This window comes from Rahnella sp. PD12R, from assembly GCF_019200965.1.
GTDB lineage: Bacteria > Pseudomonadota > Gammaproteobacteria > Enterobacterales > Enterobacteriaceae > Rahnella > Rahnella laticis.
On record NZ_JAHTMS010000002.1, the window covers coordinates 172,299 to 229,969 of the forward strand.

Annotated in this window: 48 protein-coding genes (1 of these 48 only partly in view); 30 read left to right on the forward strand and 18 right to left on the reverse strand. The window is 55.2% G+C overall.

All coding sequences use genetic code 11. From position 1 onward, the window contains the following. The first annotated feature begins 206 nt into the window (after positions 1-206). From phoA to KWG64_RS04770, 5 genes are all read left to right on the forward strand, one after another. Complete coding sequence (gene phoA, locus KWG64_RS04750) at positions 207-1,631, forward strand: alkaline phosphatase (protein WP_195815785.1); 1,425 nt, start codon at positions 207-209, stop codon at positions 1,629-1,631. A 186-nt stretch (positions 1,632-1,817) separates the two neighbouring features. Continuing rightward, entirely contained in the window at positions 1,818-2,114 is a 297-nt protein-coding gene (locus tag KWG64_RS04755; RefSeq protein WP_218521097.1) for a hypothetical protein, read from the forward strand. Positions 2,115-2,472: 358 nt separating this feature from the next. After that, positions 2,473-3,891 (forward strand): cytochrome ubiquinol oxidase subunit I, encoded by a 1,419-nt coding sequence (locus tag KWG64_RS04760; RefSeq protein WP_218521098.1) that lies wholly within the window; start codon positions 2,473-2,475, stop codon positions 3,889-3,891. Position 3,892: 1 nt separating this feature from the next. Continuing rightward, positions 3,893-4,900 (forward strand): cytochrome d ubiquinol oxidase subunit II, encoded by a 1,008-nt coding sequence (cydB, locus tag KWG64_RS04765; protein ID WP_218521099.1) that lies wholly within the window; start codon positions 3,893-3,895, stop codon positions 4,898-4,900. A 36-nt stretch (positions 4,901-4,936) separates the two neighbouring features. Then, on the forward strand, positions 4,937-5,083 hold the full coding sequence (locus KWG64_RS04770; protein WP_152326361.1) for a DUF2474 domain-containing protein: 147 nt from the start codon (positions 4,937-4,939) through the stop codon (positions 5,081-5,083). A gap of 65 nt (positions 5,084-5,148) precedes the next feature. On the opposite strand, the gene KWG64_RS04775 is transcribed toward KWG64_RS04770, so the two are convergent. Continuing rightward, a complete protein-coding gene (locus KWG64_RS04775) occupies positions 5,149-6,060 on the reverse strand; it encodes a cation diffusion facilitator family transporter (RefSeq protein ID WP_218521100.1) in 912 nt (303 codons plus the stop codon). A gap of 264 nt (positions 6,061-6,324) precedes the next feature. Here KWG64_RS04775 and KWG64_RS04780 point away from each other — a divergent pair, with 264 nt between their 5' ends. Genes KWG64_RS04780 through KWG64_RS04790 form a run of 3 tightly spaced genes read left to right on the forward strand, consistent with a single transcriptional unit; the run spans position 6,325 to position 10,671 of the window. Next, positions 6,325-7,515 carry an HlyD family secretion protein gene (locus KWG64_RS04780; protein WP_152326057.1) on the forward strand — a complete coding sequence of 397 codons (1,191 nt, stop codon included), beginning with the start codon at positions 6,325-6,327 and terminating at the stop codon, positions 7,513-7,515. After that, entirely contained in the window at positions 7,512-9,080 is a 1,569-nt protein-coding gene (locus KWG64_RS04785; RefSeq protein ID WP_218521101.1) for a DHA2 family efflux MFS transporter permease subunit, read from the forward strand. The genes KWG64_RS04780 and KWG64_RS04785 overlap by 4 nt, the downstream gene beginning before the upstream one ends. Next, positions 9,064-10,671 carry an efflux transporter outer membrane subunit gene (locus KWG64_RS04790; protein WP_218521102.1) on the forward strand — a complete coding sequence of 536 codons (1,608 nt, stop codon included), beginning with the start codon at positions 9,064-9,066 and terminating at the stop codon, positions 10,669-10,671. Before KWG64_RS04785 ends, KWG64_RS04790 begins: the two co-directional genes overlap by 17 nt. Positions 10,672-10,678: 7 nt before the next feature. On the opposite strand, the gene KWG64_RS04795 is transcribed toward KWG64_RS04790, so the two are convergent. After that, positions 10,679-11,620, reverse strand: coding sequence for an AraC family transcriptional regulator (locus KWG64_RS04795; RefSeq protein WP_101078535.1), 942 nt, complete (start codon positions 11,618-11,620; stop codon positions 10,679-10,681). 159 nt (positions 11,621-11,779) lie between these two features. Here KWG64_RS04795 and KWG64_RS04800 point away from each other — a divergent pair, with 159 nt between their 5' ends. From KWG64_RS04800 to KWG64_RS04830, 7 genes are all read left to right on the forward strand, one after another. Next, positions 11,780-12,613, forward strand: a complete 834-nt coding sequence (locus tag KWG64_RS04800) for an oxidoreductase (protein ID WP_218521103.1) — start codon at positions 11,780-11,782, stop codon at positions 12,611-12,613. Between the two features lie 119 nt (positions 12,614-12,732). Beyond that, positions 12,733-13,740 (forward strand): magnesium/cobalt transporter CorA, encoded by a 1,008-nt coding sequence (gene corA, locus KWG64_RS04805; RefSeq protein WP_195824624.1) that lies wholly within the window; start codon positions 12,733-12,735, stop codon positions 13,738-13,740. Positions 13,741-13,914: 174 nt separating this feature from the next. Further along, a complete protein-coding gene (locus KWG64_RS04810) occupies positions 13,915-14,334 on the forward strand; it encodes a hypothetical protein (protein WP_218521104.1) in 420 nt (139 codons plus the stop codon). A 100-nt stretch (positions 14,335-14,434) separates the two neighbouring features. Beyond that, on the forward strand, positions 14,435-14,767 hold the full coding sequence (locus tag KWG64_RS04815) for a copper-binding protein (RefSeq protein ID WP_218521105.1): 333 nt from the start codon (positions 14,435-14,437) through the stop codon (positions 14,765-14,767). Between the two features lie 13 nt (positions 14,768-14,780). Continuing rightward, positions 14,781-16,034 carry a TolC family protein gene (locus KWG64_RS04820; RefSeq protein WP_218521106.1) on the forward strand — a complete coding sequence of 418 codons (1,254 nt, stop codon included), beginning with the start codon at positions 14,781-14,783 and terminating at the stop codon, positions 16,032-16,034. Then, positions 16,034-17,284, forward strand: coding sequence for an efflux RND transporter periplasmic adaptor subunit (locus KWG64_RS04825; RefSeq protein WP_218521107.1), 1,251 nt, complete (start codon positions 16,034-16,036; stop codon positions 17,282-17,284). The genes KWG64_RS04820 and KWG64_RS04825 overlap by 1 nt, the downstream gene beginning before the upstream one ends. Then, a complete protein-coding gene (locus KWG64_RS04830) occupies positions 17,281-20,430 on the forward strand; it encodes an efflux RND transporter permease subunit (RefSeq protein WP_218521108.1) in 3,150 nt (1,049 codons plus the stop codon). Before KWG64_RS04825 ends, KWG64_RS04830 begins: the two co-directional genes overlap by 4 nt. Positions 20,431-21,068: 638 nt before the next feature. Here KWG64_RS04830 and KWG64_RS04835 read toward each other — a convergent pair. The 4 genes from KWG64_RS04835 to KWG64_RS04850 form a co-directional block, all read right to left on the reverse strand. Then, the gene (locus tag KWG64_RS04835; RefSeq protein ID WP_218521109.1) at positions 21,069-23,501 is read right to left on the reverse strand and encodes a DUF3772 domain-containing protein; all 2,433 of its coding nucleotides are present in this window, start codon (positions 23,499-23,501) and stop codon (positions 21,069-21,071) included. A gap of 166 nt (positions 23,502-23,667) precedes the next feature. Further along, positions 23,668-24,486, reverse strand: coding sequence for a hypothetical protein (locus KWG64_RS04840; protein WP_218521110.1), 819 nt, complete (start codon positions 24,484-24,486; stop codon positions 23,668-23,670). Positions 24,487-24,508: 22 nt separating this feature from the next. Next, entirely contained in the window at positions 24,509-26,167 is a 1,659-nt protein-coding gene (locus KWG64_RS04845; RefSeq protein WP_218521111.1) for a multidrug ABC transporter permease/ATP-binding protein, read from the reverse strand. 79 nt (positions 26,168-26,246) lie between these two features. Beyond that, positions 26,247-27,635 (reverse strand): MFS transporter, encoded by a 1,389-nt coding sequence (locus tag KWG64_RS04850; RefSeq protein WP_255562087.1) that lies wholly within the window; start codon positions 27,633-27,635, stop codon positions 26,247-26,249. A 171-nt stretch (positions 27,636-27,806) separates the two neighbouring features. Here KWG64_RS04850 and KWG64_RS04855 point away from each other — a divergent pair, with 171 nt between their 5' ends. Continuing rightward, positions 27,807-28,727: a LysR family transcriptional regulator gene (locus KWG64_RS04855; protein WP_195824616.1), complete on the forward strand. Its 921-nt coding sequence runs from the start codon at positions 27,807-27,809 to the stop codon at positions 28,725-28,727. 31 nt (positions 28,728-28,758) lie between these two features. Next, positions 28,759-30,045 carry a DUF445 domain-containing protein gene (locus KWG64_RS04860; RefSeq protein ID WP_218521112.1) on the forward strand — a complete coding sequence of 429 codons (1,287 nt, stop codon included), beginning with the start codon at positions 28,759-28,761 and terminating at the stop codon, positions 30,043-30,045. 57 nt (positions 30,046-30,102) lie between these two features. Here the strand turns inward: KWG64_RS04860 and KWG64_RS04865 are convergent, their stop codons facing one another. Continuing rightward, a complete protein-coding gene (locus tag KWG64_RS04865) occupies positions 30,103-31,200 on the reverse strand; it encodes a glycerol dehydrogenase (RefSeq protein ID WP_218521113.1) in 1,098 nt (365 codons plus the stop codon). A 381-nt stretch (positions 31,201-31,581) separates the two neighbouring features. On the opposite strand from KWG64_RS04865, the gene KWG64_RS04870 reads away from it, so the two are divergent. Further along, the gene (locus KWG64_RS04870; protein WP_152326042.1) at positions 31,582-31,764 is read left to right on the forward strand and encodes a hypothetical protein; all 183 of its coding nucleotides are present in this window, start codon (positions 31,582-31,584) and stop codon (positions 31,762-31,764) included. Between the two features lie 227 nt (positions 31,765-31,991). Here KWG64_RS04870 and KWG64_RS04875 read toward each other — a convergent pair whose 3' ends face one another. After that, a complete protein-coding gene (locus tag KWG64_RS04875; protein WP_195812505.1) occupies positions 31,992-33,650 on the reverse strand; it encodes a glucan biosynthesis protein D in 1,659 nt (552 codons plus the stop codon). 443 nt (positions 33,651-34,093) lie between these two features. Here KWG64_RS04875 and KWG64_RS04880 point away from each other — a divergent pair, with 443 nt between their 5' ends. Further along, positions 34,094-35,518, forward strand: coding sequence for a pyridoxal-dependent decarboxylase (locus KWG64_RS04880; RefSeq protein ID WP_218521114.1), 1,425 nt, complete (start codon positions 34,094-34,096; stop codon positions 35,516-35,518). 28 nt (positions 35,519-35,546) lie between these two features. Here KWG64_RS04880 and KWG64_RS04885 read toward each other — a convergent pair whose 3' ends face one another. Then, positions 35,547-36,398: an AraC family transcriptional regulator gene (locus tag KWG64_RS04885; protein WP_218521115.1), complete on the reverse strand. Its 852-nt coding sequence runs from the start codon at positions 36,396-36,398 to the stop codon at positions 35,547-35,549. A gap of 261 nt (positions 36,399-36,659) precedes the next feature. Between KWG64_RS04885 and KWG64_RS04890 the strand changes: the two genes are divergently transcribed. From KWG64_RS04890 to KWG64_RS04910, 5 genes are all read left to right on the forward strand, one after another. Further along, positions 36,660-38,498: a DUF2264 domain-containing protein gene (locus tag KWG64_RS04890; RefSeq protein WP_218521116.1), complete on the forward strand. Its 1,839-nt coding sequence runs from the start codon at positions 36,660-36,662 to the stop codon at positions 38,496-38,498. A 42-nt stretch (positions 38,499-38,540) separates the two neighbouring features. Continuing rightward, entirely contained in the window at positions 38,541-39,827 is a 1,287-nt protein-coding gene (locus KWG64_RS04895) for an oligosaccharide MFS transporter (protein WP_218521117.1), read from the forward strand. Positions 39,828-39,849: 22 nt separating this feature from the next. Continuing rightward, entirely contained in the window at positions 39,850-41,040 is a 1,191-nt protein-coding gene (locus KWG64_RS04900) for a glycoside hydrolase family 88 protein (RefSeq protein ID WP_218521118.1), read from the forward strand. Positions 41,041-41,430: 390 nt separating this feature from the next. Next, positions 41,431-42,045: a transcriptional regulator RcsA gene (rcsA, locus tag KWG64_RS04905; RefSeq protein WP_195812511.1), complete on the forward strand. Its 615-nt coding sequence runs from the start codon at positions 41,431-41,433 to the stop codon at positions 42,043-42,045. Between the two features lie 245 nt (positions 42,046-42,290). Beyond that, complete coding sequence (locus KWG64_RS04910; protein ID WP_218521119.1) at positions 42,291-43,991, forward strand: methyl-accepting chemotaxis protein; 1,701 nt, start codon at positions 42,291-42,293, stop codon at positions 43,989-43,991. A gap of 97 nt (positions 43,992-44,088) precedes the next feature. Here the strand turns inward: KWG64_RS04910 and dsrB are convergent, their stop codons facing one another. The 6 genes from dsrB to KWG64_RS04940 form a co-directional block, all read right to left on the reverse strand. Further along, positions 44,089-44,286 carry a protein DsrB gene (dsrB, locus tag KWG64_RS04915; protein WP_104921723.1) on the reverse strand — a complete coding sequence of 66 codons (198 nt, stop codon included), beginning with the start codon at positions 44,284-44,286 and terminating at the stop codon, positions 44,089-44,091. A gap of 437 nt (positions 44,287-44,723) precedes the next feature. Beyond that, entirely contained in the window at positions 44,724-44,933 is a 210-nt protein-coding gene (gene cspE / locus KWG64_RS04920; protein WP_013575246.1) for a transcription antiterminator/RNA stability regulator CspE, read from the reverse strand. 298 nt (positions 44,934-45,231) lie between these two features. Continuing rightward, a complete protein-coding gene (locus KWG64_RS04925) occupies positions 45,232-46,107 on the reverse strand; it encodes an ion transporter (RefSeq protein ID WP_195812514.1) in 876 nt (291 codons plus the stop codon). A gap of 152 nt (positions 46,108-46,259) precedes the next feature. Next, on the reverse strand, positions 46,260-46,598 hold the full coding sequence (locus tag KWG64_RS04930) for a hypothetical protein (RefSeq protein ID WP_152326032.1): 339 nt from the start codon (positions 46,596-46,598) through the stop codon (positions 46,260-46,262). Between the two features lie 165 nt (positions 46,599-46,763). Further along, positions 46,764-47,825 (reverse strand): NAD(P)-dependent alcohol dehydrogenase, encoded by a 1,062-nt coding sequence (locus KWG64_RS04935; RefSeq protein ID WP_218521120.1) that lies wholly within the window; start codon positions 47,823-47,825, stop codon positions 46,764-46,766. 223 nt (positions 47,826-48,048) lie between these two features. After that, on the reverse strand, positions 48,049-49,059 hold the full coding sequence (locus KWG64_RS04940; protein WP_195812515.1) for an AI-2E family transporter: 1,011 nt from the start codon (positions 49,057-49,059) through the stop codon (positions 48,049-48,051). 183 nt (positions 49,060-49,242) lie between these two features. Here KWG64_RS04940 and KWG64_RS04945 point away from each other — a divergent pair, with 183 nt between their 5' ends. From KWG64_RS04945 to KWG64_RS04960, 4 genes are all read left to right on the forward strand, one after another. Beyond that, positions 49,243-49,902, forward strand: a complete 660-nt coding sequence (locus KWG64_RS04945) for an epoxyqueuosine reductase QueH (protein WP_152326029.1) — start codon at positions 49,243-49,245, stop codon at positions 49,900-49,902. A gap of 362 nt (positions 49,903-50,264) precedes the next feature. Next, positions 50,265-50,954 carry a DUF969 domain-containing protein gene (locus KWG64_RS04950; RefSeq protein WP_218521121.1) on the forward strand — a complete coding sequence of 230 codons (690 nt, stop codon included), beginning with the start codon at positions 50,265-50,267 and terminating at the stop codon, positions 50,952-50,954. Continuing rightward, a complete protein-coding gene (locus KWG64_RS04955; RefSeq protein WP_195812517.1) occupies positions 50,951-51,901 on the forward strand; it encodes a DUF979 domain-containing protein in 951 nt (316 codons plus the stop codon). Before KWG64_RS04950 ends, KWG64_RS04955 begins: the two co-directional genes overlap by 4 nt. Before the next feature lie 12 nt (positions 51,902-51,913). Continuing rightward, on the forward strand, positions 51,914-52,930 hold the full coding sequence (locus KWG64_RS04960; protein WP_218521122.1) for a DUF2891 domain-containing protein: 1,017 nt from the start codon (positions 51,914-51,916) through the stop codon (positions 52,928-52,930). 18 nt (positions 52,931-52,948) lie between these two features. Here the strand turns inward: KWG64_RS04960 and lpxA are convergent, their stop codons facing one another. Beyond that, the gene (gene lpxA / locus KWG64_RS04965; RefSeq protein WP_255562088.1) at positions 52,949-53,737 is read right to left on the reverse strand and encodes an acyl-ACP--UDP-N-acetylglucosamine O-acyltransferase; all 789 of its coding nucleotides are present in this window, start codon (positions 53,735-53,737) and stop codon (positions 52,949-52,951) included. Between the two features lie 374 nt (positions 53,738-54,111). Between lpxA and KWG64_RS04970 the strand changes: the two genes are divergently transcribed. Continuing rightward, complete coding sequence (locus KWG64_RS04970) at positions 54,112-55,746, forward strand: phosphoethanolamine transferase (protein WP_218521124.1); 1,635 nt, start codon at positions 54,112-54,114, stop codon at positions 55,744-55,746. A 33-nt stretch (positions 55,747-55,779) separates the two neighbouring features. On the opposite strand, the gene KWG64_RS04975 is transcribed toward KWG64_RS04970, so the two are convergent. After that, a complete protein-coding gene (locus tag KWG64_RS04975; RefSeq protein WP_218521125.1) occupies positions 55,780-56,676 on the reverse strand; it encodes a LysR family transcriptional regulator in 897 nt (298 codons plus the stop codon). A gap of 165 nt (positions 56,677-56,841) precedes the next feature. On the opposite strand from KWG64_RS04975, the gene KWG64_RS04980 reads away from it, so the two are divergent. Further along, the gene (locus tag KWG64_RS04980; RefSeq protein ID WP_152326023.1) at positions 56,842-57,348 is read left to right on the forward strand and encodes a phenolic acid decarboxylase; all 507 of its coding nucleotides are present in this window, start codon (positions 56,842-56,844) and stop codon (positions 57,346-57,348) included. Positions 57,349-57,424: 76 nt separating this feature from the next. Here the strand turns inward: KWG64_RS04980 and KWG64_RS04985 are convergent, their stop codons facing one another. Then, positions 57,425-57,671, reverse strand: the 3' portion of a protein-coding gene (locus KWG64_RS04985; protein ID WP_195812522.1) for an alpha/beta fold hydrolase. Its footprint extends 767 nt past the window's final position; 247 of the gene's 1,014 nt are visible here — the last part of the coding sequence; its start codon lies off the right edge, out of view — the gene reads right to left on this strand; its stop codon occupies positions 57,425-57,427.

Here is a 57,671-nt window from a genome sequence, read left to right on the forward strand (position 1 = left end):
CACGGCGAGTGAAAAACCGAAATATTCTCGGTCATAGTCCCAGCCCTCACTGCAAGTGAAAACCGAAACTTTCCCGTCACCCGATCCTCTAATCACCATCTTAAACTGTCATTAAAACGTCATAACTCTGACTTAACCTGCCGGTAACAAAATACAACAATCTGTGTTTTTTTATTTCTGACGGTTTATCAAAAGGAGTTTTGACCATGCAACAACCTCTCTCTCTGCTTGCCCGCGCACTCTCTGCTGCCCTGCTGGTTTCCGCATCCGCCAGCGCTTTCGCCGCTGAGCCGGACGCCCTGACAGACCGCGCAGCAAAAGGCGTGCTGACTGAACCGGGTGGCGCACGTCGTCTGAGCGGTGATCAGACAGCAGCGCTGAAAGCTTCGCTTTCGGATAAAACGGTGAAGAACGTAATCCTGCTGATTGGCGACGGAATGGGCGATTCTGAAATCACTTCCGCACGAAATTATGCAGAAGGCGCAGGCGGTTATTTCAAAGGTATCGATGCCCTGCCGCTGACCGGTCAGTACACGCATTATTCTCTGGATAAAAAGACACAGAAACCAAGCTATGTGACGGATTCCGCCGCTTCAGCCACAGCCTGGACGACCGGCGTAAAAAGCTATAACGGCGCGATCGGGGTGGACGTAAACGGTAAAGATCACCAGACCATTCTCGAGATCGCCAAAGCCGCAGGCAAAGCGACCGGCAACGTCTCGACGGCAGAATTACAGGACGCCACGCCAGCTGCCCAAATCGCGCATGTTACGTCGCGTAAATGCTACGGTCCGGAAGAAACAGCGGAGAAGTGCGCCAGCAACGCGCTGGAAAATGGCGGGCGCGGTTCCATCACTGAACAGCTGTTGCAGGCCCGCGCCGACGTCACACTGGGCGGTGGCAAAAAATCCTTCAGTCAGCTGGCGAAAGCCGGCGAATTCAGCGGTAAATCCCTGAAAGACCAGGCGCTGGCGCAGGGTTATGTATGGGTAGAAAACGCCGACCAGTTGAACGCTATCACGCTGGCCGACCAGAAAAAACCGCTGCTGGGCTTATTCGCCGACGGCAACATGCCGGTACGCTGGCAGGGTCCGAAAGCCACGTATCACGGCAATATCGATAAACCGGCCGTTACCTGCGAAGCCAATCCGCAGCGCACCGCAGAAATCCCGACGCTGGCCGCGATGACCGAAAAAGCGATCGACCTTCTGAAAACCAATCAGAACGGTTTCTTCCTGCAAGTCGAAGGCGCGTCGATTGATAAGCAAGATCACGCTGCCAATCCGTGCGGTCAGTTTGGTGAGACGGTAGATCTTGATGAAGCGGTGCAGAAAGCCCTCGAATTTGCCCGTCAGGATGGCAATACGCTGGTGATTGTGACCGCCGACCATGCGCATTCCAGCCAGATTATCGAAGCCGACGCCAAAGCCCCCGGCCTCACGCAAACGCTGACCACCAAAGATGGCGCGCCGATGACCATCAGCTACGGGAATTCCGAGGATGACTCGCAGGGTCACACCGGGACTCAGTTGCGGATCGCCGCGTTCGGGCCACACGCCGCGAACGTCGTCGGGCTGACCGACCAGACGGATTTGTTCTATACCATGCGGGAAGCAATGAATATTAAATAAGCAGTGAGGGCTGGCCGCTGACTGAGTAAATTTCGGTTTCTCACTCGCCGTGAGGGCTGGATCGAGAATATTTCGGTTTATCACTCGCCGTGAGGGCTGGATCGAGAAAGTTTCGGTTTTTCAATTGCAGTGATCGCTCAGCGGCTGGCGCCGAAACCGACCAAAGAGGGCTATGACGAGCCCTCTTTGGAATCTCCGCGTCTTTTTCAACACGCGCTGCCGCTCGCTGGCCATGTTTCAGCAACTCCGGCTAGTGCCGCAAACGCCGCCGCTGCGCGGTATTTTCGCTTCGGGTTCGAACCTGCTCGAAAAAAGACTCTCGCTGTTTCTCACTCCTCACTCAACGTCGTTTTGAAAGCGGCCAATGGCTATGTAATTCGAAAGATACATGCAGGCTGGATTTTGAATTTAAAAATCCTCCAGCCGCTTTCAGAAAGCTTGCCGAGCGAAGTGTTTCGAGACCTATGGCTCGAAACCGAGTAAGGGAACCGCGCAGCGGCAAGTTTTCGCGGCAGTAGCTTAAGCACCTGAAACATGGCCAGCGAGCGGCAGCGCGTGTTGAGAAAAAGCGTGGGAGATCAAAGAGGGAGGCGCTTTCCTCCCTCTTTGTCGGTTTCGGCGCAGCGTGTTAAGTGAACACAGTTATTGAGAAACCGAAATATTCCCGGTCAGCCGTCAGCCTTCACTGCAAGTGAAAAACCGAAATCGTCTCGATCTCTTATTACAACCACCTTCAGGTTGCAACTGTTATACACAAATATCACCATACTGTTCCTGTTATACCAACTCCCCTTCATGGTTAAATCCCCTTTCATCATCTGCTATAAAAATAGGTCTTCTCATGTTGGGTTTAGATGCCTTCGAACTGGCTCGTATACAGTTCGCTTTCACCGTTTCTTTCCATATTATTTTTCCTGCCATCACCATCGGGCTGGCCAGTTTTCTGGCGGTGCTTGAAGGGATGTGGCTCAAAACCAAAAAAGAGGAATATCGCGACCTCTATCATTTCTGGTCAAAAATCTTTGCTGTGAATTTCGGCATGGGCGTGGTTTCCGGGCTGGTGATGGCGTATCAGTTCGGGACTAACTGGAGCTTTTTCTCGTCATTTGCGGGCAGTATCACCGGCCCGCTGCTGACTTACGAAGTGCTGACCGCCTTTTTCCTCGAAGCGGGTTTTCTGGGCGTGATGTTGTTCGGCTGGAACCGCGTCGGCCCCGGTCTGCACTTTTTCGCCACCTGTATGGTCGCGCTCGGCACGCTGATGTCCACGTTCTGGATCCTCGCCTCTAACAGCTGGATGCAGACGCCGCAGGGCTTTGAAATCGTCAACAATCAGGTGGTGCCGGTGGACTGGCTGAAAGTCATTTTCAACCCGTCGTTCCCCTACCGTTTGCTGCACATGACCACCGCCGCGTTCCTGTCGTCGGCATTTTTCGTTGGCGCGTCTGCCGCCTGGCATCTGCTTAAAGGGCGCAATACCCCGGCAATGCGCACCATGTTGTCGATGGCAATGTGGATGGCGCTGATCGTTTCTCCGGTTCAGGCGCTGATTGGCGACGCCCACGGGCTGAACACGCTGAAATATCAGCCCGCGAAAATCGCGGCAATTGAAGGCCACTGGGAGAATAAAAACAGCGAACCAACGCCGCTGATTCTGTTTGGGTATCCGGATATGGAACGTGAGGAAACGCGTTATTCGCTGGAAATCCCCTATCTCGGCAGCCTGATCCTCACGCACAGCCTGACCCAGCAAATCCCGGCGCTGAAATCGTTCCCGAAAGAAGATCGCCCTAACTCCAGCATTATTTTCTACAGTTTCCGCATTATGGCCGGGCTCGGTATGCTGATGATCGTGCTGGGATTGTGGAGCCTGTGGCTCCGCTGGCGCGGTAATCTTTATGAAAACAAAGCGTTTCTGCGGTTTGCATTACTGATGGGGCCGTCCGGTCTGATTGCCCTGCTGGCGGGCTGGTTTACCACTGAAATTGGCCGCCAGCCGTGGGTGGTTTATGGCCTGCTGCGCACGAAAGACGCCGTTTCCAGCCACGGCGAGATGCAGATGAGCATCAGCCTGCTGCTGTTCGTGGTGATCTATTCCTCGGTGTTTGGCGTCGGTTATCTCTACATGATGAAACTTATCCGCAAAGGGCCGCAGCCGCATGAGGGTCAGAATCAGGATCACGGCGGACCGGGGCAACATCGCACACCGGCGCGTCCGCTGTCGGCTATTAAAGAACCGCTGAACGACGAAGGAGTCTGAAATGGGTATCGATCTTCCGCTGATTTGGTTTTTGATCATCGTCTTTGGCGTGATGATGTACGTGGTGATGGACGGCTTTGATCTTGGCATCAGCCTGCTGTTCCCGCTGGTGAAAGCAGAGCATGAGCGCGATGTGATGATGAACACCGTCGCGCCTGTCTGGGACGGCAACGAAACCTGGCTGGTGCTCGGCGGTGCGGCGCTGTTTGGCGCGTTTCCGCTGGCGTATTCCGTGGTGCTCGACGCGCTGACTATTCCGCTCACATTAATGCTGTTCGGCCTGATTTTTCGCGGCGTGGCCTTTGAGTTTCGCTTCAAGGCCAGTGCGGCAAAGCGTCACGTCTGGGACAAATCGTTTATCGCCGGTTCAGTGCTGGCAACGTTTTGTCAGGGCGTGGTGCTCGGCGCGGTCGTCGGCGGCATTCCGGTGGTTAACCGCGCCTATGCCGGTGGCGCGCTGGACTGGCTGACGCCGTTCAATCTGTTCTGCGGCTTCGGGCTGGTCGTGACCTACGCCCTGCTCGGCTGCACCTGGCTCATTATGAAAACCGAAGGCCGCCTGCAGGAAAGCATGCACCGCTGCGCAAAACCGCTGCTTTTCACCTTTCTGACCGTGCTGGTGATCATCAGCATCTGGACGCCGCTGACGCACGCCGCCATCGCCGCCCGCTGGTTCAGTGTGCCAAATCTGTTCTGGTTCCTGCCGGTTCCGGTGCTGGTGTTGCTGGTAGCGTTCCGGATGTTGCGCGCGGTAAACCGTCAGGCGCACCACTCGCCGTTCCTGCTGACGCTGGCACTGATTTTCCTCGGGTATACCGGCCTTGGGATCAGCATCTGGCCGAACATTATTCCGCCGTCCGTTTCCATCTGGGAGGCGTCCGCGCCGCCGCAAAGTCAGGGATTCATGCTGGTCGGCGCGCTGTTTATTATCCCGATTATTCTGGTTTATACCTTCTGGAGCTATTACGTGTTCAGAGGGAAAGTGACGCCGGAACAGGGCTATCACTGAGATGCGGAGGAGTAAATGAAGAAGCTCATCAGGGAAATGGATGATGAAACCGTTATCCGTCAGCCTTTCTGGAAACGTGTCGGCTGGATGGCAACCATCTGGCTGGGCAGCGTACTGGCGCTGTTTGTTGTCGCCTCGGTGTTTAAATTGCTGATGGCCGCAGCGGGAATGCGTACACACTGATCCCACAAACAAAAAACCTCCGCCATCACTGGCGGAGGTTTTTCATTGCGGCCGCGGAAAACCGGTCAGCGCAGCAGGTTATCGAGACGATCGTCGTCGATGCCGTCCGGCTCAAGGTGCGCCGTCACATCGGCAAACTTGAACAATTTGCCCACCGCCATTTCGGCCGCGTCGCCGATATCGTGTCCGATATCCACGCTCAGGTTGCCGTCAACTTCCACATGGAATTCCACAAAAACGCGGTCGCCGCCGTTACGGGTGCGGATATCATGCACACCTTTCACTCCGGTCACGCTCAGCACGGCTTCTTTGACGCGTTTACGGTCATCGGCGCTCAGCTCCCGGTCCAGCAACTGCGTCAGCGCATCCGCCGCCATGCCGCGTGAATTCCAGATCATATAGAAAGAAATCAGCAGCGCGCCGATGGAGTCAGAACGCGTCCAGCCAAAATAGCGTTCGAAAATCAGCGCCAGCAGCACGGCGATATTCACCGCGACGTCGGTGATGTAATGCGCACGGTCGGCGGCAATCGCCGTGGAACCGGTGCGTTTCACCACGTACGTTTGCATCAGCACCAGGCCGGTCGCCGCCACACAGCTGATGATAATGACCCAGATCCCTAGCCCGAGTTGCGCCAGCGGCGCCGGGTTAATAATGCGTCCGATGGATTCCCCGCCGAGCACCAGCCCGGCCGCACCCAGCAACAACGCCTGGACAAAAGCGGCGACGGCTTCGGCTTTGCCGTGCCCGTAACGGTGGCCTTTGTCGGCAGGACGCAGAGCGTAACGCACGCCAATTAACGTCACCATGGACGCCAGCACATCGACCAGCCCGTCAGCTGCCGACGTCAGCAAAGCAATAGAGCCCGTCGCCACCCACGCCCAGACTTTGATGCACACCAGCACCAGCGCCACGCAGACAGAAACCAGAGAAGCGATACGCGTCAGCCCTTTATAGGAAGGGGCCGGGCGACTCATGAATGGCTCCGGACAAGCCGGTTTTTTTGAGAATTATTCACAGGAATTCCTGAAGCAGAGGATCAACTAAATTTGATAAATACAAATACCAGTCCGGCATTATAACCCATTTTCCACTTTTTAAGACCTTCCCTATGGTTTGGATCTTCGTGCCCTGACTAAGGTTTATTGACCTATATTTACTTGCATTTACATCAATACAATCTAGCTTAAAACAAGATTTCTTTGTTCCGGCGCGCGGTCGCCGATAACCAGAAGAGCACTATGACAAACGATAACAATGCAAAACCTTCCGCGTCAGATGACGCACGTTCCGAACAGTCAGAACTCGACTCCAGCCAGGTGAAATCAGGAGAAGGCCACACTCAGGACAACAAATCTTCCCATAACGACGCCGGTGAACCGGACGAGAAACGCAAAGGCCCCGGCAAAAAGCCGCTGATTATTCTCGGTATTGTTGTGGTTGTCATGCTGGTCGTGGCGCTGGTCTGGTGGCTGATGACCAAAGACCAGATCAGTACCGACGATGCCTTTACCGAAGGCGACGCCGTGACCATCGCGCCGAAAATCGCCGGTTATGTCACTAATCTGGCGGTGAAAGATAACCAGTTCGTACATAAAGGCGATCTGCTGGTCGAAATCGATCCGCGTGATGCCACCGCGCAGCGCGATGCCGCGCAAGCTCAGCTTGGGCTGGCGGTGGCACAGCTGCATCAGGCGCAGGTTCAGTATGATCTGGCGAAAGTGCAGTATCCGGCGCAGCTGGCGCAGGCCAAGGCCCAGCAGACGCGTGCGGAAGCCAACTTACTTAACGCCACGGCAGATTTCCGTCGTCAGCGCGGTGTCGATCCGCGGGCGACCACGCAACAAAATATCGATACGTCCAACGCACAGGTACGTTCAGCCGCCGCAGACCTGGAAAATGCCAAAGCGCAGGTGCAGGTTGCCGCGCAGGTTCAGCTTAATATTCGTCAGGCCGAAACCAACGTTGAAGCCCGTCAGCAACAGGTTGAACAGGCCAAAGCGCAACTCGAAAATGCCACACTGAATCTTTCGTATGCGCAGGTTCGCGCACCGTTCGACGGCTACGTCACCAAGCGTAATGTGCAGCTCGGTACGCTGGTGCAGGCCGGTTCATCCCTGTTCTCGGTGGTGTCGAAAGAGATCTGGATCGCCGCCAACTACAAAGAATCGCAGCTTGAGCGGATGCGCCCGGGCAATAAAGTCGAAATCACCGTGGATGCGTTCCCGGACATCAAACTTCACGGCCACGTCGACAGTATTCAGCAAGGCACCGGCTCGCGCTTCTCAGCCTTCCCGGCGGAAAATGCCACCGGTAACTATGTGAAAATTGTGCAGCGCGTTCCGGTCAAAATCGTCATCGACAGCGGTCTGGATGAAAATCATCACCTGCCGCTCGGCCTGTCTGTTGAACCGACGGTGACCGTCGAATGAATGAAGATCGCAGCTACTGGAAACCCAAGGCCAATCCGTGGGCAGTTGCCGCCGTCGTAACCATTGCGGTGTTCATGGAAATCCTGGACACCACCATTGTTAACGTAGCGCTGCCGCACGTCGCCGGTTCGCTGTCCTCCAGTTATGACGAATCGACCTGGGTTTTAACGTCATATCTGGTGGCCAACGGCATTGTGCTGCCGATTTCCGCGTTTCTCAGCCGCGTGATGGGCCGCAAAACTTACTTTCTGATCTGTATCGCGATGTTCACCGTCTGCTCTTTCCTGTGCGGTATCGCCACTGAGCTGTGGCAGATGATTTTGTTCCGCGTGTTGCAGGGGTTCTTCGGCGGCGGTTTACAGCCGATCCAGCAATCGGTGCTGCTGGATTATTTCAAGCCGGAAGATCGCGGCAAGGCGTTTGGCCTTTCATCGATTGCCATCATCGTGGCCCCCGTCGTCGGGCCGACGCTCGGCGGTTACATCACCGATAATTTCAGCTGGCGCTGGGTGTTTCTCATCAACATTCCGGTGGGGATTATCGCCCTGCTGGCGATCTATCAGTTGCTGGAAGATCCGCCGTGGGAGCGTAAAGCCAAAGGCAAACTCAGTATTGATTACATCGGTATCGGGCTGATTGCGCTCGGGCTGGGCTGTTTGCAGGTCATGATGGATCGCGGCGAGGACGACGACTGGTTTAAATCCGGCTTCATCGTCACCTTTGCGGTGCTGGCGGCAACCGGGATTGTCGGCGCGATTTACTGGCTGCTTTATGCCAAAAAACCGGTGGTCGATCTGCGCTGTATGAAGGATAAAAACTTCGCCGTCGCCGGTTTACTGATGGCCGGTATGGCGATGATTTTGTACGGCAGCTCAGTGGTCATTCCGCAGCTGGCGCAGCAGCAGTTAGGCTATACCGCCACGCTCTCCGGGCTGGTGATGTCGCCCGGCGCGGTGCTGATTGTGTTGTCGATCCCGCTGGTGCTGAAACTGATGCCCATTGTGCAGACGCGTTACATCATTGCCTTCGGCTTCTTCCTGCTCGCCGCGTCGTTTATCTATTCGGCCACGCTGACGCCGGACGTCGATTTCACAACGCTGGTGATGTACCGCAGCGCGCAGTCGATCGGGCTGGGCTTCCTGTTTGTGCCGCTGACGACCATCGCGTTCATCACTATTCCGCAGCGGATGAACGCAGACGCCGCCGCGCTGTTCACCATGTTCCGTAACGTCGCAGGCTCGATCGGGATTTCGCTGGCCACGGCCGGTGTGACCGAACGAACGCAGGCACACAGCGCACACATGGCGCACAACATGTCGCCGCTCAATGAACAGTTTAATCAGGCCGTAAGCAAAAGTGCCGCCGCTATACGCGATTTCGCCCACATCGTCGGCGACCCGATTCAGCTCGCCACCGTGAAGATGTATCAGGAAATGATCTCGCAATCGCGCATCCTGGCTTACATCGATGTGTTCGGCTATTGCGCCATCGTCGCTGTTATTTTGATCCCATTTTGTTTCCTGCTTTCGCCGGTTAAGAGCGAAGGTAATGCCGGAGCACATTAAGTTGAATACGACCCGGAAGTTGAATAAGACCACGCTAATTACCGTTTCGGCTCTCACGCTTGCGCTGGCGGGCTGCTCCGTGGGCCCTGATTACCAGAAACCGAACCCGGTCACGCCGGGCGCTTATAACGACATGACCAAGCCGAAAGACGCCGACGGCGCGTCCATCGCCCTGCCGTCAGAGCCGAATCCGTTATGGTGGAAAGCGTTTAATGATCCGCAGCTCGACAGCCTGATCACCCGCGCGATTGCCGGGAATATCTCCCTGCAACAGGCGGTGCTGCGCATTGCCGGCGCCCGCGAGCAGGTCAAACAGGCCGAAGGCGCCTGGCTGCCGTCGGTTCAGGGCAGCGCAAAAGCCACGCGTCAGCAGCTTGGCCTGAAAGGCATTCTGGATTCCAGCGGCGCTTCACAGCAGCTGAACGATCTCAGCCCGCAAGCGTCCGGCGCCATTGATACGGCGACACGTCCGGTCAATCTGTATCAGGGAAGTTTCGATGCCAGCTGGGAGCTGGATTTATTTGGCGGCACGCGACGTCAGGTTGAAGCCGCCAATGCGCAGACGCAATCTTCCGTCGAACAACGCAACGATGCGCTGGTGTCGCTGGAAGCCGAAGTCGCCCGCGCGTATCTGCAACTGCGTGGCGCGCAAAGCGTGACGGCAGCGATTCAGACGCAAATCGACGTGGCTCAGCAGACGCTGGATCTCACGCAAAACCGCCAGAAGAACGGCCTTTCGCCGCAGCTCGATGTCGAAAACGCCCGCGCACAACTGGGTTCATTGCGCGCCCAGTTGCCGCAGTATCAGGCGCAGGAACGTCAGGCGATGAACGGGCTGGCGGTTCTGCTCGGCCAGACGCCGGGCTCGCTGGATGCCGAACTGACCGCACCAAAACCGATGCCTGCCCTGCCCGCCGCCGTCCCGGTGGGCGTGCCGTCGCAGCTGGCGCGTCGCCGCCCGGACGTGCGCAAAGCCGAAGCCGACCTTCACGCGGCGACGGCCAATATCGGCGTCTCAGTCGCGCAGATGTTCCCGAGTATTTCCCTCACCGGCCAGTTCGGGATGCGTAACACTGACGTGAGTTATCTCGACAACTGGAGCAGCCATTTCTACTCCTTCGGCCCGCAGGTCACGCTGCCGATCTTCCAGGGCGGACGTCTGGTTTCCAGCGTGCATCTTTCCCGCGCGCAGCAGGCCAATGCCGCGCTGAACTACCGCCAGACGGTGCTGACCGCGCTTCAGGACGTCGATAATGCGCTGGTGAATTATCGCACCGATCAGGATCAGGTGAACGGATTAGACCAGACGACCGAAGCATTACAGACGGCGTTTGATCTCGCCAGCGACAGTTACCGTCAGGGGCTTTCAACGTTCATCAACGTGCTCGACGCCCAGCGCCAGCTCGCACAGGCGCATCAGCAATCCGCCGAAGCGAAAGTGAAAACCAGCACCGATCTGGTGTCACTGTACAAAGCCCTCGGCGGCGGCTGGGAGCCGTACCAGAACGTCGATTTGCCGACCTACACCGTGTTTGGTCCGGCGGCAACAACGGATGTGAAAGTCAAAACGACGTCGGGAATAACGCCGTAAAGGCGGTTTAATGTGACGAGATAAAATCCGAAGGCGTGACCGGGGCAGGTAATGAAAAATTCTGCCTCATTCGCTCAACTTCGTTTACCGGCGTGAGCCCGAATAACCGTTTAAATTCGCGGCTGAACTGAGAAACGCTTTCGTAACCCACCTGCACACCCGCTGCTGAAGCCGTCAGATTATTGCGTAACATCAGTAATCTGGCCTGATGCAGACGGGTGGATTTCAGATACTGCATCGGCGACGTATCGGTAATGCTTTTGAAATGACTGTGGAACGTTGGCAGGCTCATTCCCGCCTCTTTCGCCAGCGCATTCACATCCAGATGCGTATCGTATTCTGTATGCAGTTTTCGCAGCGCCTTCATCACTTTGCCGAACTGCCCCTGCATCGTCAGCGCACTGCGCAGCGCGCCGCCCTGCACACCGGTCATCACGCGATAATACAATTCACGCAACATCGCATTTCCCAGAATTTCAGCATCCTGCGGACACGCCATAATCTGTAAAAAACGCAATACGGACGCGCGCATGGCTTCATCCATCGGGCTGGACACCATACTTTTTGGCGATTCCACCGGCTGATACGGATATGCCTCCAGCTGCAACAAAATATCTGCCGCCAGGCTGAAATCGAGCCGCATGTAAATCGCCAGCATCGGCTCATCTTCACTGGCATCGGTTTCCATGGTAAACGGCACCGGCACGGCAACCATCAGATAATGCTGCGCATCATACAAATAGACATCATTCCCGAGAAACCCCCGTTTTCTTCCCTGCACCACAATCACAATTCCCGGCTCATATAAAACCGGCGTGCGCATCAGCGGGCGGTTCGAACGCAGAAAACGGACATCGGGCAGAGACGTGAGATTGTAGCCTTCCCGCGGCGTCAGCCTATCGAGAAGCGCAACCATCTGGCGTGCGGTTGCGGATGAAGGAATTGTCATATTGCCCCCGGAGGTGAACAGAAAAGTCACAACAGTGTGGCAGCGGGTGATATTCCCGTCCAGATGCCTCAGAGGATCAGGCAAACATACGAGAGGATCCGGGCTACGGATTTATCGCCCCGCGCCCTATTCTGGTTTCCCGTTACTGAGGAGCATTTTATGAGCCATTCAAAACTCTTTTTTATTACCGGCGTCAGCAGCGGCTTTGGCCGTGCGCTGGCAGAAGAAGCGCTGAAAGCCGGACACCGTGTCGCAGGGACATTGCGTAACCAGCAGGACAAAGAAGCATTCGACGCGATTGCCCCAGGGCGAAGTTTTGGGCATATCCACGACGTGACTGATTTTGCCGCCATTTCTGCGCTGGCTGACGCCATTGAAAGCGAAACCGGCCCTGTCGATATCCTCGTCAATAATGCCGGATACGGACATGAAGGAATTATGGAAGAATCGCCGCTCAGCGAGGCGTTACATCAGTTTGACGTCAACGTGTTCGGCGCGGTGGCTGTGATCAAAGCGTTTCTGCCTTACTTCCGTGCCCGCCGCCGCGGTCATATTCTCAATATCACGTCCATGGGCGGCTTTATTACGATGCCGGGGATCAGCTATTACTGCGGCAGTAAGTTTGCATTGCAGGGGATTTCCGAGACGCTGACCAAAGAGCTGAAGCCTTTTAATATTGCCGTCACGGCCATCCAGCCGGGATCATTTCGTACCGACTGGGCGGGACGTTCAATGGTGCGTTCACCGCGAAGCATTGCGGATTATGACGACACTTTCGGCCCGATCCGCGACACGCGTGAAAAACGCAGCGGTCATCAGCCCGGCGATCCGCTGAAAGCCGCCGCCGCCATTTTGTCGCTGATTGACAGCCCCGCGCCACCGGCCTCATTGCTGCTGGGCAGCGATGCTGTCACGTATGTGAGGGAAAAACTGCTACAGATGAATGCGGATATTGATGCGTGGGAAACGCTCAGCCGCTCAACCGATGGCTGAAAAACCCTTTTCAGAACCCCGGTAAACGCATTTCCATCAGACTGCGCTATTCTGTTCAGACATTGAAAATAATCCTGCCTGCGGGCGGGATTTTCGTCTGAATAACAATCGGGTAAAAAATGAACGACATTTCTAACGAAGATAAAAAACCCAGCTGCGATTCAGTGATCAACAGCGTTGCCTACCGTGACGGCAAGCGGTTGCAGGATGTCACCGTCGAAGATATCAGTGAAGTGCTGAAAGAGCCGGACACCTTTGTGTGGCTCGGTTTGTGGCAGCCGGAAGATGCGTACATGCGCAGTATTCAGGAAGAGTTCGGGTTGCATGACCTGGCAATTGAAGATGCGCTCACCGCCCATCAGCGGCCGAAGATCGAGCAGTACGGCGAGTCGCTGTTTATCGTCACGCACACCGCGCAAAAGGTGAATGAGACGATCGAGTACGGCGAAACGCATCTGTTTCTCGGCAAAAATTTTCTGATCACCATCCGTCACGGCGCATCCTCGAGCTACAAACAAATCCGCAAACACGCCGAAGAACGCCCGGACATGATGAGCAAAGGGCCGGCTTACGCGCTGTATTGCGTGCTGGATTCCATCGTCGATAACTACCTGGAAATTCTGCACCGCTACACCGAAGAATTCGACGCCATCGAAAAGCTGATGTTCCAGAACACGTTTAACCAGCAGGCCGTGCAGCAGGTGTATAAACTGCGCCGCGATCTGCTTTCGCTGCGCAACGCCGCCGTGCCGATGGAAGATATCTGTAACCAGCTCAGCCACCATTATGAAGAGCTGATGCCGAAAAGCCTGCGTGCCTATATTCGTGACGTGCAGGATCACGCGAATCAGGTGATCCGCACCACCGACGATATGCGCGAAATGCTTTCGAACGCCATGCACGTGAATCTGGCGCTGGTGTCGGTGCATCAGAATGAAGTGGTGCAGCGCCTCGCGGGCTGGGGGGCGATTCTGGCGATCCCGACGGTGATATTCAGCCTGTACGGCATGAACTTTAAAAACATGCCGGAGCTGGACGACTGGTGGGGATATCCGGTCACGCTGGGTGTCACGGTCGCCGGTTGCGCATGGTTATACTGGAAACTCAAAAAATCGGGCTGGCTCTGATATTATTACCTGAAGCCGCACGTTAATTAACATGCGAATAACAGAAGCCGCTGTTATTCGCGCTCTTTAATTATCCTGACAAATTTACCGCCGGGTTATTCTATTTCTCCTTCCCTCTGCGCGTTATTTCCTTATATACTCGTTCGCATCTTTCCTTCCGGAAATAACCTTCATATGTCAGTGCGTTCCGCGATTTCACAGTTTATGCATTCACTGCGCTTGCCCGGCAAGCGGGTCAGTGCGTTGCTGTTCGCGTTGTGCTGGCTGCTGTTGAATTCTCAGCTGGCCCTCGCCAGCCATCAGTGCGACATGCGCCCACCGGTGGAAAACACCACGATGTCGCACAACGAATACATGCAAATGCCTGATTCTCCTGAGCATAGGCAAAGCCAGTCAGTGCTGTGTGAAAAGCACTGCGTGCCGGAGAGAACCCAGTCTGACAGCGGAAATGTGCCCATTGTGGCGCTTCCGGTTGTCCCGGCACTCGCCGTCATTACCCTTGATGCCAGCGTGGCGGTCACTACCGCCGACTGGGTAGCGCCACAAGTCACATCCCCGCCTGCTGAAGTTCAGTTCTGCCGATACCGGGAATAGCCCCTGCTGTCAGCGGATGCATCTCCTTGCATCTGAATAATCTTATTTATCTGCCGTAATAACGGCGTTTATCTGATATGACAGTATTGGAGTTATTCCCATGCGTACAATTTTAAATAGTTTTGTCTTTAGTCTTTTCTTTATTTCCGCTTATTCCTTTGCAGAAACGATGCAAATGGACGGCCACACCATGGCGATGGAAAACGTTCAGGCCTATGAATCTGAAGGTGTGATCACGCAGTGGCAATCAGACCGCGTGGGGATTTCTCATCACGCCATTCCTGCCCTTAAATGGCCTGCCATGACCATGAATTTCCGGTTACCGCCGGAAATCGCCGCGAACTCCCTGCCCGCCGGTACGCCGGTGGCGTTCAGCTTTGTCAAAACGGACACGGCTTATCAGTTGCAGACACTGACACCGCTGAAACGCTAACCGGGAGAACACCATGTTGAATTTACCGCGTCACCCCCGGGTGACGTGGCACTGGCTGCTGGCTTTTATGCCGGTCAGCGCCTTTGCCACACCTGTAACTCTTCCGCAGGCGCTGGTGGCCGCGCAGGGATATTCGGCGGAGCTTTCTGCCAGCCGTCATCAGATTAACGCACTGGAAAACCGGGCGGATTCCGCCATGCAGTTACCGGATCCGAAGCTGAAATTCGGGATTGAAAACCTGCCCGTCGGCGGCAGTAACGACCAGCGTTTCACCCGCGAAGGCATGACCATGGAGCGGATTGGCATCATGCAGGATTACGTGAGCAGCAGTAAGCGCGAGCGTAAGGCAGACACATTGCGCGCCGAATCCCGGCAGGCGGCGGCGAATGGCCAGAGCATCCGTGCCCAGCTACAGCGCGACGCGGCGCAGGCCTGGATGGAACTGGCTATCGGCAATGAAACCGTGAAGCAGCTGAAGGCGCTGGTGGATGAAAGCCAGCGGCAGATTGGCGTTCAGCGCGGCGGCGTCAGCAGTGGCAGCGCCCTGCCTGCGTCGGTGCTCGACGCACGTCTTACGCTCATCAGCATGCAGGACAAACTCACCGAAGCCGAACGCGACGTGCAGCTGGCACGCACCCGGCTGAGCCAGCTGACCGGCATCGATCAGCCCGAAATTCTCGGTGCCATTCCGCCGGTCAGCGAACTGCCCGCCGAAGCGACGCAGGCCGACAGCATCAGCCAGCACCCTGAAGTTCTTCAGGCGCGGCGCGAGGCGGAAGTGGCGCAGGCCAAATCATCCGAATCGGCGATTGCCGCACTGCCGGATATCGGCGTTGAAGTCTATTACGGCCGCCGCGCCGACAATTATGACGACCTCGCGGGCGTGATGGTCACCGTGGATTTGCCGCTGTTTACCGCGTCACGTCAGGACAAAGATCACGCCGCCGATCAGTCGATGGCCATGGAAAGCAATGACCGGCTGGCGCAGCTCATCCGCACACATCAGGCGCAACTGACCACGCTGCTGGCGCAATATCAGGCGGCCAGTACCCTGTGGCAGCGGCAGAAAAATGATGTTGTTCCGCTGCAACAACAGCGCGTCAGCGTGATTCAGGCGCAATACCGCGCCGGAAAAAGCAGCCTGAATGACGTGCTGGAAGCCCGCCGCAGCCTGCTCGACAGCCAGATTGCCCAGCGAAATGCCGAACTTGACGTCGCCCGCTATTGGGTCGCCCTGCGCTATCTGGCACCTCAGGAGAACAACTGATGACTACCGTTAAAACTTACGGCCTGCTGGCGCTTTGCGTCGCGGCCGCGCTGGCCGTGGGTTACCAGGCCGGACGCCTTAATGCGCCTGATGAATCAAAAACGGCATCTGCGCCTGCCGGACGAAAAGTGTTGTACTGGTATGACCCGATGACGCCTGATCAGCGTTTTGATAAGCCGGGCAAATCGCCGTTTATGGATATGGATCTGATGCCACGTTACGCGGACGAAGTGGCCGATGACGGCGGTGTGACGGTCAGCGCCCGTCAGCAGCAAAATCTCGGCATGCGCAGCGCGAAAGCTGAGCGCCGCGTTATTTCCTCCCCGCTGAATGTTTACGGCACGGTCACTGCCGACGAACGCAGCCTGCGCACGGTGGCTGCCCGCGCAGGCGGTCTGGTGGAAAAACTCTACGTTGCCGCCAGCCAGCAGCAAGTAAAAAAAGGCCAGAAACTGGCGACGCTGTGGATCCCCGACTGGACCGCCGCGCAGCAGGAATATCTGGCGGTGCGTCAGCTCGGGGACCGCAGCCTGAGCGCCGCCGCCCGCCAGCGTCTGGCACTGCAATTTATGCCTGAGGATATTCTCAGACGCGTCGATAAAACCGGCCAGCCGCAGACGCGCATTGACGTCGTGGCACCGGAAGACGGTTATTTCAGCCAGCTGAGTGTGCGTGAGGGCGCGCAGGTGGCCGCCGCGCAGCCGTTGTTTGAGCTGACCAGCCTGAAACAGGTGTGGATTGTGATGGATTATCCGCCGTCTGCCGCCGGGCAGGTTCAGGTCGGCAGCAAGGTCAGCGGCAACAGCGACAGCCAGCCGGGCGACGTATTTCGCGGCGTGGTCAGTGAATTGCTGCCCGACGCCGACGCCGTCAACCGCACGCTGAAAGCCCGCGTGGTGATTGATAATCCGCAGCAAAAGCTGCGCCCCGGCATGTATCTCACCCTGACGCTGGACGCACCGGCACAAGCGCCGGTGCTGGCAATTCCGCAGGAAGCGCTGATTCAGACCGGCACCCGCAATACCGTGTTGCTCGACGACGGCAACGGGCATTTCACGCCGCAGACGGTCACCGCAGGGGTAACACGCGACGGCTGGACGCAAATCCTTTCCGGCCTCAGCGACGGCCAGTCTGTCGTGACCTCCGGCCAGTTCCTGATTGATTCAGAAGCCAGCCTGCGCAGCGCGCTGCCCGCCGCTGCCGGTGCTGAAACCACGCCAGATGCCCATCAGCACGGGAGCCACTTATGATTGCCACCGTGATCCGCTGGTCGCTGCGCAACCGGCTTCTGGTGCTGCTCGCCGCCATGATGATGGCGGGATGGGGCATCTGGTCTTTGCAAAAGGCCCCGCTCGACGCCCTGCCGGATCTCTCCGACGTACAGGTGATCGTGCGCGTCAGTTATCCGGGCAAAGCGCCGCAAATCATCGAAGATCAGGTCACATATCCGCTGACCACCACTTTGCTGTCGGTGCCCGGCGCGAAAACCGTGCGCGGCTTTTCGATGTTCGGCGATGCCTACGTTTACGTGCTGTTTGATGACGGCACGGATCCGTACTGGGCGCGTTCCCGCGTGCTGGAATATCTCAGCCAGGTGCAGTCCTCGCTGCCGCCGGGCGCAAAAGCGTCGCTGGGGCCGGATGCCACCGGCGTCGGCTGGATTTATGAATACGCGCTGGTCGACAAAACCGGGCAACACAGCCTCGAACAGCTGCGTGCGTTGCAGGACTGGACGTTGCGCTATGATCTGAAAACGGTGCCCAACGTTTCTGAAGTTGCCAGCATCGGCGGCATGGTGCGCCAGTATCAGGTGGTCGCCGACCCGCAGCGGATGCGCGCACGCGACGTGACACATCAGCAACTGGTCAGCGCCCTGCAAAGCGCTAATCAGGAAAGCAGCGGATCGCTGCTGGAAATGGGTGAAGCCGAATACATGGTGCGCACCTCCGGCTACCTGAAAAGTCTGGATGATTTCAACAACGTGGTCGTGGCCGTCAACGGCGGCATTCCGGTGCTGCTGTCTGACGTCGCGACCGTGCGCACCGGCCCGGAACTGCGGCGCGGCGTGGCGGAACTCAACGGTGAAGGCGAAGTGGCGGGCGGCGTTATCGTCATGCGCTCGGGCAAAAATGCGCTGGAAACCCTCAAAGCGGTAAAAGTACGCCTGAACGCCCTCGCCCGCACGCTGCCCGCCGGGGTGGAAATCGTGCCGGTGTATGACCGCCAGCCGCTGATCGAACACGCCGTCGAAACGCTGTCGCACAAACTGGTGGAGGAATTCATCGTCGTGGCGGTGGTCTGCGCGCTGTTTCTGTTCCACTTCCGCTCGGCGCTGGTGGCGATCATTACGCTGCCGCTCGGTATTCTGGGCGCGTTTATCGTCATGCATTATCAGGGGGTCAGCGCCAATATTATGTCGCTCGGCGGCATTGCGATTGCCATCGGTGCCATGGTGGACGCCGCGATCGTGATGATTGAAAACATGCACAAAGTGCTCGAACAATGGCGACACGATCATCCCGGCCAGAAGCCGACATCCGCGGATTACTGGCAGGTTTCCGAACGGGCTGCCATCGAAGTCGGGCCTGCGCTGTTTTGCAGTTTGCTGATCATCACGCTGTCGTTTATTCCGGTGTTTTCGCTCGAAGCGCAGGAAGGCCGGATGTTCTCGCCGCTGGCGTTTACCAAGACCTACGCCATGGCCGTTTCCGCCGGACTTGGGATCACGCTGGTGCCGGTGCTGATGGGCTATTTTATTCGCGGAAAAATCCCGGATGAAAACGCCAGCCCGATCAACCGCTGGCTGATTTCCGCTTACCAGCCGGTGCTTTCTGCGGTGCTGAAACGCCCGAAAACCACGCTGGTGTGCAGCGGCCTGTTTCTGCTGGTGTCACTTTATCCGCTGTCAAAACTGGGTAGCGAATTTATGCCGCCGCTCGACGAAGGCGATTTGCTGTATATGCCGTCCACGCTGCCGGGGATTTCCGCCCGTGAAGCGTCGAGATTATTACAGCAAACAGACCGGCTGATTAAAACCGTGCCGGAAGTCGCCAGCGTGTTTGGCAAGGCCGGACGCGCCGACAGCGCCACCGACCCCGCGCCGCTGACCATGATTGAAACCACGATCCGCTTCAAGCCACGCGACCAGTGGCGGCCCGGCATGACGCCGGACAAACTGGTGACGGAGCTGGATAACGCGGTGAAATTACCGGGCATCGCCAACGTCTGGGTGCCGCCGATCCGTAACCGGCTGGACATGCTGGCCACCGGCATCAAAAGCCCGGTGGGGATTAAGGTGAACGGTAATAACATCGCGCAGATTGAGCAGGTGGCGCAGCAAATCGAACATATCGTGAAGCAGGTTCCCGGCGTGACGTCGGCGCTGGCCGAGCGTCTCGAGGGCGGCCGCTACGTGGATATCGACATCAACCGGCGTGAAGCGGCGCGTTACGGTGTCACGGTTGCCGAATTGCAGTCGCTGGTTTCAACGCTGGTCGGGGGTGAAAATATTGGTGAAACGCTGGAAGGCCGCGAACGCTATCCGATCAACCTGCGTTATCCGCGTGAACTGCGCGACAACGTGCAGGCGCTGCGTGATCTGCCGGTGCTGACCGCGTCCGGCGCGCAGGTGCCGCTGTCGGCGCTGGCTTCGGTCAATGTCACAGATGGCCCGCCGATGCTGAAAAGTGAAAACGCCCGTCTGTCGGACTGGATTTATGTCGATTTGCGCGGACGCGACCTGAAATCTGCGGTGGAGGATATGCAGCAGGCGGTGAATCAGCAGGTGAAATTGCCGGAAGGCGTCACCGTCAGCTGGTCGGGGCAATTTGAGTATCTGGAACGTGCGACGGCAAAACTGAAAATCGTCCTGCCGGTCACGCTTCTCATCATTTTTGTCCTGCTCTATGTCACCTTCAGCAGCGTGCGCGATGCGGCACTGATCATGGCGACGTTGCCTTTTGCGCTGACCGGCGGCATCTGGCTGCTGTATCTGCTTAATTACAATCTCTCCGTCGCCGCCGCCGTCGGCTTTATCGCGCTGGCCGGCGTCGCCGCCGAGTTCGGCGTGATTATGGTGCTGTATCTGAATCAGGCCGTTCAGCGCCAGCAGAAATCCGGCCAATCGCTGACCGAGGAAGAACTCTGTGACGCCATCCACCACGGCGCAGTACTGCGCGTCCGGCCAAAAGCCATGACGGTCGCGACGATAATGGCGGGATTACTGCCCATCATGTGGGGCGGCGGCACCGGTTCAGAGGTGATGCAACGTATCGCTGCGCCGATGATTGGGGGAATGCTGAGTGCGCCGTTGTTATCGATGCTGGTCATACCGGCGGTGTATTTGCTGTTGCACAGGCGCAGAAGTGGGAAAACTTCGGTTTTACACTTGCAGTGAGGCGCTGTCGGCGGATCGAGAAAGTTTCGGTTTCTCAATTGCGGTGATCACCTGACGCACTGCGCCGAAACCGACCAAAGAGGCCCAGGACGGGGCCTCTTTGGAATCTCCGCGTCTTTTTTACTCCGCGCTGTCGCTGGGACGATGGACATGTTCTGGCACATCTGTCTGTGGCGCGAAATCCTGCCGCTGCGCGGTACCTTCCCTACGGGCTTCGAGCCTTGCGGTCTCGAACCCTCGGTCAGCAAAATTTCTGAGCGCGCCATCTCACCATTCAAAAGAATCGATTCTGATGCTTCTTCGTTTTTCTAAATAATGAATGGCATGGCAAGGTTGCGAACTATTAGCCTCTGGCCGCTTTCAAAAATCGCGCCGGAGGGAGAGGTGGAAAACCGCGTATCTTTTCGCGCGGTTTGTAATCCGACTGAAGGGCACCGCGAAGCGGCGGGATTTTGCGGCACTCGCCGGAGTTGCTGAAACAGTGCCAGCCAGCGGTAGCGCGCAGTGAAAGAGCCCGGGGGGCTTGGGGGGTGGCGGCGATATGCCGGCCCCCAAGTCGGTGTGGGCCGACGCCCACGACCTTGAACTTGAACTTGAACTTGAAAGCCACTTCGGGCGGCGAGCCCAATAAACAGAGTTTACGACTCCTCTGTTTGGGCGTTCCTCCCACTCCCGGGTCTCTCAATGACCATTGTCTGCGTCTGACTCAGGCTGATCCCCGCATCGCGTAACATCTTCAGGATCTCATACAACAAATCACTCCGCGTCCCGCTCACAATACGCGGGCTGTTCACGTAGCCGGTCACGCTCAGGATGATGCCGGTCGGACCCAGCTCTTTAAAGCTGACGGACGCCGCAGGCGTATCGAGGATTTGTTCGTGCGCGTTGTAAGCGTCGAGCAGCAAACTACGTACCTGTTCCGGGTCGATGTCGAGCGGGAATGTCAGCGCGATGGTCGCCACGCCCTGCGCATTACCCATAGTGGCGTTACGCACGTTCTGAGAAATGAGCTGGGAGTTCGGCACAATCACGGTGGATTTATCGCTGAGCTGGATTTCAGTCGCACGGACGTTGATCCGGCGGATATCCCCTTCCACACCGCTGATGCTGATTAAGTCGCCCACTTTCACCGGACGTTCAGTCAGCAGGATCAGGCCTGAGATAAAGTTCTTCACAATCTCCTGCAAGCCAAAACCGATACCGACCGACAAGGCGCTCACGATCCACGCCAGTTTGTTCCACTCGATGCCCAGCGACGACAGCGTCAGCAGGATAATCAGCACGTAACCCACGTTGGTGAACAGCGTCACCAGAGAAGCGCGCATCCCGCGATCCATCATAGTTTTCGGCAGGAAATCATTATCCAGCCAGCGGCGGGCGGAACGCAGAATGTACCAGCCAACCACCAGACACAGCACCGCGTTTACCGCGTGCGCCGGAATAATGTTGACCCCTTCGAGACCTTTACCTCCCCAGATATCGACAATTTTCGCCAGCAATTCCAGCGGTGTCGTGGAGCCGAACGTCCCGTTGAGCAGCGCAACCGCGGCAAACAGCAGCAGCGCAGTTTTACCGATGGCCGAGAACAGCGTGGCCGCCAGCGACAGATGGCGATCATTGACGCTCAGGGTGCTTTTGATAATTTTGCCGCTGTGCGTACCCGGCGCGAACAGGCTTTCGAAGAAATCCACCACGAAGTGGATCAGCAGATACAGGCAGCTCAGCACCAGCCCGATCCACAGCAGTTCGAAGGTGACGAAACGCGCCAGCGGGATATAACCAATCACCAGCGCCAGCATGATAACAACAGCGGTAATGCTGATGACCAGATGAATCAGCCCGGCCAGCGTGGAACGGGCCTCGGTTTGCTCGCCGTCGGCTTTCATTTTACGGCGCATTCTGTTGACGCGAACCGGCGCAATCAGGCAGTTGAGCGCCACCAGTAATGCGGCCAGACCGTTACCGAATAACGTCGCGGCGACGCTGGCACCGACCAGGTTATTCAGTTGCTCAATAATGCCGAACAGGAAAATAAAGGTGGCCAGCAAAACCGGGAACGAGGCCAGCGTTTTGGCCAGCGGATCGGCAATGCCCGGCAAGCGCCAGGACGGATGGTTGTTCGAGAGCAGCGCAATCCCCAGCCCGGCAATCAGCGCGGAGAAGTACGTCAGCTCGACTAGCTGTTCGGCGAACTCATTCACCCACGCGGAGGTATCCGGCAGACGGGTAAAGATGTAGCCGATGAGCTGAACGCTGAAACCCAGCGTGAGTGTGGTGCTCAGCGTGGTGAAACAGGCGAGGAAACTGCGGCGGAAGCGGCCCTGCGGCAACCAGCGCGGCAGGATCCAGTTCATCGGTTTATCCAGCACGCGGCGGCCAAAGATGCCCAGTACCAGTGCCAGCAGGAGATATATGCCCGAGCCGGCGCGCCATTCCGGGCTCCACGCCTGCGTCCAGGCATCGCTCACCTGCGAACCAAAATCGCTGAAGCGTGCAGAATCGTCATCGTTAGGGTGGAACAACGGTGCCCAGAAATTCCCGCCCAGAATGCTGCCGGTGTTCAGGGCAATCTGGGTTTTCAGCGCGTCACGTCGCAGGCCGGAAATCTGTGAAGACAGGTTCCGCGCGCCCACGCCGATGGCTTTGGTCTGTTCAATCTGCGTGGTGAGAAGGGTTTTACTGTTGTTGAGTTTATTACGCTGGCTGATCACCTGAGGCGTTTCGGTCAGCGTTCCCGGCGCAGGCGCAGGGCCAAGAACGTCGAGCTGTGCCTGAACCTGCGTCAGATCGGGCGCGAGCGCTGCCGCCAGTTTATCGGCGTCTTCGGCCAGTGCCTGCGCGGCATCGGTCAGGCCGGTGAATTTTTTATCGGTTTTCGCCGAAGAGACCTGCTGTTTCAGCTGATCCAGACGTTTTTGCAATGCCGGCAGCGCGGTGCTGGCGTTAACTTTGACCGGCTGTTCGGTGGCAGATTGACCGGTGCTGTCATCGGCCTGACTCAGCGCAGGCGTTAACAGCAGACATGACAACAATGCCAGTAACAAAAACGGCACTCTAAACATTTTTTGCATAGAAGGATGGTTCCGGGAGCTCGTTATTTTTTACGAAACAAAAGTGTTTTAGATGAACGGCGTAAGAATACCCTTTCCTGTTAAGAAGAATAGTAGGGATTGTCTGTTTATGTTGCCGTCAGGCCGCGCCGGGCTGCACGTTCAGATACGCAGCCCGGCGGGAAATTCAGGGTTTCGCGCCCAGCATCTGGCGCAAGATTGCCGCCGAGTCTGCCGGTTGCAGCGCAAGAATACCGGAATACAGGCTGATGGAAATCTCGCAAACTTTCTCGCGATCGACGTCCGGTTTGGTCAGGTCGCTGAACATCTGCAACTGCTCGCCGTACATGTTGCCCAGCGCCTCACGCACCGGAGCCATCATGGCGATCACGCGTTCGGTACTGACCGCCGCAGGTTGTTCGGTCTGCCCGCTGCCGGTCGCCAGCAGTAAGTCATTCATGGTGTTGAGATCTTTTTGGAACAGCTCCGGCGGCAGAACCTGCGCGGTATTAATGCCGCCGCTGACCTGAGGATACAGGAACTTAAAGCAGCTGCCGTCCTTGCGTGCCTGCAAGGTTTGCATCTCTTCCAGATTCACCTGCATCGCCTCGTTCACGTTGGCATCCGGCGCATGGCTGATGCGCTGCGTGAGCAATACAGAGACCATCGGTTTCACCGTATTAATGGCGTCCTGCTGCGATTTACCTTCTTTACGAAGCTTGAGAATATTGCTGCGGATCTGCGCGTACAGCGTCGGTTCCTGCGCTTTTATCGTGGTGTAAAGCGGCAGTTCAGCCAGCGCCTGATCGACCTTTTGCTCCTCACGGTTACCGGCAAGATGCGGCTTTATCACCGCGCTCCACAGCAGATTGCCACCGATAAACAGCACCAGAAACACGATCACCGCAGGCACGCGGCTTAGCACGCCTTTTTTATGCAGCAGCCCGATCAGTAAGCCTGTTACGACGGCACTGACGCCCCACACCACCCCTTCAGTCCAGTTCATTCCTGTTCCTTTTTATAAACGGTTAAAGGCCGATTTGTGCGACCGCATCACGGCTGGCGTCGGCGCGCTCCTGCCCGTGCAGTTCTTTCAGTTTGCCCTGACGCATTTCCAGCAAACGATCGGCGTGTTCAAAATAGTGATCATCGTGGCTGATTGCCAGCACGGTTTTACCCATATCGCGCAATTGTGGCAGCAGCTCACGGTAGAACGTCCGGCGGAATTGCGGATCCTGATCGGCCGCCCATTCGTCGAGCAGCAGGAAGTCGCGCCCTTCGGCCGCCGCCAGCAGTAAGGCCACGCGTTTTCGCTGCCCGGCAGAAAGCTGAAGGTTGGTCACTTCGTTGCCGGTGAACTGAAGTTTTTCTTTCATGTTCAGGCGTTGCAGCCAGTCTTCCACCAGCAGCGGATCCGGCTTTTTGCCCTGCGGGCCGATAAGCTGGCCGAACAGATGGAAATCGGTAAAGACCGCCGAGAATAGCTGGCGATACTGTTCGGCGTTTTCCGCCGTGACCGGCACACCGTCGAGCAGGATTTGCCCGGAACGCGGCTGATACAGCCCGGTCAGCAGCATCGCCATCGTGGATTTTCCGCTGCCGTTACCGCCAATCAGAAAGACCAGTTCGCCACGGGAAATCCGGAGGTTCAGCGGCCCGATACCAAAACCAGACCCCTCTTCTTTCCCGGCATAGCTGAACGTCAGGTCGCGCAACTCCAGCGTCTGCCAGTTTTTCGCAGCAACCGCAGGCGTGAATGCGTCATTGTGTTCGGCCAGTTTCAGCGCTTTCAGTTTGCCAAAAGCCACCTGCGCGCTGAGCAACGTCGGCAACGCGCCCACGGCCTGCAACATCGGCGTACGCAGGAACAGCAGCGTCAGTGAATAGGTCGCGGCGACGTCCGTATTTGACCAGCCGAGCGTGTTCGCCATGAAAAACACCAGGCCAATCGCGCCCAGCATCATGATATTCGACCAGTTTACGGCGCTGAGATGGAAGGTATCGGCGCGGATAATATGATGGCGGTATTCTTCGGCGTCCTTGCGATAGACGTCGTCAAACAGATGGCGCGCACGTTCGCGGTTCAGCGCCAGCTCTTTGCGCCCTTCTATCACTTTCTGGTAATCCGTTTGCAGCTTGTCTTCGGCGTCACGCACTTTCGCCAGATGGCGGTAAACGTGTGAGACCAGTTTGAAACCGCCAAAAATGGTGATCAGCAGCCAGATAACGGTGACCAGCAGCATTTCCGGGGAAAGCCAGGCCAGATAGCCCGCACAGCCGATGGTCAGTATGATGCCCTGCACCAGTTCCGGTAAACGCACGAAGGCCAGCGTGATATTGCGGATATCGCTGCCGAGGCTGGCGAGCAGTTGCGCGTTACCGATTTGCTCAATGCGTTCGATGTCCGTATCCAGAATACGTTTGATGAATTGCCCGCGCAGGCGGTAGATAAAGTGGTGGCCGAGCACGGTGAGCGCCAGCTGAGAGCCGAGCGTCACAGCCATCAGCAGCAGTAATAATCCGAGAAACTGCGGCAAAACCATCAGGGAACCCTGCGTGGTTTCAATCAGTTTAAGATTGATGAACGCGATCAGGCCGATGCCCAGTACGGCGCTGAGCAGACTCAGCGCCATTACGCCTAAAAACGGCCAGCGATATTGTTTAAATACAACGCGTAACAACTCCATGAATTGGTCTCATTCTGAATGCAGGGGAATAATGCTGCACGCAGTTTAATGACACACCTTGTCATATCAAGAACAATTCTCATTTTAGGCGCGGTTCCGGGCGGATCACCATGCGTTCGAATTTTCCGGCGACCACCAGATAGCCAAACATGCCGAGTAAACCGTGCGCACCCACGAACCACAGCGCGTAATTAAAGGAACCGGTGACGGCGACGATATAGCCAATCACCACCGGCGTGATAATCCCCGCGACGTTGCCCAGGCAGTTGAATACGCCGCCGCTGAGGCCGATCATTTTTTCCGGCGCGGTATCCGACATCACCGCCCAGCCAATCGCCGAAAGCCCTTTGCCGAAGAAGGCCAGCGTCATTAACGCAATCACTGCCGCGTCCGTGGACACAAAATTCGCCATCGCCAGCATGGCGGCAAAAAACATGCCCAGCACGAACGGTGTTTTACGCGCTTTCGACGGGCTGACCCCGCGGCGGATCATGTAATCCGACATCACGCCGCCCAGTACGCCACCGGTGAAACCGCAAATGGCGGGTAACGCCACCACCCAGCCCGCCTGCATCACCGTCATCCCGCGTCCTTTGATCAGGTAAATCGGGAACCAGGTCATGAAGAAATAACTCATCGAGGTGATGCAATATTGCCCGATATAAATGCCCCACAGCGTGCGGCTCTGGAATAATTGCATCACTTCACGGAAGGTGAATTTCTGCCGTGCGGCGCGGCGGTTGAGTTCCAGGTCGACCAGTGCCCCGTTGGCGCGCAAATGCTCCAGCTCTGCCGGTTTTATGTACGGACTGCTGTGCGGTTCTTTATAAAAGGCAAACCACGCAATGCCCGCAATCAGCCCCACCGCGCCCATCCAAAGAAAAACGTGTTCCCAGCCGAGCGCGTGTGTGAGCCACGCCATAATCGGCGTAAAAACGCCAATCGCCATGTATTGCGCCGAATTAAACAGCGAGGTGGCGGTTCCGCGTTCGTTGGTCGGGAACCAGCAGGCGACGATGCGCGCATTGGCCGGAAACGCCGGGGATTCCACCAGCCCGAGCATAAACCGCAGGAAGAACAGCATGATGGCGGCGGAAATCCCGCTGACGCCAAAACAGCCCACGGTGCCCTGCAACATTGTAAACACCGACCACAGCACCAGGCTGCACCCGTAAACACGCCGTGCACCAAACTTATCCAGCAACCAGCCGCCGGGGATCTGACCAATCATGTAAGCCCACGCGAACGCCGAGAACACCATGCCGAGCATCACCGGATCGAGGCTGAGAACCCGTGACACTTCCGTACCGGCTATCGACAGCGTGGCGCGGTCGGCGTAGTTGATCACGGTTATCGCGAAAATCATTCCGAGGACGACATAACGAAAATGGCCCGGTCTGGCACTTTCGCCTGCGGCTTCACGGGTGGCCGTATTTTGGGTATCTGACACATCTGTAGGGGACGTCATGTTTTCTCTCCAGACTTATGAGTGCACTCCCTGCTTTTTGTGACCTGATGCACAAATTTTTGCGTTTGGGCCACGCCATCCAGATCTAAAAAATCCAAATTAATTAACAGAGTAGAAACATCTGACGATACGGTCTAAGTTAAAAAGACAATGGAACAAGTCAAAAATTGAATGATTGAATTAAATCAACTGCGGTGTTTTGTGGCGGTGGCGGAGGAATTGCATTTTGGCCGGGCGGCAAAACGTCTGTTTATGACGCAGCCGCCGCTGAGCCGTCAGATTCAGTTGCTCGAGCACGCGCTCGGCGCACGTCTGCTTGAACGCAGCAACCGGCATGTCAGTCTGACGGCGTCCGGCAGCGCATTTTTGCGCGACGCGCGGATGATCCTTGAATTCACCGGACAGGCGCAGGAGACGGTGAAGCGTGTCGAAAAAGGTGAGATGGGACGCCTGATGATGGGCTTCACGGCGGTCAGCGGTTACTGGCAAATCCCGCAGATTATTGCGCTGGCGACGCAAAAACTTCCCGCCATCACCCTGATCCTGAAAGAAATGGTCTCTTCCGCGCAGCTTCAGGCGCTGGCTGCCCGTACGCTGGATATCGGATTTGTCCGCCAGCCGGTACCGCTGTTCCCGCTGGCCTATCAATGCGTGTTGCGTGAACCATTGTGCGTGGCGCTGCCGCCCGCGTCGCCGCTTGCAGCCAAAGCCCGGCTGCGCGTGCGCGATTTCGCCGGGCTCCCTTTCATCATGTATTCCGCGACTGAGGGAAAATACTTTTACGATTGCGTGGCCGGGCTTTTTGCCGGGGCGAACGTCGTGCCACATTACGTTCAGCATTGCAGCCAGACGCACACTATTCTCGGGCTGGTGCGCGCCGGTGTCGGGCTGGCGATTGTGCCGGACAGCGCACGGCATCTGGGTTTTCCCGGTCTGGAATTCCGCCCGCTCAGCCACCCTGACGCCATCGCTGAAATCTATATGGCCTGGCGACAGGACAGCGATACGCCCGCACTGAGCGCCTTCCGGCAACTGGTCACCGCGCATTCCGCCGCATTCCTAAAACAAAGCCGCAGACAAGAAAAAAGCTGACAGCCTGCCTGACGCTTCCTAAACTGAGCTAATGGATAAAGAACAAGAACTTCGCCGAAGTAAACGTAACGCGCTCGGGCTGCTGCTGATTGCCGCCGCCCTGTTTGTCATCACCCTTTTCCTGCCGCCCAACTTCTGGGTTTCCGGCCTGAAAGCCATTTCCGAAGCCGCGATGGTCGGCGCAATGGCGGACTGGTTCGCCGTGGTGGCGCTGTTTCGCCGCGTCCCGGTGCCGTTTGTGGCGTCCCACACGGCCATTATTCCCAGGAATAAAGACAAAATTGCCGACAATCTGGCGGTGTTTGTGCAGGAAAAATTCCTCGCGCCCGCGACGCTTATCAATCTTATCCGCCAGCACGATCCGGCGCAGATGCTCACGGACTGGCTGAACGCACCGGACAACGCGCAGCGTTTCGCAAAATACGCGGTGAAGATGATCCGCGGTTTTCTCGATGTCACGGACGATCAGCGCATCGCGCAACTTATCCGCCGCGCGCTTTACCGCGTCATCGATAAAATCGATCTTTCAACGTCTATTGCGACCCTGCTGGAAAGCCTGACCAAAGGCGGCCGCCATCAGCAACTGCTGGATCAGGCGATGGATCAGCTGGAAATCCTGCTGGCCAAGGACAGCACGCGGCAGTTTATTTCCGCGCAAATTGTCGGCTGGATGAAACGCGAACATCCGCTGACCGCCAAACTTCTTCCCACCGGCTGGCTGGGGCGAAACGGTGCCGATCTGGTGTCAAACGCGGTGAATTCGGTGCTCGATGATATGGGCAATGACAAAACCCATGCTTTCCGCAAAGGCTTCGACCGTTCGGTACAGAACTTTATCTGGAAGCTGCAAAACGACCCGGAAACCGCGCAGAAAGCCGAAGAGATTAAGCAGTATCTGAAAGATGACGAGAAGCTGAATGTTTACGTGTTGCAGCTGTGGGGCGACATGCGCAACTGGCTGAAAGAAGATCTGGAAAGTGAAGATTCGCGGGTGTTTGCGAAAGTCACCGAATCCGGCCAGTGGCTGGGAAATGCGCTGGCGCAGGACGAGAAACTCCGCAGTTCGCTGAATCAGCAAATGGAAACCATCGCAGAGAAAATGGCACCGGACTTCGCGCAATTCCTGACGCGTCACATCAGCGACACGGTAAAAGGCTGGGATCCGCGGGATATGTCGCGGCAAATCGAGCTGAATATCGGGAAGGATTTACAGTTTATCCGCATCAACGGCACGCTGGTCGGTGCGTTTATCGGGCTGGCGTTGTATCTGCTGTCGCAACTGCCGGCAGCGATCCCGTGGGTGATGGCGCGGGTCTAGCGGCAGAATCAGCGCGTAAAAAAGGCCGGATAACCGGCCTTTTTGCTTTGCGTAACCTTACTTCACAGTTTTACTGAACGCGTCCACGGCCAGAATCGCATTCGCGACATCTTCGGCAGACAGGTTGTGGTTCAGGTTGCCGAGCGTATCGCCCTCGCCGCCTGCCAGTGCACCGATTTTCACCAGACTGGCGAACGATTCGTTTTCCAGATGCATCTCTTTAAGCGTGGTTGGCATTTTGATGGAACGGTAGAAACGCACATAGCGCGCGATTTCTTCGTCCGGACGCTGCTCAAGCACCATCTGCGTCAGCGTGCCGTACGCCACCTTTTCACCGTGCGTCAGGTGGTGAATGTCACCGGAAATCGCCGTGAAGCCGTTATGGATGGCATGCGCCCCCGCCAGACCGGCGTTTTCAAAACCGAGACCGGAGAGCAGCGTGTTGGCCTCCACGACGGCTTCCACCGCCGGTGTCACCAGTTTCTGCTCAACCGCCGTGTACGCGCTGTAACCGTACGTCAGCAACGTTTTCTCACAGGCTTCGGCAATCGCCATACCGGCAATTGTCGGGTCACCGCCGACCATGGATTGCGAATGGGAACGCAACACCGCCTGCGCTTCCACAAAGGTCGCCAGACCGTCGGCAATGCCGGATGCGAACAGACGAACCGGTGCCTGTGCGCAAACGTGGGTATCGACCAGCACCAGATCCGGGTTTTTGTGGTAGAAACGGTAAGATTCAAAAACGCCGTTGTCAGAATAGATCACCGACAGCGCGCTGCACGGCGCATCCGTGGACGCCACGGTCGGCACAATCACCACATTCTGTTTCAGTTCATCGGCAATGGCTTTGACGGTATCAAGTGTTTTACCGCCGCCCAGTCCGACCACGACGTGGGTCCCGGCCTCGCGGGCAATTGCCGCCAGACGGGTAATTTCGCTGGCAGAGGCTTCACCGTTAAAACGTTCGAAATGGAATTCAACCTGGGCTTTTTTCAGCGACGCTTTCACGCGATCGCCGATAATTCCCCAAACGACATCATCAGCTATCAGAAATGATTTCCCGCCTAACGCAGGCAGATAATCACCCAACTCATCCAGAACACCGCTGCCCTGAACGTATTTTCCTGGCGAAGAGAAGATAAATTTACTCATGATAAAAACCTCTTTTCGTTGATAATGATCCGTGGATAACTTCACTGAGGGTACCCCAGCAGGTTGTAAAGCCCAACCCTTTTAATTCACATTAACAGCATGACTCGCAAAGAAATTTTATCTTTCATGAAGTTGAATTTTTCGCCACGCCAGATAGCCACCTGATGAATTAATCACCAAAAATGACTATTCAGATTCGCAATCAAAAACCCCTTCTGAGTTAGGTTTTAACTATTGAATGCATAAACAACACCAACTTTCACTTATCAATCTTTTCAGTAGAATGCATTGCATTGGCAGCACGTCGTAAGCAGTGGTTATAAGCCAGCTCGCTGTTCGCCATCCCGTTAATATTTTTTTGATTAATAAGGAACTGACAGCATGTATAACTTCCAACGTTACAACGCCAAAGAACTGGCCCTGGCCTACATGAGCGGCAAATCACACGATTTCTCGCCACAAGAATTCTTACAACAGTTGAAAGAGATCGAGAGATCCTTCGACGCGGCGCTGAAAAATCCTCAGCAACAACCGCAGAACGGAATGCTGGTGAAGGCGTTTTGATTGCCATCTTGGCCTTCAGCAGTTGAGTACCGTGCGTTACCCTTGCTTTACCCTTTGAAGTATTTTTGCAAGATCCTGTGTCTGGTTCACCTGCAAATGACAGATAAACAGAAAAGTAAGAAAGCAAAAGCCCCGACGAGTCGGGGCTTTTTGTTTTTCTGATCTTTCGATCCTCAAAATCATTCAGGTTGCAGTCAGCAGCACTGCGGCCTGATTGATGAAGGGGATTATTTGGTCATCTGACGGTCATCGATGTATTTGCGTTTATCCGGCGCTGGCGGGAAATACTGATACAGCCAGGTTTCCGACAACGCTTTCTGGCCGGAACGCAGGAACATGCGCAGTTCGACCGGCGCGACGGAATCGCTGTCCGGATACCAGTCGAACAGGATCCGGTAACCGTCGAACGGCTGCACATACAGAATTTCGATGTTCTTAATTTTACCCGCAGAGACGTTAATCACCGGCTCGATGCCTTTATCGGCGAAAGCTTTCAGCTCGCCGCCGGTGAAATCAATGGCGAAACGACGCGCCCAGACTTGCGGATAATTCTCGCCCGGTGCCCAGCCTTCCGGGAAACCGCCCATACCGGTGCGGGTCGCCAGTACGTTAGCCATCGGGCTGCGGTGCGGTGGCTCGCCACTCCAGTAAAGTTTGTAGCTGAAATTGAATTCAGAACCGGCCTTCACCGGGGTTTCCGGCTGCCAGAAGCAGACCACGTTATCGAGCGTTTCGCCGGTGGTCGGGATTTCCATCAGATTGACGGCCCCTTTCCCCCAGTTTCCGACCGGTTCCACCCACAGGCTCGGGCGTTTGTTATACCAGCCAATCACGTCCTGATAATTATTGAACTCGTGATCGAGCTGCAACAGGCCAAATCCTTTCGGATTGTTATCGCTGTAGGCATTAAATTGAAGACGCTGCGGGTTATTGAGCGGACGGCAAATCCATTCGCCGGTGCCGGTCCACATTTGCAGGCGGTCAGAGTCGTGGATCTGCGGATGAATCGTGTCGCAGCGCCCGCGTTCGTTGGTCCCGCAGCTGAACATGCTGGTCATCGGAGAAATGCCCAGCTGTTTGATGTCTTCGCGGGCGTGAAGATGGTTTTCAATCTCCATCACCACGCGGGTCGGTTCGCAGTGGATCAGGAATTTATAGGCACCGGTAATGCTCGGGCCATCCAGCAACGCGTAAACCGTAAAGGTGGTATCGCCCGGTTTGGGTGTATCAAACCAGAAAGCGGTGAAATCCGGGAACTCTTCCGGCTGGTCGGTGAAGGTATCCACCGCCACGCCTCGCGCTGACAGGCCGTACTGATACGTGTCGTCCACCGCACGGAAATAGCTGGCTCCGAGGAATGACACCACGTCGCGGCGCGTCAGTTCCGGGGCTTTGTTGACTTTGAAACCAGCGAAACCGAGATTCGAGAAGCCTTCCAGCTGTTTGGTATCAACACCGGCGTCGTGATAATTGAACAACTCCGGGCGGAAATGAATCTCGCGCGCGAGATGCTTCACCGGATCGACGGAGTACATGCGCACACGGCGGCGGAAACCCATGCCGACATGGAATAATTCGACGTCAAGCTGGCGGTCCGGCAGGCCATTCCACAGGGAATGCGCGTGATCGTACTGTATGGCGTTGTAAGCCTGTGGCGTTAATTCTGCCAGCGTCTTGGGTAAAGGAAGAGGCGCGCCGCCGTAGGGCTTATCCGCTAACTCTTTCGCCATCTTTTGCAGTGCGTTGAAATCAAATGGCAATTCGCCGCCGTCTGCCACATTCGCCTCTGCCGCCTCAGCGGAACGGGTGAACAGTGTGGACATTGCCGGCACACCACACCAGGCGGCGAATGCCATTGATGCTTTAATAAATGCTCTTCGTTCCATGCCAGAATCGTTTCCTGTACTGGGCAAAAATCTGGGAGCACCGCCTCACGACGTGGCCCCCGCGTATTCAAAAAATTTCGACCCTAAGGCTAACGTAAAATTCACAAGCCGAGTACAAGAAATTGAATGCATTCAGCTAATATTTTACTTGAAAAAGTAAGCACATCTGACAGCGTCATTCCCCGCCAGACAAGGGCTGCGCGTGATTTGGGCAACCGGTGTTCAAAGGGCGAGCACTGCCCCGTTTTAGGGCAGAAATTGTGCCTGATTTTAGGAGCATTCTGTTACAGAAAGGTTATTTACCGGCCAATCTCTTTCCTACGAAAGTGACAACGTCACTCACACAACAGGATAAGCGAGGTGAAAATATGTCAATTTGCCGCAGCCGGGTAATCGGGTAAGTTAAAGAATGGTATTAATCATCTGAACCTTAATGGAATTTTATGCACCCACTGCTTCAGCACGATCTGGACACCCTGCCTGAAATCCTGCGGCAGGCCTGTGACACGGCGGTTTCTTTTCTCGAAACGCTGCCTGCGCGTTCCACCTGCCCGCCCGCCAGCGCGCAAAATCTGCAAGACGGAGACGACCGGTTGCCGGAAAGCGGTATCGGCGCACAGGCCGCGCTGGAACATTTCTGGAACCGGTACGCCAGCGGAATGTCCGCCAGCGCCGGTCCGCGCTATTTCGGTTTCGTGACCGGCGGCGGCACGCCCGCGTCTCTGGCCGCCGACTGGCTGGTCAGCACCGTCGATCAAAACACTCAGCTGAATTTTGATTCGGTTTCGGCCGCCATCGAACTGGCCACTATTGATCAGCTCAAACAGTTATTCGGCCTGCCGGATGCGCTGTGCGGCACGTTTGTCAGCGGCGCGACCATGGCGAATTTTGTCAGTATGGCGATTGCCCGCCAGTGGCTGGGGCAGCAGTGCGGCGTGGATATCGCGCAACAAGGGCTGGCGGCGCTGGGGCCGATCCGCGTGCTTTCCGCCGCCGCGCATTCGAGCAGCGTAAAAGCACTGAGCATGTTAGGCATCGGGCGCGACGCGCTGGTGACGGTGGCAACACTGCCCGGCAGCGAAGCGATTGATCCGGCGGCGCTGGAAGACATTCTGGCAGCCGACCCTGACCGCCCGACGATGGTGCTCGCCAGCGCCGGAACGGTGAATACGGTCGCGTTTGATGATTTGCCCGCCCTGCTGCGGCTGCGTGAAAAATACGGTTTCTGGCTGCACGTTGACGCCGCGTTTGGCGGTGTGGCGGCGGCCTCGAAACGTTATGCCCCGCTTCTGGCCGGTTGGGAAGACGCCGATTCGATTACGGTCGATGCCCATAAATGGCTGAACGTGCCGTATGACAGCGCGGTTCAGTTTACTCAGGAGCGTCATCTGGCCTTGCAGGTTCAGGTTTTCCAGAACCATTCGGCGTATCTCGTTCTGCCCAGCGTGCGTCCGGACAATTACCTGCATCTGACGCCGGAAAACTCACGGCGTTTTCGTGCGTTGCCGGTGTGGATGGCGCTGAAAGCCTATGGCCGCGACGGGCTGGCGGAAGTGGTGGAGCGCAACGTCGGGCTGGCGCATTTGCTGGGCGAGAAACTTGCCGCGACGCCGGGCTTTACGCTGCTCGCACCGGTTAATCTCAACGTGGTGTGTTTTGCGCTGGAAGGTGCCGACGGCACGCCGGAAGCGCTGGCGAAGCGCAACCGGTTCCAGCAACGGCTGGATAACGCGGGTGTGGTGCGCTGTACGTCAACCTCGCTGAACGGCAAGCCGGGCATACGCGCCGCGCTGGTGAACTGGATGACGGAAGAAGCGGATATTGAGCTGGCTGTGAATTCCATGAAAGCCTGCTACCCGGAGATCTGATCCGCAGTACTTTTCAGGTTGTCCCGGGTCAGGTCAGTAGCGAAAACGCCGCCTTGCGATATTGCAGCGGCGTTTTACCTATCATCTTTTTGAACCGCGTAATGAAATACGGCGCGTCAGAAAACCCGCATTGCAGGCCGATGGCCTCGATGGAACGATCAGTTGAACGCAGCAGTTCGCAGGCGCGTTTCACCCGCCGCGTCGCCAGATAATCCTGAATGGAGCCCCCGGTTTCCTCACCAAACACCCGCGAAATATAACTTTCCGATAAGCCAATCGCCGCCGACAGTTCCGCCAGCGAGAATTTCTGCACGTAGTTTTCTTCAATCCACTGCATCACTTTTGACGCCGTGGTGCGGCTGACCGTTTTCGGTAACGCATCTTCCGCAGGCATAAACGCCATCAGCTGCAAAACCAGCATGGCGATCTCTTCCCACTGGTGCTGGCGGCTTTCCGGCAGACGGTGGAACTGTTCGAGGATCACTTCGATATGGCTGGCGTGTTCGGTGAGGTCATAAATGTGCGCGGCGCGGTCGGCGTCCCACAAACTGGCGAACCTCGCCCGCCGCTGCGGGAAGGATTGCAGGCAGCCGTCGAGCAGAACGTGGTCGAGATGCATAGTGGTGCGTAAATAGGCATTTTTCGCATCGGCTTCCACAAATACCTTGTGCAGTTTGAAAGGCGGGAAAACAAATAACCGCCCCGGCCGCAACGTGTATTGCTGGTTATCGACAATGACGATGCCGTAACCCTGGCTGACAAAGAGTAATTCCAGACACTGGTGCCAGTGAAAATAATTGGCGCTGCCGCGGTTCATCCGGTTAAAAGAAACCTGACGATCGGTAAGGGCAATACGTTCAAGATAATCGGATGCCGCCATTGCGGGGTTCCTTGCGTTATTTAACACCGGATTTTTGCCGGGACAACAAAACACAATTTTTCGTCTGCTTTTTATAATTTAAGCCGTTTTACCGCCAGTTTAATAATCACAATTTCAAAAATCGCCGCATTCTGTGAAGCACGTAACAATCAGAGATCGCCAGTTCTCTATATTTCACTCGCGACACAGAGAACTGAAATAATATTTCAAATTAATAAACCCTTATTTTCTGGTACCCATCATGTCACCGGGAGTCCCTTTATGACGCTGAAAAAAATAAATACCAGCAATCCGCTGCGTACCCGCGACGATGTACAACATCTTCTAAACGATCTGCTGGCCGCCGTTTCGCCCTACACCGAAGAAGGCAAAAGTGGAATCGACCTCGGCAATACCACCACGCATTACGGTAAAGAGATTGCCAAAATGGAAGCGCTGTCACGCATGCTGTGGGGGATTTTCCCGCTGCTCGCCGGTGGCGGTGAATGCCCGGATTTGCCGTTTTACATGAATGCGATCCGGTTCGGTACCGATCCGCAGCACCCGCAATACTGGGGAAAAATCCGCGATTTCGATCAGCGTTGCGTAGAAATGGCAGCGTTTGGCGTCGGGCTGACCCTGCTGGATAAACGTCTTCTGAGCCATTTTTCGGTGCAGGAACAGCAAAATCTGGCTGACTGGCTGAATCAGGGACGCGACGCCGTGATCCCCAATAACAACTGGAATTTCTTCCCGATCATGGTGCAGATGGGCTTCAAACATGCCGGAATGCCGTGGGATCAATCCGCCGTGGCCGCACGCTTTGCGCTGATGGAAACCTATTACCTCGGTGACGGCTGGTATTCCGACGGACCGGGGCGCCCGCGTGATTACTATATTTCGATGGCCTTTCATTATTACGGGCTGATTTACGCACAGAATATGGCCGACGTGGATGCCCCGCGCGCCGCCGTGCTCAGGGAACGCGCGCAGCAATTTGCGCAGGATTTCATCACGATGTTCTCCGCCAGCGGTGCCGCCGTACCGTTTGGCCGCAGCCTGACTTACCGCTTTGCCGAAGCCGCGTTCTGGAGCGCTGCCGCCTACAGCAAACTGGACGTGTTCACGCCGGGCATCGTGAAAGGGGTGATTTTGCGCCATCTGAGGCACTGGCTGAAAGAGCCGATTTTCGACCGCGACGGCGTACTCAGCATTGGCTATCACGCGCCGAATCTGGCGATGGCCGAAGACTACAACGCACCGGGCTCCCCTTACTGGGCGTGCAAACTGTTTCTGGTGCTGGCGCTGCCGCACGACGACGCCTTCTGGCAGGCAGAAGAAGCGCCGCTGCCCGATATTCCTGCCACACACTGCATTGCGCACGCCAGCCAGATCCTGACGCGCGACGCACAGGGCCAGCACGTGGTGATGCTCACGTCCGGGCAAATCGAGCTGAATAACTTCGTCAATACCGAAGCCAAATACACCAAATTCGCCTATTCCAGCCAGTTCGGTTTTACGATTGACCGTGGCCGCTACGGGCTGAATCACGCCGGATGCGATTCCCTGCTGATGTTCTCGGAAGACGACGGTTATTACCGCGGACGCCGCGACTGCGCAGAAACGCGCATCACGGAATCGATGATTTATTCCCGCTGGCTGCCGTGGCACGACGTCACTGTGCGCACCTGGCTGATCCCCTGCGGCGACTGGCATCTGCGCGTTCACCATGTCGAAAACCGGCGGCCACTGACCTCCGCGGAAGGCGGTTTCGCGGTGATTCAGGAACCGGCGACGCGCACAGAGATGACGGCGGACACACGTGCCGTCACCGTCAGCGCACGCAACGGCATCAGCCGGATTGTGTGTCTCGAAGAAGCCACATCGCGCAACGCCGCCACCGTCATCACCCCGCCGAACAGCAGCATTATGTTTGCCGAAACCGCCGCGATCCCGGTGCTGACCGGCGCACTTCCCGCCGGTCAGCACTGGCTGATCACCGCCGTTTGCGCCTCCGCCACGCAGGATATCTGCACGCAAGGTGTGCCGGAAGTGATCCGCGAGGGGCAGCAATTACGCTGGCACTATCAGGGGCACAGTGGGCAAATCACGTTGCGTTAAGAGCCGCCGTCAGGGCTGCCAGAACAGTCTTCAGGAGTCATTATGAAAGCAATAAAAACCGCCAGTAAACCGGCGTATTACAAAATGAGTGGCTTTATATTTCTCTACTTTTTCACCTGGTCTTCCAGCTTCGGGCTTTACGCCTTGTGGCTCGGCCAGAAAGCCGGGCTGGACAGCGTCACCATCGGCACGGTCTTTGCGGTCAACGGCGTATTCGCGGTGATCATGAAACCTGTCTACGGCTACATCATGGATAAGATCGGCATGAGCAAATCCCTGCTCTATTTTGTTGTGCTGGTCTCGGCCCTGATGGCGCCCTTCTTCATCTTCGTGTATCAGCCGCTGCTCGACAGCCATCTGATGACCGGGATTATCGTCGGCGCACTGTATCTGAGCCTGGGCTGGTACGCCGGTGTGGCGGCGTCGGAATCTTATGCCGACCGCTTCAGCCGCCTGTATCACATGGAATTCGGCCAGGTGCGGATGTGGGGCTCGCTTGGCTGGGCGCTGGCCGCGTCGTTTTCCGGCGTGTTGTTTAACCTGTCTCCGGCCTGGAACTTTGGCCTGAGCAGCGCGACGTCACTGGTGATGCTGGCAGTCCTGCTGTCACTGAAAATTGGTGATGAAGAACTCAAAGACAATGATGTGATTTCTCAGCAGAAAATCATGTTCAGCGATGTGATTTTGCTGCTAAAAAACCGCAAGTTCTGGATGTTCTCGCTGTATGTCGCCGGTGTCGCGTGGATGATGTTTGTCGCCGAACAACAGTTCTCGCGCTACTTCGTCACCTTCTTCGATACCAAAGAGCAAGGCAACGCGTGGTACGGCTATCTGAGCACCGTGCAGTCCGGTCTTGAGTTTCTGATGATGATGGTGATCCCGTTCCTGGTGAACTATTTCGGGGCCAAAAAGAGCCTGCTGCTGGTCGGCGCTCTGGTCGGGCTGCGCCTGATTGCGTCCGGGCTGACCAGCGATCCGCTGCTGATTTCCATTATCAAACCTTTCTACGGGCTGGAAATCGCGCTGCTGCTGGTGTCGGTTTTCAAATACATCGCCGAACATTTCAGCAAACGCGTGAACGCCACCATGTACCTGCTCGGCTACCAGGCGATGATTTACGTCGGTTCCATCGTCGTCGCCCCGCCTGCCGGATATTTCTACGACCGCATCGGATTTGAACACACTTATCTGTTTATGGGCGGTATTGCGCTGTGCTTTACGCTGATTTCCGCCTTTACGTTATCCGCCTGCCAGAGCCTGCGTCACGGCTCACCGGCCCCCGCTGAAACTCCTGAACACAGACCTGAACTGGCACCGTTAAAACGCTGAACACGTTAAAAAGGAAGAACTGATGACACTGAACATCGCTAATGAAAAGTTACGCCCTGTAGAACTTAACCAGCTGGACCGGATTGCCTTCGCGCAAAAAATGCAGCGCGCCCGCGAGACTGTGCTGAGCAAAATCTCGCGCAATCTGGATAAATTCGGCGATAAATTCCCGGCGGAAAACTGCGAGAAAGGCCATTATCCGCTGACCGACAATGTGGAATGGACCACCAGTTTCTGGACCGGACAGCTGTGGCTGGCGTGGGAAATGACCGGCGATGACCGTTATCGTGCGGCGGCCGAAAAACAGGTGACGTCTTTTGGCAACCGTATCGCCAACCGGATGGATACCGCGACACACGATCTCGGTTTTCTTTACAGCCTGTCGTGCGTGAGCGCTTTTAAGCTGACCGGTAACCGTCAGGCGCGCGGTTTTGCGCTGCTGGCAGCCGAAGCGCTGATGGAGCGTTTCAACACAAAAGCCAAAATCATTCAGGCCTGGGGTGATTTGAACGATCCGGAACAGGCCGGGCGCATGATTATTGACTGCAATATGAATCTGCCGCTGCTGTACTGGGCCAGTGAACAAACCGGGGAACCGCGCTTTGCCGACGCCGCGCGGGCACATGCGGAACAGGCGGCGAAATATATCGTTCGCCCGGATGCCTCGACGTATCACACGTTTTATATGGACACGGTGACCGGCGAGCCGCGTTTCGGCAATACGCATCAGGGTTATTCCGACGATTCCTGCTGGTCGCGCGGTCAGGCTTGGGGAATTTACGGATTCCTGCTCAGCTACCGTTACACCGGCGATGCGGAGCAGGTCGAGCTGTCACGCCGTCTGGCGCATTATTTTCTCAATCGTTTACCGGAAGACGATGTGTGTCACTGGGATCTGGCGCTGCTGGGCACCGGTGCGGTCCGCGACAGTTCAGCGGCGGCGATTGCGGTTTGCGGATTGCTGGAACTGGCCATCACCCTGCCCGCCACCGACGATAAGCGCGCTTATTATGAAGAGATGGCGCTGCGCATCATGGATTCGCTGACAGAGCGTTATCTGGCGGTGGATCAGGAAGATTGTGACGGATTGCTTAAGCATTCTGTCTATCACATGGGCAGCGGGAAAGGCGTGGATGAATGTTGCAGCTGGGGAGATTACTTTTACGTTGAGGCGCTGACACGCCTGACGCAGTGCTGGCAATCCTACTGGTGAGTTTTCAGACGCGGCGTTTACACGCTGCGTCTGGTTTTATTGCCATTTTTCATTCGTGAATTATTTTAAAGGATAATGAAGCTCATCATTTTACTGCGAACAGTTCCCTCGTGTTACGGTAACACGCCGTGAAACAAGCACTTCTTGTATGTCATTACATCCATTAGGAATAGTCTTAATTTTACTGATTCTTTTGATCAGTATCAAAGTTAAACGTGACATAAACCAAATTAATCTAAGCACCTGCCCCCGTGAGCCCTCAAAAAATAAGGCTTCCACGCTGACGTTTTTCATGCAAAAAGTAGGTTCAGCACGCTGTATTAAGAATATGTGCTGACCCTATCGCGTCCAATCATTATGCAGAACAAGGACGTCCTATGAGGACTTACTATGCAAACGATAATCTTGGATCCATGCCGGTATACCCGACTCGGCCTGCAACAATTTCTCACCAGCGAACGGGAGATCACTGACGTTGATCGCTTCGATCAGCTTCAGGCGGGATGTGCAAAACTCAATCCCTCCGTGGTATTCATTAATGAGGATTGCATGTCTTCGCATCCGGACAGCAAAGAACGTCTGGGCGCACTGATCACCGAATACCCTGACACGTTGTTTTTTATCTTTATGTCACGCACGCGTATTCATTTTGAAGAATATATTTTCGTTCGTAAGAACGTCATTATCACCTCGAAATCCATTAAGGCGGAAACGCTCAAGCAACTGTTAAATCACCCGTCACTGCCTCAGGCGCAAAACCCGGCCAGCTGTGCCGTGCTGGATATCCGGCCGGTTATGCTCAGCCGCTCTGAATCTGCGATGCTGAAAATGTGGATGTCAGGCGACGGGACTATTGAAATATCCGATAAACTACAAATCAAAACCAAAACGGTGTCTTCATACAAAGGAAATATTAAGAGGAAGATTAAATCACCGAACAAACACATTATTTATCACGTCGTCCGTTTGTGCGACCAGCTTAATAACGGCATCTACGCGATTTGATATTCCCACCTCTGGTTTTCGCTACAGGCTGAGCGCGCGCTTCGCCTGTAGCGCCCCACTTAAACCCTGAAATGCGATCCAGCTCTCATATATAAATTGAATCCCTGCGGCGAAATGCCGATGTCCTTTATATGGCGTTTTCTTTTCGTCACGGCCGGACTTGCCCCGCTGGCAATGCCTTTATCGCTGTTTATCACCGCCGGGAACAGGCGGTATGCAGGATCAATTGAGCGGAACAAAATAAAATGGATACTCCTACATTCTCTACAACGCGCACCTCTTTTATCAGTAATATCCGACTTATCACCCTGATCAGCCTGATTCTCACCGGGATCCTCTTTCTGTTCGCCCTGTCCATCGGGTCATCCAGTTTTTTCTTAAAGCAGAGTAATGCGGCGCTGGCGAATGCCACGCAGGAATTGCAAATCCGTCTGGCGCTGTCGAACAGTTCGAACCATTTACGCACCGCACGTCTGTTACTGATTCAGGCAGCAGCCGCGGCGCGGATCGGCGATCAGGACGTCTTCAAACAAAACCTGACTGATGCAGCCAGCCGGATTAAACAATCGCAGTCGAGTTTTGACAGTTATATCAACCGCCCGAATAAGACAGACAAAGATCTGGCGCTGGATGAACCGCTGAAAAAAGCCTACACCGCCTATCTGACCAAAGGCATGGCGCCGATGCTGGAATCCGCGCGGCAGGCGCATTTCGAAGAAGTGATTTCACAGGAAGCGGAGACCGTACGCGGGCTGGATCTGGCCAACAACGTCCCGCTGCTGGCGGCGATTGCGTACCGCACCGACACGGCTAATGCGATTAATGACAAGGCGCAGCGCAATGCGGTGCTCGGCTATATGCTGATGGGCGGCGGGTTTGTGATTGCGCTGGTACTGACGCTCATCACTTATCTGGTGATGCGCAAAGTCATCATCAACCCGCTGAACAGACTGGTGACGCGTATTCAGAAAATCTCTGAAGGCGACCTGACCCAACCGGCAGAAAGTCATGGCCGCAATGAAATTGGCGTGCTGAGCAGCAATGTCGAGCAGATGCAAAGCTCGCTGTCTTCAACGGTCAGAACCGTGCGCGAAGGCGCGGTATCGATTTATCAGGGTTCGACAGAAATTGCGTCGGGCAATACCGATCTTTCTTCCCGCACCGAACAGCAGGCCGCCGCGCTGGAAGAAACCGCTGCCAGCATGGAACAGCTGACCGCAACGGTGAAACAGAACTCCGAGAACGCCCATCACGCCAGCAAACTCGCGGCAGATGCCTCGAACAAAGCGCAGAAAGGCGGCGATATCGTGGCGGACGTGGTGACGACTATGGATAAAATTTCGCGCAGCTCGTCTAAAATCGCTGAAATTACCAACGTCATCAACAGCATTGCGTTCCAGACCAACATTCTGGCGCTTAACGCCGCCGTCGAAGCCGCCCGTGCCGGCGAACAGGGCCGCGGTTTTGCCGTCGTCGCCAGCGAAGTGCGCAATCTCGCGCAACGCAGCGCACAGGCCGCCAAAGAAATCGAAGTGCTGATTGAAGAATCGGTAGATTACGTCGGTGAAGGCTGCATTCTGGTGGGCGACGCCGGGGATACGATGTCGGAAATTGTGACCGCCGTCAGCCATGTGACCGACATTATGGGCGAAATCGCCTCGGCGTCTGATGAACAAAGCCGCGGGATCAGCCAGGTAAGTCAGGCAGTTTCAGAAATGGACGGCGTGACCCAGCAGAACGCCTCGCTGGTGCAGGAAGCCTCGGCAGCCGCTGCGTCACTGGAAGAACAGGCGGCGCGCCTGACCCAGGCTGTCGCCGTGTTCCGTCTCGATGCGCATACGCAGAGTTCATCTGCAAAGCGCCAGCCACCCGCGCGCGCGCTCACATCCCCTTCTGCCCGCGCGTCGAAAAACGTGAACGAAGAGCCAAACTGGGAAACGTTCTGATGGGTCATCACACCGGTTAACCCGGTTTAAAGACAAAAAAATACCGGTGCATTGGCTACCGGTATTTTTTTATTCAGAATTTGTGCTGATGCGCGATTTACTCAGTGCCTTCGCGCGGTTCGACGAACGTGCCGTCTTTGGTATCGCCTTCATTGAAGAACCATATGCCTGCCGGATAATCTTCCAGCGACACCAGATACATGACGCCTTCGTAAAATTCCTCTACGGCTAACACTTTACCTTCGCGACGCGGGCCGCCGTCGGTTTTCACTGTCACAAGATCATTAACTTTCATCAGGTTATCCCATGGTTTTCAATTATCTTTATTGTAGTACAGACCGCCCCACAAAGGCACCGCGCAAGCAGAAAGTCGGGCTGAAAATGAGAAAATGACCCTGCGTTACTAATTTGCATTTCCTTAACATTTTGATGCCAGAATCCTGACTTTCATTTCTTCTATACTGCCTGCGTGCTCACCCCCGAGGGAGTACATAATGAATGTCATAAGAAATATTTTTTGCCCGCCTCTATGCGGGCATTTTTTTGCCTGCAATTCAGGGAGTTTTATCGAAGAAAGGGATGATACGGGGAGCTTAGGCGGGATTCTGAACGGATATTCGCAAACTGTCGCTATTCACAAACAACCGATCACAAACAACAGACGTAAAAAAACCCGCGCATGCGGGTTTTTGTCATCTTTGCAATTATCGCTGAAACAGCGAGAAAGCAAGATTAGATAGCGGTAACGTTAGCCGCAGACGGACCTTTAGCACCGTTCTCGATAGTGAACTGTACGTTCTGGCCTTCAGCCAGGGTCTTGAAACCTTGATCCTGGATAGCGGAGAAGTGTACGAACACATCTTTGCTGCCGTCAGCAGGAGTGATGAAGCCAAAGCCTTTAGACTCGTTAAACCACTTAACCTGACCTTTCATCATTGACATAGGAATTACCTTTTAAAAATAAATTTCGCCACCATGGGCATGTTATAGCCGGATTTCAGTCGTTACTTATGGAGGCACTAAGAAGGAAATTCGTCAGAGCAGGGTTATCATGGATAACGCTTTAAATTGGAACAACTTTACTCAGGATGTCGTGCATAAATAGGTCTGTACCACAGGCCGGTACGTATTTACTCATGACTGCCCTTTAATAGCAACTCTTTTTAATGCAATGCGCGAGTAAAGTCTAAAATTAGCCAGTTTATGTACCACATAGTACAATTCGCGTACAATTAACGGGCTATTTTTCAATAGGTTGAGAAGTTTCTGAGGCCAGAACCGCGCCACAGTGCGCGCAAAATTTAGCGTCAATTTCATGGCCGGAATGCAGACAAGTCTGACAAGAACGGGCGGCACGCCCTTTTTCCAACTCTTGTGACATATAAGCCGTTAAAATCCCGGTCGGTACGGCAATGATGGAATACCCCAGCAGGATAAGTACCGACGCCAGCATTCTGCCTATTGCCGTATGCGGCGTGATATCGCCATACCCCACCGTGGTCAGCGTCACTACCGCCCAGTAAACGGAGGCACCCAGCGAGGTAAATCCGTCCTTTCCGCCTTCAGCGGCAAACATCAGGCCGCCAAACAAACACAAGATAATCGCCACAAAGCCAAAAAAGATGCCCAGTTTGCGTTTTGCCCGCATCAGGCTGCGCCACAAAATCCCGGCGTCGCTCATATACCGCAGCAGTTTCAGCACACGCAGGACGCGTAAAATCCTCAGCAACCTTATCAGCACAATCAAATCCGTGGCGGTGCCAAAGGATGGGATCAGCCAGATGATGTACATCGGCAATATAGTCAGCAGATCGATAATGCCGAAAAAGCTCAGCGGATAACGCGTTTTGCGCGGGGATGAAAACACCCGCAGAACGTATTCCACGGTGAACAGCGCCGTAAAGGCGGCTTCGGCCAGACCGAACCGCCAGAGAATATCCGGCGTATTGGGGAATAAATCGGTGGCGCTGGATTCGAAGAACAAAATAAACACGCTGAGCAGCGACGCCACAATCCAGAACGTTTCCATCCGGCGGCCGCTGCGCGTGCGGTGCTCAAATAAAAGCGCGTAACATCTGCGCCGTGGGGAAGCCAGAAAACGAAAGTCCTGTGACATAGTCAGCACCCGCAATAAAGATATCCTGAAGAATAAACGCTTTTTGCCGCGCCGCCTATCGCAGCTGACGCCAAAAAAAACGCCGGTCACACAATGTCTTGTAAGACGTGGTGTAACCGGCGTTTGTTGAAATGTGATGTGCTGGCGGAATATTAATCCATCAGCTCAGAGACAGCATTGCGGACGTAAGCCGTAATCTGCGCGACGTCTTCTGCGTCAGCGCTGCCGCCGCCAATGGACCGCACCGTGCTCTCCAGATGGCCGATATCCTGCTCAACTTTCTTCGCAATCTGCACTTTCACAATGGTGTCAACTGACGAGATAAAAGCCCGCATCACGGCTTTCAGGGCGAAAATCTCACCGAAAGAGTCGTACGCAGGTTTGTCAGCAGCTGTTGGTTGAGCTGCCCGTGGTGGCAAGTTTTTCAGCCTGTCCACATGTTCAATCATCAGATCCATGTCTCTGATGAGTTCATCAAAACTCTTAGCCACTGGTTTTCCTTCGCCCGGCGAAAGGCAGCAGGATACCACCGCGCTTACAAGCCGAGAAGCCACAGAAATGCGTAAAGAGTAAATTTCGTCACAATGCGCCCGCCCTGCCGTTCGCAATGAACATCAGGAAAGGCGCATCAGGTCGCTATTTAATCAGATGGCTGATTATCCGGCGTTTTTCAATGAAGCCATGTCAACAACAAAGCGGTATTTCACGTCGCTTTTCAGCATACGTTCGTAAGCGCTATTGATGTCCTGCATGTCGATCATTTCAACATCACAAGAAATGTCATGTTCAGCACAGAAATCCAGCATTTCCTGAGTTTCTGCGATGCCGCCGATCAGAGAACCTGCAACGGTTTTGCGGCCCATAACCAGTTTTCCGCTGTGCAGCGCAGGTTCGATTGGCTCAATCAGGCCAACCAGAATATGCGTACCGTCGCGTTTCAGGGTATCCAGGTAAGGATTCAGGTCATGTGGATTCGGCACGGTATCAAGAATGAAATCAAAGTGGCTTTTCACCGCAGCCATTTGTTCTTCATCGGTAGACAGCACAACGTGGTCTGCGCCCAGACGGTACGCTTCCTGCTCTTTGCCTTTAGAACGCGTGAACAGGGTGACGTCTGCGCCCAGCGCTTTGGCAAATTTCAAACCCATGTGGCCCAGACCGCCCAGTCCCACGATCGCGACTTTATGGCCTTTACCGACTTTCCAGTGCATCAGCGGAGAGTACGTGGTGATACCGGCGCACAGCAGCGGTGCGGCAGATTTGATGTCCAGTTTTTCAGAAACGCGCAGAACGAATTTTTCTGAAACAACGATTTGTTCGGAATAACCGCCGTAGGTCATCATGTTGTCATGACGATCATGGCTGTTATAGGTCATGGTAGCGCCTTCTTCACAGTACTGTTCCAGGCTTTCCGCGCAGGATTCACAGTGCTGACAAGAATCGACCATACAGCCTACACCGACAGTATCACCGACTTTGAAGCCGGTCACTTTCGCGCCAACCTGCTTCACGCGACCGATAATTTCGTGCCCCGGAACCATCGGATAAATGCTTTGATGCCATTCATTACGTGCCTGATGGATATCTGAGTGGCAGACGCCGCAATACAGAATGTCGACAACAACGTCGGTATCACGCGGGTCACGGCGAACAAAATTATGAGGCGCAAGAGGCGCATCCGCTGAAAGTGCAGCGAAACCACGAACGTTAAGAGTCATTTTTATCTCCTGATAGGCTAACGGAATACAGCATGCCAGCAGAAACTGGCACCGCGAAAGTATGCCCCTTTACGATGACAGACAGGTATAACGATTCTCGCCATTACTTGCCTGAATCTGTTTTTTTCAGGATTTTTGGCGGATGTGAGGAGTGTTGCAAAGAGATGACAAAGAAAGGATAAACCGTGACGCCGCGAGAGTGCGGCGCCACGTTAACGTAAACTCAGATCAGGCCCGCGTCTTTCAGTTCGCTTTTCAGATACGCGTAATAGATAGGTGCAGCGACCACGCCGGGAATGCCAAATGCGGCTTCGAACACCAGCATCGCCAGCAACACTTCCCAGGATTTCGCCTTGATGCGGCCGCCGACAATCCGCGCATTCAGGAAGTATTCCACTTTATGAATAATGATGAGATACGCCAGCACCAGCGCCCCGACCCACAGTGACAGCGAAAGCCCGACGATAAAAATCAGCGTATTCGAAATCAGGTTCCCCACCACCGGCAGCAAACCACAGACAAACGTCACAACGACCAGCGTTTTCGCCAGCGGCAGATGAATACCAAACAGCGGCAAAATCCCGAACAGGAAAACGGCGGAAAGCACGGTATTAATCAGGGAAATCTGGAACTGCGCAAACACCACATTTCGGAAAGCGTCACTCAGTAAACGTACGCGCTGAAGCAGCTCTTTTTTCAGCGGCGCGTGATGCTCGCCCTGCGTGTGGTGCTGAAGTGAAATAATCGCGCCGAGGATCATCCCGATCAGCATGGTGACGAAAACGTGCGCGGCGTTCTTACCGAAGGTCTGAATCATCACGATATGTTCACGCAGCCATTGCAGGAAACTGCGCTGCAACTCTTCGATATTGGCCGGAAGGTAATGCAGGAGCACCGGCGACAAGCGGCTTTGTGCATCCGTCAGCAGCCGCGAAACCATCGCGTTAAACGCCACCGGGTTCTTCATGTCTTCCATCAGGAAATCGGCCAGTCCGGCGACAGCGATGGTCAGGAAACTCACCACCACCGTGCTGATAAACGCCACCACCACCCAGCGCGCCCGTTCGCCGCTGATAATTTTCTGAAAATACGGCGTCAGTCCGTTGACCAGTTCATACACCAAAAAACCGGCGATAAAACATGCCAGTAAATGAAGAGGAAGAACCAATAAAAGCCCGCCCATCACAATGAATACACTGAGCCAGCGAATCTGATTCGATCTCACAATTTGCATTGCCTGCATCCTTAATCCTTTGAGTACCGGTCATAACCCTGATGAATCACATCATAGCACCGAACTGGAAAGCACAATCCGCCACAAACTTAAACAGTTAACTAATTTTTGACAGTCCGGCAGGATCTTCTATTATCCCCGATGAACATTACATAAAGAAAATCTTAGAATCTGGTGAACAGTATGTCTGAATTACTCCGTGAAAAACTCGAACTTCCGAAAGGGCACGATAAATTATTGCTGCATTCCTGCTGTGCGCCGTGCTCGGGAGAAGTGATGGAAGCCATTCAGGCATCGGGGATCGACTACACGATTTTCTTCTACAATCCGAATATTCATCCGCAAAAAGAATATCTGCTGCGCAAGGAAGAAAATATGCGGTTTGCAGAGCAGCACGGCATTCCGTTTATCGATGCCGATTACGACACGGATAATTGGTTTGCGCGCGCGAAAGGCATGGAAAATGAACCTGAGCGCGGCGTGCGCTGCACAATGTGTTTCGATATGCGTTTCGAACGCACGGCGCTGTACGCCTGGGAACATGGTTTTAGCGCAATGACCAGCTGTCTGGGTATTTCACGCTGGAAAGACATGAAACAAATTACCGGCAGCGGCGAGCGCGCCGTCGCGCCTTATCCGGGCATGGTTTACTGGGATTACAACTGGCGAAAAAAAGGCGGTTCCTCGCGCATGATTGAAATCAGCAAGCGGGAACGCTTTTACCAGCAGGAATATTGCGGCTGCGTTTACTCCTTACGCGACAGCAACTTGCACCGAAAATCCCAGGGCCGCGGGCTGATCAAACTCGGCGTCAAATATTACGGTGATGAAGACGACGAATAACGCCGGTTTATTCCCCCTTCCCGCTTGCCCGTTTTCTGTCGTTTGTTTTCATTATACCCGGCCAAATCGCCGGGTTTATTACTCTGATATTCCCCGCCGCGACCCGTCAGATTCTCCGGAAATAAATCGCCAGCCAGTGGTTTATTTTGTCCGGTAACAAAGCCTCTGAATAATAGAATAATTTCCTATGACGCCCTTTTGTTTTGCATCTTGCGTTCACTGTTAACGCTTGTTACTTTCCGCCTCACGCATTTTTATGCTAATTAGCACTAATTTATTACACGCAGTAATTACCTGCGTATTTTTACCGCCGATATTCACCAAAAAAATAAAGCAAACACAACATTATTGAGGGACAAATCATGTGGGTTTTAATTGGCATTCCGATCGTCGTGCTGGGTTTTGCGCTGCGGTTCAATCCATTATTAGTGGTCACCGTGGCGGGTATTTCCACCGGACTGGCGGGCGGTATGCAAACCGTCGAGATTATCAGTGCTTTCGGAAAGGCGTTCACCGATAACCGTTATATGGGCCTGATCTGGCTGACATTGCCGGTCATCGCCCTGCTCGAACGCAGCGGGCTGAAAAAACAGGCCAGACACCTGATTTCCAAAGTGCATGCGGCGACCACCGGCCGCGTGCTGATGTTGTACTTTTTTCTGCGCCAGATGACCGCCGCTCTGGGGCTGAACTCTCTGGGCGGACACGCGCAGATGGTGCGTCCGCTGATTGCGCCGATGGCCGAAGCCGCCGCTACCACCAAATACGGCGATTTGCCTAACGACGTACGCCAGAAGATCCGCGCGCACGCTGCCGCTGCCGACAACGTCGCGGTATTTTTTGGCGAGGATATCTTTATCGCGGTGCAGTCCATTCTGCTGATTAAAGGTTTTCTGGATCAGTACGGCATTAACGTCGAACCTCTGCACCTTTCCGTGTGGGCGATCCCGACCGCCATTGCGGCGCTGATTATCCACTTTATCCGGCTCTGGCTGCTCGACCGTTCGCTGGCAAAACGCTTTGATACCCAACACGGGAGTGCCGCGAAATGATCACTTTGCAAACCGTGTACATCCTTGCCGGGCTGATGTTCTGCGCTTACGCCTTCTTTAACCTGCGCGATAAAAGCAATGCACGCCGTTATGTCAACGCGCTGTTCTGGGGCGTTTACGGCATCACTTTCCTGTTTGGCGGCGAGTTACCGCATTTCGTCACCGGCTGTATGGCCATTTTGCTGGCGGTCATTGCCGGAACCGGCAAGCTCGGCAAAGGTAAATCTGACAGCGAACAGCCGGAGCTGGTGGAAAAACGCGAAGCCGGTGCGAAGCGTTTCGGCAATAAGCTGTTTATCCCTGCCCTGCTCATTCCCATTGTGACGCTGATTGGCACGCTGACGCTGAAATATACGCCGCTGGTCGAAGCCAAAAACGTCACGCTGATTTCGCTGGTGATCGGCACGCTGGTGGCGTTTATTGTCGCGCTGGTGATGCTGCGTGATTCGCCGGTAAAAGCCATTAAAGCGGGCGGTCAGACGATGGATACCGTCGGCTGGGCAGCCATTCTGCCGCAGATGCTGGCCGCACTCGGCGCGCTGTTTGCGCTGGCAGGCGTCGGTGGCGTGGTGTCGGAGCTGGTCAAAAATATTATTCCGCTCGGCTCACCGCTGGCGATTGTCGTGGCGTATACCTTCGGCATGGCGTTGTTCACGATGATTATGGGCAATGGCTTTGCGGCGTTCCCGGTGATGACTGCCGGTATCGGCCTGCCGCTTATCGTCAATCAGCTCGGCGGCAACCCGGCCATTATGGGCGCCATCGGTATGCTTTCCGGCTTCTGCGGTACGCTGATGACGCCGATGGCGGCCAACTTCAATATCGTGCCTGCGGCGTTGCTCGAATTGCAGGATAAAAACGGCGTGATCAAGGCGCAGTGGAAAACCGGCGTGTTGCTGCTGCTGGTTAACACCGCGTTCATGTACCTGTTTGTGTTCCGCTTCTGATAAGGAAATGAGATGACGATGACAACCTCACTGACGCCGGAAATGGCGTCGCGCTTTGCCTCGCTGGCGCTGAATCATTTGACGCGTGAGTTTCCGAATAAACTGATGCACGCCATGAGCAGCGCGGCCGATGCGCAGTCGCCACGCCAGCTGCACCCGATTTTTTACGGCAGCTACGACTGGCATTCCTGCGTCCACGGCTACTGGCTGTTATTACGTTTGCTGGATCGCTTCCCGGATTTACCGGAAGCCGGTGCGATTATCGCCGTGGTCAGCGCGCATTTCACCGACGAGAACGTAGCCGGCGAGATGGCCTATCTGCGCCAGCCGCAGCACGCCGGATTTGAACGGCCTTACGGCTGGGCCTGGTTCCTGGCGCTGACGCAGCAGCTGCACGAAATGGCGTTGCCGCAGGCGGCGCAGTGGGCAAAAACGCTGGCACCGATGAGCCGGTTCTTTGAGAAAAGTTTTGCGGATTTCCTGCCGAAAGCCACCTATCCGCTGCGCGTCGGCAGCCACTTCAATACGGCCTTTGCGCTGGCACTGACGCTCGGTTACGCCCGCTGCGTGAAGCATCACAAACTGGCGGAACTGATTGAGGAAACGGCGCTGCGCTGGCATCTGGAAGATGTTCATTGTCAGGCGTGGGAACCGGGCGGCGATGAGTTTCTTTCGCCGTCGCTGATGGAAGCAGAACTGATGCGCCGCGTGTTACCGGACGATGCGTTTGTGACATGGTTCGGGCGTTTCCTGCCGGACTTAGCGCACAGCCAGCCTGCAACATTGTTCACCCCGGCCACGGTCACCGACCGCAGCGACGGGAAAATCGGCCATCTTGACGGGCTGAACCTCAGCCGCGCCTGGTGCCAGCGTTCCCTTGCAGCGGCATTACCGGCGGGCGATCCGCGTGCGGCGCTGCTGCGTCAGACTGCAGAAGCGCATCTGCACAGCGCGCTGGACCACCTCGACAGCACTTATATGGGTGAGCACTGGCTGGCGACGTTTGCGCTTTTAGCACTCGAAGCCTGACGCCTTCATTTCACCCGTTCAGCGAATAATACCGCGCGCTGAACGGGTGAAAAATTCATTGAAATGGCGAAGTAAGGGATATTCCTGACTGAGCCGTTCAATCTCCTGCTTCACCGCGTCGACCGCCGCCTGCTGGTGATACAGCAAATCGTACAAATGCCTGATCACCTTCTGCTGCATCACATCGCTGCCGTGAAATGCTGTCGCCTGTTCATGAATGCCTTTCGGCACGGCGCGGTTGCCATCGGCCAGTACGTAAGGCGGCACATCCTGCACCACGCAGGTACTTTGCAAAAGCCGTGCGCCCGCCCCCACAATACAGAACTGATGCACGGCGCACATGGCGTCGATCCGCGCTTCGTCGCTCAACGTAACATGCCCTGCCAGCCCGCTGTTTTCGCCGATAAACGTGTCGTTACCCACCTGACAGTCATGCCCGATATGCACGCCGCCGTCGAAAATATTCCGGTTACCAATTCGCGTGAAACCGCCGCCCTGCGCGGTGCCACGGTGGATTGTTGCGTGGCGGCCAATCCGGTTGTCGTCGCCGATTTCCAACCCGGCGGCTTCCCCGGCATATTTCAGATCCTGACTGACTTCCCCGATTGAAGATTCCATTCCTATCATATTGTTACGCCCGATGCGGGTGTTGCCGTTAATCACGACGTGGGAGGCAATTTGCGTCCCTTCACCGATGTGAACACCGGCGGAAATAAAGCAGAAAGGCCCGATAACCACCTGCGGGCCGATAACGACACCGGATTCAATGATACTGCTGGCCGCAATAGCGGCCGAAGATGAAATCAACGCGTACATCCTTCTGACAGCTGAGGCGCTACCAGTAGTGAATTAAGCCTGTCGGGATTAATCAGGGAGGGAAGGTCAAAATGAGCGGAGGAAACGCACCCAGAAAGGTTTAAACGAAGCGGTTATTTTTCAGCCACACACTTCGCCATGCCGCACAGCATAAGGGTTTCAGGCCGCTAACCCAGCCTGTTATATTTTATTTATTTTCTGAACCTTTTCTATAAATGTAAACGGTAAGGAAAGGATCAGTATTTTGTTACAGCAGCATTAAGGCTTTCTTAAGCTTGCAGTTATATGATTCGCGGCAAATCATTTCTGCACGTTATGTTTCCATCACATTAACGCCCGCGACCTCAGCATGTTGGGAGTTTTCATTGCGCTATTTATTGCCGAAGATCAGCTATTTCAAGCTGACTTTACTGTTGACACTGTATTTTACTTTTGTCGTTAACCTTCCGATTTTATTGCACTTTTACCGCATTCTTCATGCGTTACCTGCCTACAATTTTTTGTTCGCACTGACCATTCCGGTCGTGCTTTTTGCCGCGCTGAACTTTGTGTTCACGCCGTTCACTTTCCGTCCGCTGCTTAAGCCTTTCTTTATCATTGTGCTGCCGGTCAGTGCGCTGGCCAGTTTTGCGATGATGACCTATCAGGTGGTGTTTGACCGCGGCATGATCGAAAACATTCTGGATACCCAGTCTGCCGAAGCGACGTCTTACCTGAATTTGAAAGTGGTGCTGTGGTTTGTCTTCACCGGCATCCTGCCCGCGATCCTGCTATTTTTAACCCCCGTCACCTATGAAAAAACCGTGCTGCGCCGTCTGGGCGTGCGTCTGGTATCGATGGTGATTTCCCTGCTGGTGGTCGCGTCCATTGCCGGTGTGTTCTATAAAGATTATGCCTCCGTGGGCCGCAACAACCGCACGCTGAATCTGGAAATCGTGCCAACGAATTACCTGTACAGCGCCTTCCAGTATATGAATCACCGTTATTTTACGCCAAAAGTGCCGTTCCAGACGCTGGGCAACGACGCAAAACTGGTGCAGCAGCCGGGGCAGAAACCCAACCTGGTCTTCCTGGTCGTGGGTGAAACAGCGCGTGCGCAAAATCAGTCATCGAACGGTTATGCCAAACCGACCAATCAGTACACGCAGGCCATCCCGGATGTGGTGTATTTCAATAAAATGACGTCCTGCGGGACGGCGACGGCGATTTCCGTTCCGTGCATGTTCTCGAATATGAAACGCACAAACTACGACGCCAACCGTGCGCGTAACAGCGAAGGGTTGCTGGATATTCTGCATAAATCCGGCGTCTCCGTGTTCTGGAAAGATAACGACGAAGGCTGTAAAGGCGTGTGTGACCGCGTGCCGAACGTCATTATCGACACCCAAAAAGACGGAAAATATTGCGATGGCGATACCTGTTACGACATGGCGCTGATGCAGAATATCGACGACGACATCCGCCCGGACGGTAAAAATACGCTGATTGCGCTGCACCTGATTGGCAGCCATGGCCCGACGTATTACAAACGCTATCCGCCGGAATTCCGCAAATTCATGCCCGATTGCGAGCGCAGCGATATCGAAAACTGTTCGCAGGAACAGCTGGTGAATACCTACGATAACACCCTGCTCTACACCGATTATCTGGTGTCTCAGGTGATTGAAAAGGCGAAGCAGTATCAGGATAAGTACAACGTGGCGGTGATTTATCTTTCCGATCACGGCGAATCGCTGGGTGAAAACGGCCTGTATCTGCACGGTACGCCATACAGCGTGGCACCCGCCCAGCAGACACACGTTCCGATGCTGTTCTGGCTGTCAGACGGCTACACCAAAGCGCAGGGCATTGACCTGCAATGCCTGAAAGCCAGTGCGGCAAAAGACGATGTGTCGCAGGATAATCTGTTCCACACCGTGCTCAGCGTCATGAACGTGCAAACCACGGAACGTGACCCGCAGCTGGATATTCTTGCAGCCTGTAAAGCCCCGCACGCCTGAATCTCGCTTTAACCTGAGGGTTTGCTGCCTGCTTCAGGGCAGCAAACCACATTCCGCCAGAATGCTTTTTGCCAGCGCGCTGACGGTCTGATCAAACCGCTCCGATTCATTATCCAGCACCATATACAACGCCGTTTGCCGCACCGTTCTGGCCGATAACGCAAGACGACTCAGTTGCCCGCTATCCAGCGCACTTTGCACACTTTCCAGCGGCAGCCAGCCGTATCCGACGCCCACCGCAATCGCCTCCATCGCTGCGCCAACGGTGGTAAATGTCCAGTTCGCAATCGTCCCGGAAGAGTGATTATCAGTGCGCGGCATATGCCGGTCCGCGACGCTGATCAGCGGGAAACGCGCCAGATCCTGCGCCGTCAGCGGAACGGGAAGTTGCAGCAACGCATGATCGCTTTTCGCTACCGGCACAAAATCGACATCCAGCAAAAAGCGCCCGTGGATTGCATTCTCCGGCGCCAGCGTGGTGATGTACAAATCCGCCGACCGCTCGTTAAGCTGTTCGATGCTTTCCCCGCGCAGGATCTCCGTCAGATGAACCCGCGTATCCGGGAACTGCTGTTGAAACGCTTTCAGGGCGCGGAACAGGCGATTTTTCGGAAATACGCTGTCCACCACCAGGCTAAGCTCCGTGCGTACGCCGTCTTTCAAACCGGCGGCGCGATGCTCCAGTTGCAAAAACGCTGTGATCAGCGGGCTGGCCTGAACCAGCAACGCGCGCCCCTGTTCGCTGAGCACCGCCTTACGTCCGTGGATTTCCAGCAGCGACAGCCCGAGGCGTTCCTGTAAACCACTAAGCGCGTAACTGACCGATGACTGGCTGCGGTTAAGCACCTGCGCCGCCTGAGCATAACTGCCCTGCTCGATAACCGTTTGTAAAACCACCCATTGTTCAAGCGTCGTACGCGGAAGTGCCATAGAGTTCTCCTTGTCCAATGCGTTTTTCAGCGCATAACCGTTCTGATTTTTAGATTATTTATATCGGAAATCAGCGTTTTTATATCTGATTTATGAAGTGTAATCTTCTTCTCAACGAAACGAAATGAAACGTTTCATCCCAACACTGAGTTAAGGAGAATTACGATGAGCAGCTTCGATAAACATGACCTGAGCGGTTTTGTGGGCAAACACGTTGTTTACACTTACGACAACGGCTGGAATTACGAAATTTATGTGAAAAACGCCGAAACGCTGGACTACCGCATTCACAGCGGCCTGGTGGGTAATCGCTGGGTGAAAGACCAGCGCGCTTACATCGTCCGCGTGGCGTCCGACGTCTACAAAATTTCCTGGACTGAACCGACCGGCACCGACGTCAGCCTGATTGTGAATCTGGCCGACAACGTGTTCCACGGCACCATCTTCTTCCCGCGCTGGATCATGAACAATCCGGAAAAAACCGTCTGCTTCCAGAACGACCATATTCCGCTGATGAATTCTTACCGCGACGCTGGCCCGGCGTATCCGACCGAAGTGATCGACGAATTCGCCACCATCACTTTTGTACGTGACTGTGGTGCCGATAACGATACCGTCATCGACTGCGCCGCCAGTGAATTACCGGCTAACTTCCCGGATAACCTGCGTTAATTCACGTCATTAGCGCAATAAAAAAGCCGCAGCGCGTCATGCACTGCGGCTTTTCTTTCTGCTGAGTTTCTTTAAATCAGCGCGCCAGCGTTTTCAGCAACGCCGCGTTGAATTTCTCCGGTTCTTCCATCTGCGGCGCATGCCCTAATCCGGCAAACTCAATCAGCTTCGCGTGTGGGATCAGCTTCGCAGCCTGTTTACCCAGCACTTTGTAATTGCCGATTTTCGCTTTCACCGCAGGCGGCGCGATATCACTGCCAATCGCCGTGGTATCGGACGTCCCGATCATTAAGGTCGTCGGAACGCGGATATTTTTAAATTCG

Excerpts from the sequence above, each read along its gene's own strand:
- KWG64_RS04810 (WP_218521104.1), top strand. The coding sequence starts at position 13,915 with ATGTCAGTGCGTTCCGCGATTTCACAGTTTATGCATTCACTGCGCTTG.
- KWG64_RS04975 (WP_218521125.1), bottom strand. The coding sequence starts at position 56,676 with ATGGCACTTCCGCGTACGACGCTTGAACAATGGGTGGTTTTACAAACG.
- dsrB (WP_104921723.1), bottom strand. The coding sequence starts at position 44,286 with ATGAAAGTTAATGATCTTGTGACAGTGAAAACCGACGGCGGCCCGCGT.
- KWG64_RS04825 (WP_218521107.1), top strand. The coding sequence starts at position 16,034 with ATGACTACCGTTAAAACTTACGGCCTGCTGGCGCTTTGCGTCGCGGCC.
- KWG64_RS04760 (WP_218521098.1), top strand. The coding sequence starts at position 2,473 with ATGTTGGGTTTAGATGCCTTCGAACTGGCTCGTATACAGTTCGCTTTC.
- KWG64_RS04835 (WP_218521109.1), bottom strand. The coding sequence starts at position 23,501 with ATGCAAAAAATGTTTAGAGTGCCGTTTTTGTTACTGGCATTGTTGTCA.
- KWG64_RS04875 (WP_195812505.1), bottom strand. The coding sequence starts at position 33,650 with ATGGAACGAAGAGCATTTATTAAAGCATCAATGGCATTCGCCGCCTGG.
- KWG64_RS04815 (WP_218521105.1), top strand. The coding sequence starts at position 14,435 with ATGCGTACAATTTTAAATAGTTTTGTCTTTAGTCTTTTCTTTATTTCC.
- KWG64_RS04845 (WP_218521111.1), bottom strand. The coding sequence starts at position 26,167 with ATGGAGTTGTTACGCGTTGTATTTAAACAATATCGCTGGCCGTTTTTA.
- KWG64_RS04775 (WP_218521100.1), bottom strand. The coding sequence starts at position 6,060 with ATGAGTCGCCCGGCCCCTTCCTATAAAGGGCTGACGCGTATCGCTTCT.
- KWG64_RS04850 (WP_255562087.1), bottom strand. The coding sequence starts at position 27,635 with ATGACGTCCCCTACAGATGTGTCAGATACCCAAAATACGGCCACCCGT.
- KWG64_RS04950 (WP_218521121.1), top strand. The coding sequence starts at position 50,265 with ATGTGGGTTTTAATTGGCATTCCGATCGTCGTGCTGGGTTTTGCGCTG.
- KWG64_RS04955 (WP_195812517.1), top strand. The coding sequence starts at position 50,951 with ATGATCACTTTGCAAACCGTGTACATCCTTGCCGGGCTGATGTTCTGC.
- KWG64_RS04960 (WP_218521122.1), top strand. The coding sequence starts at position 51,914 with ATGACGATGACAACCTCACTGACGCCGGAAATGGCGTCGCGCTTTGCC.
- KWG64_RS04840 (WP_218521110.1), bottom strand. The coding sequence starts at position 24,486 with ATGAACTGGACTGAAGGGGTGGTGTGGGGCGTCAGTGCCGTCGTAACA.
- rcsA (WP_195812511.1), top strand. The coding sequence starts at position 41,431 with ATGCAAACGATAATCTTGGATCCATGCCGGTATACCCGACTCGGCCTG.
- KWG64_RS04770 (WP_152326361.1), top strand. The coding sequence starts at position 4,937 with ATGGATGATGAAACCGTTATCCGTCAGCCTTTCTGGAAACGTGTCGGC.
- KWG64_RS04830 (WP_218521108.1), top strand. The coding sequence starts at position 17,281 with ATGATTGCCACCGTGATCCGCTGGTCGCTGCGCAACCGGCTTCTGGTG.
- KWG64_RS04890 (WP_218521116.1), top strand. The coding sequence starts at position 36,660 with ATGACGCTGAAAAAAATAAATACCAGCAATCCGCTGCGTACCCGCGAC.
- KWG64_RS04855 (WP_195824616.1), top strand. The coding sequence starts at position 27,807 with ATGATTGAATTAAATCAACTGCGGTGTTTTGTGGCGGTGGCGGAGGAA.
- KWG64_RS04945 (WP_152326029.1), top strand. The coding sequence starts at position 49,243 with ATGTCTGAATTACTCCGTGAAAAACTCGAACTTCCGAAAGGGCACGAT.
- cydB (WP_218521099.1), top strand. The coding sequence starts at position 3,893 with ATGGGTATCGATCTTCCGCTGATTTGGTTTTTGATCATCGTCTTTGGC.
- KWG64_RS04780 (WP_152326057.1), top strand. The coding sequence starts at position 6,325 with ATGACAAACGATAACAATGCAAAACCTTCCGCGTCAGATGACGCACGT.
- KWG64_RS04895 (WP_218521117.1), top strand. The coding sequence starts at position 38,541 with ATGAAAGCAATAAAAACCGCCAGTAAACCGGCGTATTACAAAATGAGT.
- KWG64_RS04935 (WP_218521120.1), bottom strand. The coding sequence starts at position 47,825 with ATGACTCTTAACGTTCGTGGTTTCGCTGCACTTTCAGCGGATGCGCCT.
- KWG64_RS04785 (WP_218521101.1), top strand. The coding sequence starts at position 7,512 with ATGAATGAAGATCGCAGCTACTGGAAACCCAAGGCCAATCCGTGGGCA.
- KWG64_RS04800 (WP_218521103.1), top strand. The coding sequence starts at position 11,780 with ATGAGCCATTCAAAACTCTTTTTTATTACCGGCGTCAGCAGCGGCTTT.
- KWG64_RS04860 (WP_218521112.1), top strand. The coding sequence starts at position 28,759 with ATGGATAAAGAACAAGAACTTCGCCGAAGTAAACGTAACGCGCTCGGG.
- KWG64_RS04865 (WP_218521113.1), bottom strand. The coding sequence starts at position 31,200 with ATGAGTAAATTTATCTTCTCTTCGCCAGGAAAATACGTTCAGGGCAGC.
- KWG64_RS04940 (WP_195812515.1), bottom strand. The coding sequence starts at position 49,059 with ATGCAAATTGTGAGATCGAATCAGATTCGCTGGCTCAGTGTATTCATT.
- phoA (WP_195815785.1), top strand. The coding sequence starts at position 207 with ATGCAACAACCTCTCTCTCTGCTTGCCCGCGCACTCTCTGCTGCCCTG.
- KWG64_RS04900 (WP_218521118.1), top strand. The coding sequence starts at position 39,850 with ATGACACTGAACATCGCTAATGAAAAGTTACGCCCTGTAGAACTTAAC.
- KWG64_RS04910 (WP_218521119.1), top strand. The coding sequence starts at position 42,291 with ATGGATACTCCTACATTCTCTACAACGCGCACCTCTTTTATCAGTAAT.
- KWG64_RS04885 (WP_218521115.1), bottom strand. The coding sequence starts at position 36,398 with ATGGCGGCATCCGATTATCTTGAACGTATTGCCCTTACCGATCGTCAG.
- KWG64_RS04820 (WP_218521106.1), top strand. The coding sequence starts at position 14,781 with ATGTTGAATTTACCGCGTCACCCCCGGGTGACGTGGCACTGGCTGCTG.
- KWG64_RS04790 (WP_218521102.1), top strand. The coding sequence starts at position 9,064 with ATGCCGGAGCACATTAAGTTGAATACGACCCGGAAGTTGAATAAGACC.
- KWG64_RS04980 (WP_152326023.1), top strand. The coding sequence starts at position 56,842 with ATGAGCAGCTTCGATAAACATGACCTGAGCGGTTTTGTGGGCAAACAC.
- KWG64_RS04880 (WP_218521114.1), top strand. The coding sequence starts at position 34,094 with ATGCACCCACTGCTTCAGCACGATCTGGACACCCTGCCTGAAATCCTG.
- cspE (WP_013575246.1), bottom strand. The coding sequence starts at position 44,933 with ATGTCAATGATGAAAGGTCAGGTTAAGTGGTTTAACGAGTCTAAAGGC.
- KWG64_RS04870 (WP_152326042.1), top strand. The coding sequence starts at position 31,582 with ATGTATAACTTCCAACGTTACAACGCCAAAGAACTGGCCCTGGCCTAC.
- KWG64_RS04795 (WP_101078535.1), bottom strand. The coding sequence starts at position 11,620 with ATGACAATTCCTTCATCCGCAACCGCACGCCAGATGGTTGCGCTTCTC.
- corA (WP_195824624.1), top strand. The coding sequence starts at position 12,733 with ATGAACGACATTTCTAACGAAGATAAAAAACCCAGCTGCGATTCAGTG.
- KWG64_RS04925 (WP_195812514.1), bottom strand. The coding sequence starts at position 46,107 with ATGTCACAGGACTTTCGTTTTCTGGCTTCCCCACGGCGCAGATGTTAC.